Annotated in this window: 55 protein-coding genes (1 of these 55 only partly in view); 26 read left to right on the top strand and 29 right to left on the bottom strand. The window is 74.6% G+C overall.

Going from position 1 to position 54876, the window contains the following annotated elements:
- The 3 genes from ABEB06_RS08400 to ABEB06_RS08390 all read right to left on the bottom strand — a co-directional run bounded on the left by ABEB06_RS08400 (position 1) and on the right by ABEB06_RS08390 (position 1984).
- Positions 1-390 (bottom strand): VOC family protein, encoded by a 390-nt coding sequence (locus ABEB06_RS08400; RefSeq protein WP_345696178.1) that lies wholly within the window; start codon positions 388-390, stop codon positions 1-3.
- On the bottom strand, positions 387-680 hold the full coding sequence (locus ABEB06_RS08395; RefSeq protein WP_345696177.1) for an ArsR/SmtB family transcription factor: 294 nt from the start codon (positions 678-680) through the stop codon (positions 387-389). The genes ABEB06_RS08400 and ABEB06_RS08395 overlap by 4 nt, the downstream gene beginning before the upstream one ends.
- 77 nt (positions 681-757) lie before the next feature.
- Positions 758-1984 (bottom strand): MFS transporter, encoded by a 1227-nt coding sequence (locus ABEB06_RS08390; protein ID WP_345696176.1) that lies wholly within the window; start codon positions 1982-1984, stop codon positions 758-760.
- Between the two features lie 41 nt (positions 1985-2025).
- On the opposite strand from ABEB06_RS08390, the gene ABEB06_RS08385 reads away from it, so the two are divergent.
- Positions 2026-3267 (top strand): ROK family protein, encoded by a 1242-nt coding sequence (locus ABEB06_RS08385; RefSeq protein WP_345696175.1) that lies wholly within the window; start codon positions 2026-2028, stop codon positions 3265-3267.
- On the opposite strand, the gene ABEB06_RS08380 is transcribed toward ABEB06_RS08385, so the two are convergent.
- The 5 genes from ABEB06_RS08380 to ABEB06_RS08360 all read right to left on the bottom strand — a co-directional run bounded on the left by ABEB06_RS08380 (position 3231) and on the right by ABEB06_RS08360 (position 6750).
- On the bottom strand, positions 3231-3611 hold the full coding sequence (locus ABEB06_RS08380; protein ID WP_345696174.1) for a VOC family protein: 381 nt from the start codon (positions 3609-3611) through the stop codon (positions 3231-3233). The genes ABEB06_RS08385 and ABEB06_RS08380 overlap by 37 nt on opposite strands.
- Positions 3612-3734: 123 nt before the next feature.
- Entirely contained in the window at positions 3735-5042 is a 1308-nt protein-coding gene (locus ABEB06_RS08375; protein ID WP_345696173.1) for an ABC transporter substrate-binding protein, read from the bottom strand.
- 192 nt (positions 5043-5234) lie between these two features.
- Positions 5235-6032 (bottom strand): class I SAM-dependent methyltransferase, encoded by a 798-nt coding sequence (locus tag ABEB06_RS08370; RefSeq protein ID WP_345696172.1) that lies wholly within the window; start codon positions 6030-6032, stop codon positions 5235-5237.
- A 71-nt stretch (positions 6033-6103) separates the two neighbouring features.
- Positions 6104-6496 carry a VOC family protein gene (locus tag ABEB06_RS08365; protein WP_345696171.1) on the bottom strand — a complete coding sequence of 131 codons (393 nt, stop codon included), beginning with the start codon at positions 6494-6496 and terminating at the stop codon, positions 6104-6106.
- A 50-nt stretch (positions 6497-6546) separates the two neighbouring features.
- On the bottom strand, positions 6547-6750 hold the full coding sequence (locus ABEB06_RS08360) for a hypothetical protein (protein WP_345696170.1): 204 nt from the start codon (positions 6748-6750) through the stop codon (positions 6547-6549).
- 151 nt (positions 6751-6901) lie between these two features.
- On the opposite strand from ABEB06_RS08360, the gene ABEB06_RS08355 reads away from it, so the two are divergent.
- Together ABEB06_RS08355 and ABEB06_RS08350 are read left to right on the top strand one after the other, a co-directional pair.
- Positions 6902-7762, top strand: coding sequence for a PhzF family phenazine biosynthesis protein (locus ABEB06_RS08355; RefSeq protein WP_345696169.1), 861 nt, complete (start codon positions 6902-6904; stop codon positions 7760-7762).
- 131 nt (positions 7763-7893) lie between these two features.
- Positions 7894-8997: a PLP-dependent cysteine synthase family protein gene (locus ABEB06_RS08350; RefSeq protein WP_345696168.1), complete on the top strand. Its 1104-nt coding sequence runs from the start codon at positions 7894-7896 to the stop codon at positions 8995-8997.
- Positions 8998-9017: 20 nt separating this feature from the next.
- Here the strand turns inward: ABEB06_RS08350 and ABEB06_RS08345 are convergent, their stop codons facing one another.
- From ABEB06_RS08345 to ABEB06_RS08290, 12 genes are all read right to left on the bottom strand, one after another.
- Complete coding sequence (locus ABEB06_RS08345) at positions 9018-10334, bottom strand: DUF4419 domain-containing protein (RefSeq protein ID WP_345696167.1); 1317 nt, start codon at positions 10332-10334, stop codon at positions 9018-9020.
- 74 nt (positions 10335-10408) lie between these two features.
- The gene (locus ABEB06_RS08340) at positions 10409-11215 is read right to left on the bottom strand and encodes a DeoR/GlpR family DNA-binding transcription regulator (protein WP_345696166.1); all 807 of its coding nucleotides are present in this window, start codon (positions 11213-11215) and stop codon (positions 10409-10411) included.
- Positions 11216-11298: 83 nt separating this feature from the next.
- Positions 11299-13689, bottom strand: a complete 2391-nt coding sequence (locus ABEB06_RS08335) for a right-handed parallel beta-helix repeat-containing protein (RefSeq protein WP_345696165.1) — start codon at positions 13687-13689, stop codon at positions 11299-11301.
- An 80-nt stretch (positions 13690-13769) separates the two neighbouring features.
- The gene (locus tag ABEB06_RS08330; RefSeq protein ID WP_345696164.1) at positions 13770-14627 is read right to left on the bottom strand and encodes an MOSC domain-containing protein; all 858 of its coding nucleotides are present in this window, start codon (positions 14625-14627) and stop codon (positions 13770-13772) included.
- A gap of 179 nt (positions 14628-14806) precedes the next feature.
- Positions 14807-15481 (bottom strand): DUF6643 family protein, encoded by a 675-nt coding sequence (locus ABEB06_RS08325; protein WP_345696163.1) that lies wholly within the window; start codon positions 15479-15481, stop codon positions 14807-14809.
- Between the two features lie 260 nt (positions 15482-15741).
- Positions 15742-16194: a large conductance mechanosensitive channel protein MscL gene (gene mscL / locus ABEB06_RS08320; RefSeq protein WP_345696162.1), complete on the bottom strand. Its 453-nt coding sequence runs from the start codon at positions 16192-16194 to the stop codon at positions 15742-15744.
- 114 nt (positions 16195-16308) lie between these two features.
- Entirely contained in the window at positions 16309-17505 is a 1197-nt protein-coding gene (locus ABEB06_RS08315; RefSeq protein ID WP_345696161.1) for a DegT/DnrJ/EryC1/StrS family aminotransferase, read from the bottom strand.
- Positions 17492-19036, bottom strand: coding sequence for a hypothetical protein (locus ABEB06_RS08310; protein WP_345696160.1), 1545 nt, complete (start codon positions 19034-19036; stop codon positions 17492-17494). Before ABEB06_RS08310 ends, ABEB06_RS08315 begins: the two co-directional genes overlap by 14 nt.
- Positions 19036-20070 carry a GNAT family N-acetyltransferase gene (locus ABEB06_RS08305; RefSeq protein WP_345696159.1) on the bottom strand — a complete coding sequence of 345 codons (1035 nt, stop codon included), beginning with the start codon at positions 20068-20070 and terminating at the stop codon, positions 19036-19038. The genes ABEB06_RS08310 and ABEB06_RS08305 overlap by 1 nt, the downstream gene beginning before the upstream one ends.
- Before the next feature lie 26 nt (positions 20071-20096).
- The gene (locus ABEB06_RS08300) at positions 20097-21185 is read right to left on the bottom strand and encodes a glycosyltransferase (protein WP_345696158.1); all 1089 of its coding nucleotides are present in this window, start codon (positions 21183-21185) and stop codon (positions 20097-20099) included.
- A 73-nt stretch (positions 21186-21258) separates the two neighbouring features.
- On the bottom strand, positions 21259-23010 hold the full coding sequence (locus ABEB06_RS08295) for a tyrosine-protein kinase family protein (RefSeq protein ID WP_345696157.1): 1752 nt from the start codon (positions 23008-23010) through the stop codon (positions 21259-21261).
- A gap of 98 nt (positions 23011-23108) precedes the next feature.
- Positions 23109-24254: a glycosyltransferase family 4 protein gene (locus tag ABEB06_RS08290; protein ID WP_345696156.1), complete on the bottom strand. Its 1146-nt coding sequence runs from the start codon at positions 24252-24254 to the stop codon at positions 23109-23111.
- Positions 24255-24409: 155 nt separating this feature from the next.
- Between ABEB06_RS08290 and ABEB06_RS08285 the strand changes: the two genes are divergently transcribed.
- The 6 genes from ABEB06_RS08285 (at position 24410) to ABEB06_RS08260 (ending at position 30604) form a co-directional block, all read left to right on the top strand.
- Positions 24410-25489 carry a glycosyltransferase gene (locus tag ABEB06_RS08285; protein ID WP_345696155.1) on the top strand — a complete coding sequence of 360 codons (1080 nt, stop codon included), beginning with the start codon at positions 24410-24412 and terminating at the stop codon, positions 25487-25489.
- A gap of 46 nt (positions 25490-25535) precedes the next feature.
- On the top strand, positions 25536-26432 hold the full coding sequence (locus tag ABEB06_RS08280) for a slipin family protein (protein WP_345696154.1): 897 nt from the start codon (positions 25536-25538) through the stop codon (positions 26430-26432).
- Between the two features lie 115 nt (positions 26433-26547).
- On the top strand, positions 26548-27201 hold the full coding sequence (locus ABEB06_RS08275; RefSeq protein ID WP_345696153.1) for a thiol:disulfide interchange protein DsbA/DsbL: 654 nt from the start codon (positions 26548-26550) through the stop codon (positions 27199-27201).
- A 120-nt stretch (positions 27202-27321) separates the two neighbouring features.
- Positions 27322-28218: an ABC transporter permease gene (locus tag ABEB06_RS08270; RefSeq protein ID WP_345696152.1), complete on the top strand. Its 897-nt coding sequence runs from the start codon at positions 27322-27324 to the stop codon at positions 28216-28218.
- The gene (locus tag ABEB06_RS08265; RefSeq protein ID WP_345696151.1) at positions 28208-29401 is read left to right on the top strand and encodes an ABC transporter ATP-binding protein; all 1194 of its coding nucleotides are present in this window, start codon (positions 28208-28210) and stop codon (positions 29399-29401) included. The genes ABEB06_RS08270 and ABEB06_RS08265 overlap by 11 nt, the downstream gene beginning before the upstream one ends.
- A gap of 12 nt (positions 29402-29413) precedes the next feature.
- Complete coding sequence (locus ABEB06_RS08260) at positions 29414-30604, top strand: glycosyltransferase family 4 protein (RefSeq protein WP_345701772.1); 1191 nt, start codon at positions 29414-29416, stop codon at positions 30602-30604.
- A gap of 11 nt (positions 30605-30615) precedes the next feature.
- On the opposite strand, the gene ABEB06_RS08255 is transcribed toward ABEB06_RS08260, so the two are convergent.
- Entirely contained in the window at positions 30616-31065 is a 450-nt protein-coding gene (locus ABEB06_RS08255; RefSeq protein WP_345696150.1) for a hypothetical protein, read from the bottom strand.
- 121 nt (positions 31066-31186) lie between these two features.
- Complete coding sequence (locus ABEB06_RS08250) at positions 31187-31924, bottom strand: SAM-dependent methyltransferase (RefSeq protein WP_345696149.1); 738 nt, start codon at positions 31922-31924, stop codon at positions 31187-31189.
- 103 nt (positions 31925-32027) lie between these two features.
- Here ABEB06_RS08250 and ABEB06_RS08245 point away from each other — a divergent pair, with 103 nt between their 5' ends.
- Complete coding sequence (locus ABEB06_RS08245) at positions 32028-32273, top strand: hypothetical protein (protein ID WP_345696148.1); 246 nt, start codon at positions 32028-32030, stop codon at positions 32271-32273.
- On the opposite strand, the gene ABEB06_RS08240 is transcribed toward ABEB06_RS08245, so the two are convergent.
- Positions 32252-33415, bottom strand: coding sequence for a glycosyltransferase (locus ABEB06_RS08240; RefSeq protein WP_345696147.1), 1164 nt, complete (start codon positions 33413-33415; stop codon positions 32252-32254). The two genes, ABEB06_RS08245 and ABEB06_RS08240, sit on opposite strands and share 22 nt — an antisense overlap.
- Before the next feature lie 66 nt (positions 33416-33481).
- Between ABEB06_RS08240 and ABEB06_RS08235 the strand changes: the two genes are divergently transcribed.
- The gene (locus ABEB06_RS08235; protein WP_345696146.1) at positions 33482-34258 is read left to right on the top strand and encodes a glutamate racemase; all 777 of its coding nucleotides are present in this window, start codon (positions 33482-33484) and stop codon (positions 34256-34258) included.
- Between the two features lie 95 nt (positions 34259-34353).
- On the opposite strand, the gene ABEB06_RS08230 is transcribed toward ABEB06_RS08235, so the two are convergent.
- The gene (locus tag ABEB06_RS08230) at positions 34354-35436 is read right to left on the bottom strand and encodes a polysaccharide deacetylase family protein (RefSeq protein WP_345696145.1); all 1083 of its coding nucleotides are present in this window, start codon (positions 35434-35436) and stop codon (positions 34354-34356) included.
- A gap of 284 nt (positions 35437-35720) precedes the next feature.
- On the opposite strand from ABEB06_RS08230, the gene ABEB06_RS08225 reads away from it, so the two are divergent.
- The 6 genes from ABEB06_RS08225 to ABEB06_RS08200 all read left to right on the top strand — a co-directional run bounded on the left by ABEB06_RS08225 (position 35721) and on the right by ABEB06_RS08200 (position 39968).
- Entirely contained in the window at positions 35721-35978 is a 258-nt protein-coding gene (locus ABEB06_RS08225; protein ID WP_345696144.1) for a hypothetical protein, read from the top strand.
- Between the two features lie 194 nt (positions 35979-36172).
- Positions 36173-36994, top strand: a complete 822-nt coding sequence (locus tag ABEB06_RS08220; protein WP_345696143.1) for a polysaccharide deacetylase family protein — start codon at positions 36173-36175, stop codon at positions 36992-36994.
- Complete coding sequence (locus ABEB06_RS08215) at positions 36987-38147, top strand: glycosyltransferase family 4 protein (protein ID WP_345696142.1); 1161 nt, start codon at positions 36987-36989, stop codon at positions 38145-38147. The genes ABEB06_RS08220 and ABEB06_RS08215 overlap by 8 nt, the downstream gene beginning before the upstream one ends.
- A gap of 39 nt (positions 38148-38186) precedes the next feature.
- Complete coding sequence (locus tag ABEB06_RS08210) at positions 38187-38843, top strand: sugar transferase (protein WP_345696141.1); 657 nt, start codon at positions 38187-38189, stop codon at positions 38841-38843.
- A 10-nt stretch (positions 38844-38853) separates the two neighbouring features.
- Positions 38854-39453: an acetyltransferase gene (locus ABEB06_RS08205; RefSeq protein WP_345696140.1), complete on the top strand. Its 600-nt coding sequence runs from the start codon at positions 38854-38856 to the stop codon at positions 39451-39453.
- 23 nt (positions 39454-39476) lie between these two features.
- Entirely contained in the window at positions 39477-39968 is a 492-nt protein-coding gene (locus ABEB06_RS08200) for an NUDIX hydrolase (RefSeq protein ID WP_345696139.1), read from the top strand.
- On the opposite strand, the gene ABEB06_RS08195 is transcribed toward ABEB06_RS08200, so the two are convergent.
- Positions 39965-40909: an NAD-dependent epimerase/dehydratase family protein gene (locus ABEB06_RS08195; RefSeq protein ID WP_345696138.1), complete on the bottom strand. Its 945-nt coding sequence runs from the start codon at positions 40907-40909 to the stop codon at positions 39965-39967. The two genes, ABEB06_RS08200 and ABEB06_RS08195, sit on opposite strands and share 4 nt — an antisense overlap.
- Before the next feature lie 79 nt (positions 40910-40988).
- Positions 40989-41381: a PTS-dependent dihydroxyacetone kinase phosphotransferase subunit DhaM gene (locus ABEB06_RS08190; protein ID WP_345701771.1), complete on the bottom strand. Its 393-nt coding sequence runs from the start codon at positions 41379-41381 to the stop codon at positions 40989-40991.
- Positions 41382-41750: 369 nt separating this feature from the next.
- Between ABEB06_RS08190 and ABEB06_RS08185 the strand changes: the two genes are divergently transcribed.
- The 3 genes from ABEB06_RS08185 to ABEB06_RS08175 all read left to right on the top strand — a co-directional run bounded on the left by ABEB06_RS08185 (position 41751) and on the right by ABEB06_RS08175 (position 44221).
- Positions 41751-41975 carry a DUF397 domain-containing protein gene (locus tag ABEB06_RS08185; protein WP_345696137.1) on the top strand — a complete coding sequence of 75 codons (225 nt, stop codon included), beginning with the start codon at positions 41751-41753 and terminating at the stop codon, positions 41973-41975.
- Positions 41976-42581: 606 nt separating this feature from the next.
- A complete protein-coding gene (locus ABEB06_RS08180; RefSeq protein ID WP_345696136.1) occupies positions 42582-43076 on the top strand; it encodes a hypothetical protein in 495 nt (164 codons plus the stop codon).
- A gap of 8 nt (positions 43077-43084) precedes the next feature.
- Positions 43085-44221 (top strand): acyl-CoA dehydrogenase family protein, encoded by a 1137-nt coding sequence (locus tag ABEB06_RS08175; protein ID WP_345696135.1) that lies wholly within the window; start codon positions 43085-43087, stop codon positions 44219-44221.
- An 18-nt stretch (positions 44222-44239) separates the two neighbouring features.
- Here the strand turns inward: ABEB06_RS08175 and ABEB06_RS08170 are convergent, their stop codons facing one another.
- Positions 44240-45424: an aminoglycoside phosphotransferase family protein gene (locus tag ABEB06_RS08170; RefSeq protein ID WP_345696134.1), complete on the bottom strand. Its 1185-nt coding sequence runs from the start codon at positions 45422-45424 to the stop codon at positions 44240-44242.
- 414 nt (positions 45425-45838) lie between these two features.
- Here ABEB06_RS08170 and ABEB06_RS08165 point away from each other — a divergent pair, with 414 nt between their 5' ends.
- The 3 genes from ABEB06_RS08165 (at position 45839) to ABEB06_RS08155 (ending at position 49784) form a co-directional block, all read left to right on the top strand.
- Positions 45839-47317 carry a DNA-binding protein NsdB gene (locus ABEB06_RS08165; protein ID WP_345696133.1) on the top strand — a complete coding sequence of 493 codons (1479 nt, stop codon included), beginning with the start codon at positions 45839-45841 and terminating at the stop codon, positions 47315-47317.
- A 264-nt stretch (positions 47318-47581) separates the two neighbouring features.
- The gene (locus tag ABEB06_RS08160) at positions 47582-49009 is read left to right on the top strand and encodes a HEAT repeat domain-containing protein (RefSeq protein ID WP_345696132.1); all 1428 of its coding nucleotides are present in this window, start codon (positions 47582-47584) and stop codon (positions 49007-49009) included.
- Between the two features lie 52 nt (positions 49010-49061).
- Positions 49062-49784: a DUF1775 domain-containing protein gene (locus ABEB06_RS08155; RefSeq protein WP_345696131.1), complete on the top strand. Its 723-nt coding sequence runs from the start codon at positions 49062-49064 to the stop codon at positions 49782-49784.
- Between the two features lie 66 nt (positions 49785-49850).
- Here ABEB06_RS08155 and ABEB06_RS08150 read toward each other — a convergent pair whose 3' ends face one another.
- The gene (locus ABEB06_RS08150; RefSeq protein ID WP_345701770.1) at positions 49851-50693 is read right to left on the bottom strand and encodes an undecaprenyl-diphosphate phosphatase; all 843 of its coding nucleotides are present in this window, start codon (positions 50691-50693) and stop codon (positions 49851-49853) included.
- Positions 50694-50911: 218 nt separating this feature from the next.
- Here ABEB06_RS08150 and ABEB06_RS08145 point away from each other — a divergent pair, with 218 nt between their 5' ends.
- Positions 50912-51859, top strand: a complete 948-nt coding sequence (locus ABEB06_RS08145; RefSeq protein WP_345696130.1) for an RNA-binding protein — start codon at positions 50912-50914, stop codon at positions 51857-51859.
- 72 nt (positions 51860-51931) lie between these two features.
- A complete protein-coding gene (locus ABEB06_RS08140; protein WP_345696129.1) occupies positions 51932-52687 on the top strand; it encodes an SDR family NAD(P)-dependent oxidoreductase in 756 nt (251 codons plus the stop codon).
- Here the strand turns inward: ABEB06_RS08140 and ABEB06_RS08135 are convergent.
- Complete coding sequence (locus ABEB06_RS08135) at positions 52641-53288, bottom strand: GNAT family N-acetyltransferase (RefSeq protein ID WP_345696128.1); 648 nt, start codon at positions 53286-53288, stop codon at positions 52641-52643. The genes ABEB06_RS08140 and ABEB06_RS08135 overlap by 47 nt on opposite strands.
- A gap of 154 nt (positions 53289-53442) precedes the next feature.
- Here ABEB06_RS08135 and ABEB06_RS08130 point away from each other — a divergent pair, with 154 nt between their 5' ends.
- Positions 53443-54876, top strand: the 5' portion of a protein-coding gene (locus ABEB06_RS08130) for a glycerol-3-phosphate dehydrogenase/oxidase (protein WP_425559587.1). The gene runs 282 nt beyond the window's last position; only the first 1434 of its 1716 coding nucleotides appear in the window; its start codon is at positions 53443-53445; its stop codon lies off the right edge, out of view.

Raw genomic sequence — 54876 nt, 5'->3', positions numbered from 1 at the left:
CTACTTGTACTGGGCGATCTGGATCAGGTTGCCGCAGGTGTCGTCGAGGATCGCGGTGATCACCGGGCCGAGGTCGACGGGGGCCTGGGCGAAGCGGACGCCGAGGGCCTGCATCCGCTCGTACTCGGCCCGGACGTCGTCCACGGCGAAGGAGGTGTGCGGGATGCCGTCGGCGACCAGGCCGTTCTGGTACGGCTTCACCACCGGGTGGGCGTCGGGTTCGAGGACCAGTTCGGTGCCGTCGGGGTCCTCGGGGGAGACCACGGTGAGCCAGCGGTGCTCGGGGCCGAGCGGGACCTCGGTCTTCTTCACGAAGCCGAGCACCTCGGTGTAGAAGCGCAGGGCCTTGTCCTGGTCGTCGACGAAGACGCTGGCCAGGTTGATCTTCACGGGGTGCCCTCCGGCGCGTCGGGCCTGAGCCACCGGGTGAGGATGCGCTCAAGCGGTTCGGTGTTGAGGTCGTGGAACTTGTAGCGGCCGTCGCGCCGGGTCCGGACCAGGTCGGCGGCCTCCAGGACGGCGAGGTGCTGGCTGATGGCCTGCCGCGACAGGCCGAGGCCGTGCTTGGTCGCCAGCCGTGCGCAGATCTCGAACAGCGACTGGCCGTCCCGTTCGGCGAGTTCGTCGAGGATGCGTCGCCGGGTGGGGTCGGCCAGGGCCTTGAAGACATCGTCCGCCACATCCCCACCATAGGCAAGCAACGACTTGCCTATCAACTCCGCGGGTGGCGCGGGGGGCCGCGGACGACCTCCCGCGCTCAGGCGCGGCGGCGGACGACCAGGGCGAGCAGGCCGGACAGGACGGCGCTGCCGGCGACGGTGGTGAGGGCGAACGGGAGGCTGGTGGCGTCGGCGAGGAAGCCGATCACCGGTGGTCCGATCAGCATGCCCGCGTAGCCGAGGGTGGAGGCGGTGGCCACGCCGCGCGGTCCGCCGAGGGCGCCGGCCTGGGCGATCGCGAGCGGGAAGACGTTCGCCAGGCCGAGGCCGACCAGGACGAATCCGCCGAGCGCGACCCACACCGACGGCGCGAACGCCGCCAGCAGCATGCCCGCCCCGGCCGCCAGGCCGCCGAACAGCATCACCCGGGTCTGGCCGAGCCGGACGGTCAGCCAGGTGCCGCCGACCCGTCCGGTGGTCATCGCGAAGGCGAAGGCCGCGTAGCCGGCGGCGGCGAGTCCGGCGGAGGCGTGGACGTCGTCGGTCAGGTGCAGGGTGGCCCAGTCGGCGAGCGCGCCCTCGCCGTACGCGGTGAACAGCGCGGTCAGGCCCAGCAGGACGACCAGCAGCCGGGCGCCGCGCGGCGCGGCCGCGGGTGCGGCGGCCGGTGCGGTCCGGGTGGGGGCGGCCGGTGCGGCGGAGGGGGCGCGGAGCAGGGCCCACCCGGCGGCGGCGGTGACGGCCAGGCCGAGCGCGCCCGCCAGGGCGAGCGCCCAGGCGGTGGTGATCCGGCCGGCCAGCAGGCCGCCGACGGCGGCGCCGAGCAGGCCGCCGAGGCTGTACCCGGCGTGGAAGCTGGGCATCACGGGCCGGCGGAGCTGGGCGACCAGGTCGACCGCGGCGGAGTTCATCGCGACGTTCGCGGCGCCGTAGCCCGCACCGAAGAGCAGCAGGACGGCGCCGAGCGCCGCGACCGAGTGGGTGTGCGCGGGCAGTGGCACGGCGAGCGAGAGCAGGGCGAGCGAGGCGACGGTGACCCGGCGCGAGCCGTACCGGACGCACAGGCGGCCGATCGGGGCCATGGTGGCGACGGCGCCGGCCGAGATGCACAGCAGGGCCAGGCCGAGCGCGCTGTGCGAGGCGGCGACCTGGGCGCGGACGTCCGGGATCCGGACCACCCAGGCGGCGAACAGGAAGCCGTCGACGGCGAAGAAGGCGGTGAGGGCGGTGCGTGCCGCCGTCCGTCCGGCGGTGCGGCCGGACGGGTGAGGGCGGGGGTCGGTGGGCGTGGTGGAGCGGGCACGTGTTTTGTTTAGTAGCGGCACAAAAGCAGAATAGGGGAGTGCCGCACTCACCTTCAAGCCCGATGCGCCGCGAAGCCGCGCCGCTCCGCGCCGAGTCGCCGCGCCGCCCGGCGCTCGACCGGGGCCGCTCGCTGCTCGGACCGGCGCTCCAACTGGTCCACACCGGCCAGGCGCCCACCCGGTCCGCGCTCACCGGCGCCCTCGACGTCACCCGGGCCACCGCCGGCGCCGTCACCGCCGAACTCGAGGCCCTCGGGCTGATCACCGTCGACTCCCGGCCCGCCGGCGGCGGCCGCGGCCGCCCCTCGCACCGCCTCGCCGTCGCCGAGGACGGCCCCGTGGTGATCGCCGCCCAGATCCACGCCGACGGCATCAGCGCCTCGCTCGCCGGGCTCGGCGGGCAGCTCGTCGAGCCCGTCCACCTGCCGCTGCCCACCGCCACCGACCCCGTCCGGCTGCTGCGCGCCGTCGCCGAGACCGGCGCGGCCCTCGCCCGCGACGCCCGCCGGCGCTGCCTCGGCATCGGACTCGCCCTGCCGAACCCCGTCACCGAACCCGACGGCACCGCCCTCGCCGCCCTGCACTTCGGCTGGCCCAGCGGCACCCCGGTCGCCGACCTGTTCGCCGCCGAGGTCCGGCGCGCCGACCACGGGCCGCGCGCCCGCACCGAACTCCCCAGCGCCGTCGCCAACGACGCCAACCTCGCCGCCCTCGCCGAACACCGGCACGGCGCCGGCCGCGACTCCCGGCACCTGCTCCTGGTCACCTCCGGCCACCGCGGCGTCGGCGGCGCCCTGGTCATCGACGGCCGCCTGCACACCGGCAGCGCCGGCCTCGCCCTGGAGGTCGGCCACGTCACCGTCGACCCGCAGGGACGGCTCTGCCCGTGCGGCAACCGGGGCTGCCTCAACTCCGAGACCGACCCCGACGCGCTGTTCGCCGCCGCCGGACTCCGGCCCGATCCGGCCCTGCCGCTCCTCGGGCAGGCCCGCGAACTCGCCGCCGCCGACACCCCGCAGGCCCGCGCCGCCGTCGAACACGTCGTCGACCGCCTCGGCCTCGGCCTCGCCGGGCTGGTCAACATCCTCAACCCCGACCGGATCGTGCTCAGCGGCCTGCACCTCGACCTGCTCGCCGCCGCGCCCGAACGCCTCGCCGCCGTCGTCGCCGACCGCTGCCTGTGGGGGCGCAGCGGCCGCGTCCCGATCGTCCCCGCCCAGGTCCGCCACGCCGGCCTGGTCGGCGCCGCCGAACTCGCCTGGCAGCCCTACCTCGCCGACCCGCAGGCCGTCACCGCCGCCTGACGCCCGGCCGGCCCCCTGGCCCCCGCTCCCGGGCTCCCGGCTCCCCGCTGCACGCCGAGGCGGAGGCAGAACGGGTGGCCCGCCAGGTCGAGGAGCACCCGGACGTCCGGCTGCGGCTGGAACCCGGCCACGGTGGCGCCGAGCCCGACCGCGCCGGCGACCGCCGACTCCGGGCCGCCGACCCGGAAGCCGAAGCGCACCATCGGGTGCTGCGCCCCGCCTGCCGGCGGCCACACCGGCGGACGGTAGCCGTCCGCCTGCCGGCGGGCCAGGAACGGGCCCTGCGGCGAGGCGGCGGCGACCGCCGTCCCCGGCTCCTCGTGCCCGAGGTGCCGGCCGGGCAACTCGGCGTGGTCCCGGACCTGGCCAGGAGGCCCGCCTCCGGCGCCCCGACCGTCGTGCCCCACTCCGTGCCACCCGTGCGTGATCCCGTCCGCCCGGCCCGGCGCGGTGGGCGGACGGTCGGGTCAACCGGCCGTACCGAGCCCGTCGGTGGCGAGGGCGCTCCGGGTGGAGCGCTGGACGGCGGCCAGGGCAGCGGCGAAGTCGGAACGGGACTGCGCGGCGCGGCCGAAGGCGTCCTTGAAGGCGGCGTACGCGACGTCGACGTCCGGCCCCCAGGAGGACGGCGCGGTGTTGCGGGCGATCTCGGCGGCGCGGGCGTAGAAGTCGGGCTGGTTGGCGAAGAACTCGGGCGCGGCGGCGAGGGCGTCGCCGGTCTGGGCGGCCGTCGCCGCCGGGTAGACGCCGCCCTCCCGCACCAGGGCGGCCACCGCCACCGGGTCCGTGTTCAGCCAGGCGGCGAAGCGGGCGGCGGCCTCGACGTGGCCGTCCTTGCGGGCACCCACGGTCACGCCCGTGCCCGAGCCGCCCCAGCTGCCGGTGACGGACTCGCCGGCCTTCCACTGCGGCAGCGGCGCGATCGCCCACTTGCCCTTGGTGGCGGGCGCGTTGGCGGTGAGCGCGCCGGGCGCCCAGACGGCGGACACCCAGGCGAGCTGGCTGCCCTCGGTGAGCGCCCTGCTCCACGCCTCGGTGTACATCGGCTGGTTGTCGATCGCCCCCTCGCGGACCAGGCCGCCCCAGAACCCGGCGACCCGGCGGGTCGCCTCGTCGTCGACCGCGACCTTCCACTTGCCCCCGCCCGCGCTGCGCCACCAGGTGGCGCCCGCCTGCTGGGCGAGCCCGGCGAACAGGCCGGGGTCGTTGGCGGAGAAGGTGGTGAGCGCCCTGCCCGGGGCCCGGCGCCGCAACTCGCGCGCGGTGTCGGCGAACTCGTCCCAGGTGGCGGGCACCTTGAGGCCGTACTGCTTGAACAGGTCGTGCCGGTAGTAGAGGGCGAGCGGCGCGGTGTCCTGCGGGACCGCGTACGCGGCGGAGCCGACCGTGACCTGCTGCCAGATGCCGGGTGCGAAGCGGTCCTTGACGCCGCCGACCTGCGGGGCGATGTCCACCAGGACGTCCTTGGCGACCAGGGTGGGCAGCACCTGGTACTCCACCTGGACCAGGTCGGGGGCGATGCCGATGTCGACCGCGCTGACCAGCTTGGGGACCATGATGCCGCCGGAGACCTGCTTCTCCACCGTGACGTGGACGTCCGGGTGGGCCTCGTTCCAGAGCTCGGCGACCTTGTCCATGTTGGGGGTCCAGGTCCAGAAGACCAGCTCCACCGGGCCCTTCGCCGCGGACCCGGCGCCGCCCGCGCTCGCGCAGGAGGTCAGGACCAGGGCGCCGGCGAGCGCGGTGGCGGCGGCGAGAACGAGACGGCGGTGCAAGGGTCCTCCCGGAACGGACGCGTGGCCAGGTGGCCGGACGGCGACTGTGCACGTTCACAGTACGGAAACCGGGATGTCACCTGTCAATGCCTCATCATCCACTGTTATCCGCCTGAATCCGGGGACTTGTGGTGTGTACGTTCACAGCGAGGTCGTTCGGGTGGACCCGAGCGTGGCCGTATCCGGCGGGGCCTAGGCGGCCGGCGTCCGGCGGACGGCCTCGACCAGGTAGCGCTGGGAGTGGGCGACGAACGGGCCGTGGCGCTCCATGAAGGCGTGCAGGGTGGCAAGGCGCTCGCGGTAGGCGTCGACGGTGAAGCCGGGGACGATCCAGACCACCTTGCGCAGGAAGTGCACCACCGCCGCGAGGTCGTGGAACTCCATCCGCAGCGCCTCCTGCCGCACGTCCACCACGGTGAGGCCGGCCAGTTCGGCGGCCGTGACGGCGTCGATCGGCAGGGCGCCCGCGTACGTGGTGGTCGGCGGTGGTGCGACGGGGTGCAGCGGCGCGGGGGAGGGGCCCATCATGAACTCGGTCAGCTCGCGGACCGATCCTGAGCCGACCTGCTGGGACAGGTACCGGCCGCCGGGGCGCAGCACCCGGTGCACCTCGTCCCAGCGGGTCGCCACCGGGTGCCGGCTGACCACCAGGTCGAACGCGCCGTCGGGGAACGGGAGGTCGTCGGTGACCTCCGCCTCGACCACGGTGGCGCCGAACCCGGCGAGATTGGCGCGGGCGATGGCGAGGTTCGGCGGCCACGCCTCGGTCGCGGCGAGGACCGGCGGGGCGACGGGCACCGCGGCCAGCACCTCGCCGCCGCCGGTCTGCAGGTCGAGCGCGGCGGTGGCGTCGGCCATCCGGTCGGCCAGCAGTCCGGCGTACCCCCAGGACGGCCGCTGCTCGGTGGCGCGGCCGGTGAACCAGGTGAAGTCCCAGCCCTCGGTGGGGACGGCCTCGCCCTCCGCCACCAGCTCCTCGAAGGTACCCATGGCACCGAGGATGTCAGCCGGTGCCGTGCCGGTCGACCAGGTTCCCCCGCGTGGCGCGGCGGTCGGTCTCGCTACGAGCCGGCGGCGCCCGCCGCGGCCCGGTCGGACTCGCTGCGCAGCACGCAGAACTCGTTGCCCTCGGGGTCGGCGAGCACCGCCCAGCCCGAGCCGTCGGGGTTGCGGCGGTCGGCGACGAGGGTCGCGCCGATGCCGAGCAGCCGTTCGACCTCTTCGTCGCGGCTGGTCTCCGGGCGCAGGCACAGGTGGAGCCGGTTCTTGCCGGTCTTCGGCTCGGGCACCTGGTTGAAGTGCAGGATCGGGCCCTCCGCCAGCATCACCTGGGCCTCCGGGTCACCCGGGCGGTCCGTCGGGTGCTGCGGACGGCCGGTCACCTCGCTCCAGAAGCGGGCCAGCCCGTAGGCGTCCGCACAGTCGATCGCGACGTTCTGCACCACCGAAACCATGCGTGCGAGCATTCCCGATCCCCGGCCGGGGCGCCACCCGCCGCACGGCCCTAGGCGTGGGCGCGGCGCAGGCTCGGGCGGCGGCGGAGCGGGAGCAGCGGGCGGTCGGTGCGGGGGGTGCGGGCGACGGGTCGGGGCATCGCGGCGAGGCGGTCGGCCTCGTGGCCGCTGATGCGCACGGGGGCTCCGGATCCGTTGTCCTGCGGGGTCCAGAGGTCGGCGAAGGCGGCCACCAGGCCGGTCATGTCACTCATTTCCTGTGCTCCTTCCGGGAGGTTTCCTCTGACTGAAAGGATGCACGGCCGATATGACGATGGTTTTGCAGGCGGGTCTCGCTCCGATGGCCGCTCGGCGATGTTGCGTTAACAGTCGGAATCACGGCGGGCCGGTCGTCGTTGAGCGGGCATGACGAACTCTTCTGCGCCCGAGGTGCTGCGGTACTCGGCGTTCACGGCGGATCCGGCGGGCGGCAACCCGGCCGGCGTGGTGCTGGACGCGTCCGGGCTGGACGACGCACGGCAGTTGGCGATCGCCGCCGAACTGGGCTACTCGGAGACGGCGTTCCTGACCCGCTCGCCGGTGCGGCCGCGCACCTACGCGGTGCGGTACTTCAGCCCCAAGGCGGAGGTGCCGTTCTGCGGTCACGCGACGGTCGCGGCGGCGGTGGCGCTGGCGGAGCGGATCGGCCCGGGCGAGGTGCTGTTCGAGACCAAGGCGGGTCCGGTGCCGGTCGAGGTCGCCGAGGGCGGCGGCGGGGTGCTGCGCGCGACGCTCACCAGCGTGGCTCCGGCGGTGGAGGCGGTGGCGGAGGAGGACCTGGCGGAGGCGCTGGCGGCGCTCGGCTGGAGCCGCTCCGACCTGGACGGCTCGCTGCCGCCCCGGATCGCCTACGCGGGGGCGCGCCACCTGGTGCTCGCGGCGGCGACCCGGAGGCGGCTGGCCGACCTGGCGTACGACTTCGAGCGGCTGACGGCGCTGATGCTCCGCCTGGACCTGACCACGCTGCAGCTGGTCTTCCGCCGCTCGGCCACCGAGTTCGACGTGCGGGACCCGTTCCCGGTCGGCGGCGTGGTGGAGGACTCGGCGACGGGGGCGGCGGCCGCCGCGTTCGGCGCGTACCTGCGGGAGCTGGAGGGTCTGGAGGCGGGACGGCTCACCCTCTACCAGGGGCAGGACATGGGGCGGCCGGGCGTGCTGGGCGTGGAGCTGCGCGCGGAGGACCGGCGGGTGCGGGTGTCGGGCGAGGCGGTGGCCCTCCCGCGGTAGCCGAGGGGCCCGCGGGGCACGGGGCGAACGGGTGGGCGATAAGCGGAAGCTGGAACCGCCGTAACGGTCACTTATCGTAATCGACTGTTACACTGGGTGGGGAAGAGACCGGCGACCGAGGAGAGTGCGCGATGGCCAGCCCCACCCTGGACGTGGACCGTACCGATGCCGAGTACCGGGCGTGGCTGAAGGAGGCCGTCCGCCGGGTGCAGGCCGACAACAACCGGTCCGCCGACACCCACCTGCTGAGATTCCCGCTGCCCGCCGAGTGGGGCATCGACCTCTACCTCAAGGACGAGTCGACCCACCCGACGGGCAGCCTCAAGCACCGGCTGGCCCGCTCGCTCTTCCTGTACGGGCTGTGCAACGGCTGGATCCGCCCCGACCGGCCGGTGATCGAGGCGTCCAGCGGCTCCACCGCCGTCTCGGAGGCGTACTTCGCCGGCCTGATCGGCGTCCCCTTCATCGCGGTGATGGCCCGCACCACCAGCCGGGCCAAGATCGAACTGATCGAGTTCCACGGCGGCCGATGTCACCTGGTCGACAACCCCTGCGAGGTCTACGAGGTCGCCGCCCGGCTCGCCGCCGAGACCGGCGGGCACTACATGGACCAGTTCACCTACGCCGAGCGGGCCACCGACTGGCGCGGCAACAACAACATCGCCGAGTCGATCTTCGCCCAGCTGCGTATGGAACCCCACCCCGAGCCCGCCTGGATCGTCGCCACCGCGGGCACCGGCGGCACCTCCGCCACCATCGCCCGGTACGTGCACTACATGCAGCACGACACCCGGATCTGCGTCGCCGACCCGGAGAACTCCTGCTTCTTCGACGGCTGGGTCAAGCACGACCCCGACGCCACCTGCGCCTCCGGCTCCCGGATCGAGGGCATCGGCCGGCCCCGGATGGAGCCCAGCTTCGTGCCCGGCGCGATCGACCGGATGATGAAGGTCCCGGACGCCGCCTCGATCGCCGCGATCCGTGTGCTGGAGCAGCTGCTCGGCAAGAAGGCCGGTGCCTCCACCGGCACCGGGCTGTGGAGCGCGCTGCGGATCATCGCCGAGATGCGCGCCGAGGGCCGCACCGGCAGCGTGGTCGGCCTGATCTGTGACCCCGGCGACCGCTACCTCGACAAGTACTACTCCGACGAGTGGCTGGCCGAGCAGGCCATCGACATCGAGCCGTACCGGGAGCTGATGCTGGCCTTCCTGGCGGGCGCCGCCACCCTCGACTGAGCGTCCCCGTCGGCCGGAGGTCAGAGCCAGCTCAGGGCGGAGGGCAGGTCGGCCTCGGACCACAGGGCGTGCGCGACCCCCGGCTCGGTGCCCGGCTCGCCGACGTGCCAGCGGCCGTCGGCCGTCCCGAGCAGCAGCAGCCCCCGGTCCGCCCCGATCACCACGGTCGCTTCGGCCCACCCACCCTCGTGCCGGATCCGGGTGACCGTGTCGACGATCCGCGCCCCGGGCTGCCCGGTGACCCGACGGATGTCCGCCAGCTGCCAGCGCTCCGGCAGCCGGGGGTCGAGCGGGCCGGTGCGGGGCAGCAGCTCCGCCACGGCCTGACCGAGCCGGGGGCGAAGCCACTCGCCGTCCCGCTCGATGCCGAGGACGCCGCCGAGGAACGCCATCTCCAGGGTGAGGCCGGGGAAGTGCCACTCGAACGGCACTCGGGAGACGTGCGAGGGGAACTCGCTCTCGCTCACCCGGCCCGCACCGAACTCCCGCTTGGCGACCGGCCCGTCGCCGGGATAGCGGTGGGCGAGGAAGGCGTTGATCCACCCGGTCACGAAGTCCCCGCCGGACTGCGACTCGTGCTTGTAGATCGAGCGCCAGAAGTCCTGGTTCACGTCCGCGCCCGCCGCCGTCGCGGCGACGGTGTCCAGCACAGGCCGCAGACCCTTGAACCAGAGGCGCAACCCGTCGAACCAGCCCGCCAGTTCGCGGGTCCGGGAGGCGAGCAGCGCCCAGTCGTCGGCGGTGCCCTCCAGACGGATCCGGGGGATGCCGCACATGGTGATCCACTCGAAGCGGACGTACGGGCTGACCACGTCCATCAGCGCGACCAGGGCGGCGGCCGACTCGGTCGGCGTGGTGGTGGAGAAGGCCGGCCGGAACAGCTCCACCGCCTCGGCGCCGACGGCGGCCGCCAGCGGCTCCCGGACCAGGTGGATCGAGCGCTGCCAGTCGAACATCGCGTGGTCGTCGTGGACCCGGACCGTCTGCTTCCCGTCGGCCGTCGCGCCGAACAGCCCGGCGTAGGCGTCCGGGTTCAACCGGACGTGGACGGCCACCTCGTGGACGATCGCGTACCAGAGCAGGTCGGGGGAGAGGCTGAGCGGCAGGTGCGCCGCGAAGGCGGTGTGCAGGGCGCGCAGCAGCAGGCTGCCGCCGGACTCGGGTGCCGTCGGGGTGTGCGGGCGGCCGACGAGCCGGTCCGTGCTGCGGTGGTGGAGCGCCACCGGGTCGTGCAGCACCGCCCGCAGGAAGCGCTCGTTGCCGACCTCGGTCAGCTCGGCGGCCAGCCGGTCCGCCCCGGCGTCCGGTGCGAGCGGCAGGTCGATCTCGATGGCCATGGCGTCCCCCTCGACTGGTGTGCGACATCCTCGCAGGTCGTGCCGTCGGTGGAGAAACCCTTTCGGGGGCCGGGTCAGCCGGCCAGCAGGACCTCGCGGATGCGGTCGCGGGCCGCGGTGGCGGCGTCCTCGGGGAGCCCGGTGTCGGTGACCCAGGTGTCGACCTCGGTGAGGTCGGCGAAGGTGGAGAGGCCGACGGTGCCCCACTTGGTGTGGTCGGCGACCACGACGGTGCGGCGGGCGGAGCCGATGAACGCGCGGTTGGTCTCGGCCTCGGCGAGGTTGGGGGTGGACAGGCCCGCGTCCAGGGAGAGGCCGTGGGTGCCGAGGAAGAGCAGGTCGAAGCGGAGCGAGCGGATCGACCGGTCGGCGACCGGGCCGACCAGGGCGTCGGACGGGGTGCGCACGCCGCCGGTGAGGACGACGGTCGCCGCCGGACCGCCGTCGGTGCGGTCGCGCTGCGCCTCGGCGAACACGTCCGCGACCCGGACGGAGTTGGTCACCACGGTCAGCTCCGGGACGGCCGTCAGCCGGTGGGCGAGGGCGAAGGTGGTGGTGCCGCCGGAGAGGGCGATCGCGCTGCCGGGCTGGACCAGGGCGGCGGCGGCCCGGGCGATCTCCTCCTTGGCGGACGGCTCCAGGACCGACTTCGCCTCGAAGCCGGGCTCGTGGGTCCGGGCGGCCTCGACCGAGACCGCGCCGCCGTGCACCTTCTCGACCGAGCCGGCCCGGGCGAGCGCGTCGAGGTCGCGGCGGATCGTCATGTCCGACACGTTCAACTGCCGGGTCAGCTCGTTGACCCGGACGCCGCCGCGCCGGCGGACCTCGTCCAGGATGAGAGCCCGGCGCTGCTCGGCGAGCAGGTTGCTGGTGTCGGCCACGGACCGTCCCCCTCCGGTGCTGGAATGCAGATCGTACGACCAATCCTTGCACGCGGCCCCGACCGGTCAGCGGGGCAGACCGGTCAGCCGGGCAGATCGGTCGGGACGAGCAGCTGCAGGTCCTCGGTGGAGGGGTCGGGCAGTTGGGCGACCCGCATCGCGTGCCGTTCCACCATGGTCTCGAACACCTGCCGGGCGGTCCGCCCGTTGCCGAAGCCGGCACTCCGGTCGATCGCGGTGAAGTGGTCGAGCAGCGCGCCCTCGGTGGCCTCGGCGAACCGGTACTCGTGCTCCACGCACTGCGCGCGGGCGATCTGCAGCAGCTCGTCGGCGCTGTAGTCGGGGAAGGTGACGGTCCGGGAGAAACGGGAGGACAGGCCGGGGTTGGCGGCCAGGAAGCGCTCCATCTCGGCGGTGTACCCGGCGACGATCACCACCACCTCGTCCCGATGGTCCTCCATCAGCTTCACCAGGGTGTCGATCGCCTCCCGGCCGAAGTCGCGGCCGCCGTCCTCCGGCGCCAGCGCGTACGCCTCGTCGACGAAGAGCACCCCGCCGCGCGCCCGGTCGAACGCGGCGGCGGTGCGGATCGCTGTGGAGCCGATGTGCTCGCCGACCAGGTCGACCCGGGCCACCTCGACCAGGTGGCCGCGCTGCAGCACGCCGAGCGAGGCCAGGATCTCGCCGTAGAGCCGGGCCACGGTGGTCTTGCCGGTGCCGGGGGAGCCGGTGAAGACCAGGTGGCGGCGGGGCGAGGGCGCCTTCAGCCCGGCCTGCTGCCGGCGGCGGCCGACCGAGATCAGGTCGATCAGGGTGCGCACCTCCTGCTTGACGGTGGCGAGGCCGACCAGGGCGTCCAGTTCGGCGAGCGCCTCGTCGGCCGGGCGGCAGTCGGGGATCGGGCCGATCTGCGGCGGGGCGGTGAGCGCGGGAGCGGCGAGGACGGGGGCGGTGGTGGCCCGCAGCGGCTCGGGACGGGGAGCGGGCAGCTCGGCCGGCGTGGGGGCGACGTCGTCGGAGGTGCAGCCCTCGGCGATCGGGCCCGGCTCGGCGAACTCGAAGCCGGCCCGGGCGTTGCCCTCGGCGCGGCAGCGCACCAGCCGGGTCCGGCAGCCGTCGATGACGTGGAAGCCGAAGCCGCGGCCCTGGGTGACCCGGACCTCCTCGAAGGTGCCGCGGCCCTGCGCCGACACGTACACCCCGGCGTCCGCGGCGCCGCGCACCGTGCAGTCGCGCAGCACCGGGTCGGCGCCCTTGGTGACGATCACCCCGGTGGCCACCTCGGCGATCTCGCAGCCGGTCAGCAGGCCGCCGCTGCCGTGGTCGCGGAACCACAGGCCGGTGCCGGTCCGCTGGATCCGGCAGTCGGTCAGTTCGGCGGTGGCGCCGCTGCTGACGGAGACCGCGGAGCTGCGGACGCCGGTGAACGAGCAGTCGCGGGCGGTGGCGGTGGAGCCCTGGTCGAGGACGAAGAGCGCGTCGGGGAGGTCGTCGAGGGCGCAGTCGGTGAGGGCGACGGCGGCGCCGTCGCTCACCCAGAGCGCCGGGTAGTCGCCGGTGGAGGAGTGGAAGCGGCTGCCCTCGGCCTCGGCCCGGGTGCCGGTGTCCCAGACGGAGAGCGCGCCGCGGCCGAAGTCGTGCACGGTGGAGCGGTTCAGCACCAGGCGGGAGCGGCCGCGCAGGTCGGCGGCGTTCTCCGGGAGGTCGTGCACCCGGCAGCCGTCGAGGGTGAGTTCGGCCTCGGTGTCGAGGGTGAGGCCGTTGCCGGTCACCCGGTGCACGGTGCAGTCGGTGAGCCGTCCGGTCGCCTGCGACTCGGCCTGGACGCCGCTGCCGCGCACCTCGTAGATCTCGCAGCCGGTGAGCTCGACGGTGGTGCCGGAGTCGGCGAGCAGGACGCCGGCGCCGCCGGCGTGGTGGACGCGGCAGCGTTCCAGCCGGGCGGTCGAGCCGCCGAGGACGGCGACACCGGCCTGGGCCGCGGCCGCGCTCTCGCAGTCCCGCAGGTCGGCCCCGGCGCCGCCGCGCAGCCGGACGCCGAGGCCGGTCGGGTTGTCGACCAGGCAGCCGGTCAGGGTGGCGCGGGCGCCGTCGGTGATCTCCACGCCGACGGCGGCCCGGGCCTCCACCCGGCAGTCGGCGAGCTCGGCGACCGCCTTCGGGCCGGTGACCAGGACGGCGGGCGCGGCGGTGTCGGAGCCCTCGATGACCAGGCCGTGGACGGTCGCGGCGGCGGTGACGGTCAGCGGGACGCCGAGCGGCGGGTCGATCCGGACGCTGCCCGGGCCCTCGGCGGGGCGCAGCGTCACCGCCTTGTCGACCAGCACCGCCTCCCGGAAGGTGCCGGGCCGCAGGGTGAGGGTGTCACCCGGTTCGGCGGCGATCAGCGCTTCGGCGAGCGACTGGTAGTCGCCGGCGCGGCGGCGCCAGCGCGAGGCGCTGTCCTGGGTGACCCTGACCCTGTGCTCAGCCATGACGGTCTGTCATCCCCACCTTCGTCGACTGCGGTCACAGTACCTGGGAGCGGTGCGTTCGCCCGGTGCAACGAGTGCGGTCACAGGACGGTCACCTGGTCGCCGAGCCGGAGAGTGCCCAGGGTGTCTCCCACGGTGCCTTCCGGCCGGATCGGCACCAGGTTCTGGCCGAAGACCAGCTTCTGGCCGAACCGGCGGTAGCGGCCGAGGGCGCGCAGCGGCTCGGGCCCGCGCCGGACGCCGGTCTCCTGGTCGGTGGTGGTGACCAGGCAGCGGCCGCACGGCTTGGCCACGCGGAACTCCAGCTCGCCGATCCGGATCCGCCGCCAGTCGTCCTCGGCCCAGGCGTCGGTGCCGGAGACGACGACGTTGGGTCGGAACCGCTCCATCGGGAGGGGCGCGCCCTTGACCGGGTCGTCCGGGTGGTCCTCGGCGATCCGGCGGTTGAGGTCGTCGAGCGAGGCGGTGGTGGTGAGCAGCAGCGGGTAGCCGTCGGCGAAGGAGACGGTCTCGCCCGCCTCGGCGTACGCGGGGTCGATCGGCCGGCCGGTGTCGGGCCGGTCGAGGTGGACCAGGCGGACCTCGCCGAGCCGCTCGGTGAAGAAGCGCTCCGCCCCGGCGGCGGCCAGGGCGGCGGCGATGCGGGTGCCGAAGACGTCGACCTCGACCTCGTCGGCGCCGTCCTTGACCAGCGGGACCGGGACGGTGACGGTGGCGCCGTCGGGGGCGGTGACGGTGAGCGTGCCGTCCTCGGCGGGCCGGACGCGGTACTGGCCGAGCGCGGGCTCCTCGCGCTGGGTGAGCGCCTTGCCGCGCGGGTCGACGAGCATCCAGCGGCGGTCGCCGGCCAGGCCCCAGGGCTCGACCCGGGCACTGTCCGGGCTCAGCCGGTAGGTGGACTTGACGGGGTAGAGGTGCAGTCCGGTCAGCTGTGGCATGGGCCCATCCTGCCAGCCGCCCGCGCCCGTCCGGCAGGGCGGTTCGGGTGCCGTCGTCCGGCCCCGGACGTGCGAAGGCCGCCCGCACCGTGGGACGGTGCGGGCGGCCCCGGGGGTGACCCCTGCTCCGCTCGTGCCGCCCGGCTCCCTCGTGCGCCGGGCGGGCGGGTCAGGTCGGCTCAGCCGGCCTGCGGGTACTGCTGGTACTGGCCGTACTGCTGCGGGGCCTGGTACTGCTGCGGCACCACCGGACGGACCGGGGCGACCGGAGCGGCCGGGCGCAGCTGGTTGCCGCCGAAGCTCTGGTCGGCGGAGTAGCCGGCCTGCGGGGCCTGCGCGCCGAAGCCCTGGCTGCCGAAGCTCGGCGCACCGAAGGACTGCGGGGCGGAGGCGAAGCCGTTCTGCGGCTGGCCCTGGCCGGCGAAGCCCTGCGCGGCGCCGCCGTACGGGGCCTGCGGCTGGGCCGGCTGGAAGGCGGCCGGCCCGGCCGGGCGCTGGCCCGGGACGTACGACTGCGCGGTGGTCGGGTAGCCGGCCTGCGGGGCGGCGGCGTAACCGCCGGTGGGCTGGCCGGGCATGCTCGGCGCCGGGGCGCTGCTCGGGCCGGGGCCCAGGGCGAGACGCGCGGGCGGCAGGGCGGGCAGGTTGCTCGCGGGGCTGTCGTAGCCGCCGTAGCCGGACCCGCTGTAGCTGCCGTAACCGGAGCCGTAGGAGGAGGGGAGTGCCGGGGGCACATTGATCGGGGCGATCTGCGGGATGCCGCGCTCTGCGACCAAGCTGTCGTAGATGGGCGTGCCGGAGGAGAAGGACGGAGAGGGGTAGCCGACTCCGTCGTAGGAGCGGGGCGAGGTCATGGGGCATACCGTAAGCCCACAATGCGCCTGCTGAGGAGAGTGGGAAGCCCGGGAGTTCAACTGTTTACAGAGTCTTCGCGTGCACAAAGGGTCCGAATGTGACGAAGAACGGACAATTGGGCGGGTGGATTCCGGCCATCGCGGACGTCTGACGGGCAGTGGAACGCCCGGCGAAGCGACGGCGGCGACCCTCCGGCGGTCGGACGACCGGATCCGGAGGGCGCGGGGGTGCCGACGGCCCGCGGGGCGTCAACAATTTGTCAACGAGCGGGCTCCAGGGGGCTCGCCTGGGCCGGGAAGCCGGGACGCCCGGCCAGCTCGCTGGTGCAGTGCGCGCAGCGGGTCGCCGCGGCCGGCACGGTGGACAGGCACTCCGGGCAGTCGGCCTTCTTGACCGGGGTCTCCTTGACCGGGTTGAACCGGTTCTGGAGCTTGCCCACCGGCACCACCACGGCGAAGTAGATCACCGCGGCGATCAGCACGAAGCTGATCAGCGCGTTGAGGAAGGCGCCGTACGGGAAGTTGGTGCCGCCCACCACGAAGTGCTTCTGGCTGAAGTCGCCGACCGCGCCGGTGGCGACGCCGATCAGCGGGGTCAGGAAGGCGGTGACGAATCCGGTGACGACGGCGGTGAAGGCCGCGCCGATGACGATGCCGACCGCCAGGTCGACCACGTTGCCGCGCAGCAGGAAACTGCGGAATCCCTTGAACATGGCCGCCATCGTGCCCGGCCAACAGCCGTGCGGTCCAACCGAGTTCACCTGAATTGCGCAATCTGCGAACCGCCGTGCGAGGCCCGGAGGAGTGTCCTCCTCCGGGCCCGGCCGTCAGACGGCGGCGGCCAGCTGCTCCGCGTGCGGCTGGATCCGGACCACCGCGTCGGCGATCCGGCGGACGGTGGCGGTGTCCATGTGCGTCCACAGCGGGACGGTCAGCACCGACTCGGCCAGCCGGTCGGTGACCGGCAGCGACTCGGCCTGGCCCAGGTAGGCGTACGACTTCTGCCGCTGCAGCGGCGGGTGGAAGTAGCGCCGGGTGTCGATGCCCTCGGCCTTCAGCGCGTCGGCCAGCTGCCGGTTGGTGAGCCCGAAGGCGTCCGCGTCCAGGATCAGGGTGAGGTCCTTGAAGGTGGACACGTCGCCCTCCTCCGGCAGCGCCAGGCGCAGGCCCGGCAGGCCCGCGACGGCGGAGGCGAAGGTCGCGACCAGCGAGCCGCGGTGCGCCACCCGCTGCGGCAGGTCGGCCAGCCAGGCCAGGCCGACCGCGGCGTGCAGCTCGCTCATCCGGGCGTTCAGCCCGTGGAAGAGCGTGTCGTAGTCGCCCGGGTTGCCGTAGTCGCGGCCGGTGCGGATGGTGGCGGCCAGGTCGGCGTCGCGGGTGGCGACCAGGCCGCCCTCGCCGGCCACCGCGACCTTGGTCGGGCTCATCGAGAACACCTCGGCCAGGCCGAAGTTCCCGACCGGCACGCCCTTGCGGCTGGAGCCGAGGCCGTGCGCGGCGTCGTACACCAGCGGCACCCCGGCGGCGTCGGCGATCCGCTGCAGTTCCTCGGTCCGGCACGGGGTGCCGTACACGTGGGTGGCCATCAGCGCGACCGGGCGGTCGGCGGCCTTGAGCTTGGCCTCGGCGTCCGCCGGGTCCAGGGTGACGTCCTCGACCCGGGCCTCGGCGAACAGCGGGGTGCCGCCCGCCCAGCGCGCGGCGTGCGCGGTCGCCGAGAAGCTGAAGCCCGGCATCACCACCGAGCCGCCGTCGCCCACCCCGGCGGCCTGCAGCACCAGCATCAGGCCGGCGGTGCAGTTGGAGACCGCCACCACGTGCTCCACGCCGATCAGTTCGGCGGCGCGCTGCTCCAGCTCGCGGACGGTCGGGCCGTTGGTCAGCATGCCGCTGTCGAGGACGCGGCCGAGCCGGGCCAGCAGCTCCTCGCGCCCGGGGACCTCCAGCCGGGTGAGCGGCAGGCCCTCGGGGAAGGCGGCGGCGCCGCCGAGGGCGGCGGGCAGGTTCTGGTCAGTGGTCGTCATGGTCGGGTCGATCCCCCCTGGGTCGATGTGGTGGCTCCGGCGCGCCCACGCGGGCCGGAGGGTCGGTGGGGGCGCCGGCCGCCGGCGCGCGTTCGCCCCACTGGCCGGGCTGGACCTTCCACACCGGCGGCCGCCGCCGCTGGAAGGTCCGGGCGGCCGTCTCGGGCTTCGGCACGGCCAGCAGCACCAGCACCAGCGGCAGCACCTGGACGCGCTCGCGGGACAGGATGCCGAGGTTGTTGATGGTCGAGAAGGCCCAGCAGAACAGCAGCGTGTACACCATCGTGAAGGCGATGTACGAACGGCTGACGAACAGCCGGGGGATCTTCCGCAGCCGCGGCCAGTCCCGGACGAACATCACCAGCAGCGCGAAGCACTCCACCGACTGGACCAGGTTCTGCACGTTCGAGGCCTCGAACGGAAATGGCCGGAAAAGGACGCTGACCACCGCCACCGGCAGGCCCGCCGGGTTGAGGCTGAACGCGGGCGCCGCCTCGTCGGCCGACGGCTGGTTGATCACCGAGGAACCCTGCGAGGTGCGCCGCGAGGTCTCCGAGAGCACGTGGTTGACCGCGTCGCCGTTGGCGCCCTCGGTGCCGAAGAAGGTCGACACCTGCTGCAGCATCAGCATCACCATCACGCCCAGCACCGCCACGGTCAGCACCGCGCGCAGCGGGCCGAGCGCGGAGACCTGCTGCGGGCGCTTGCGCAGCACGTACGCCACCATCAGGCCGGCGCCCGCCAGCACCGTGACGTGCGGGCGGACCATCGCCGTGCCCAGCGAGCCGATCGCGATGCAGGCGAAGGCGCCGAACCGGCGGTCCAGCAGCCGGGCCACGCCGTAGGCGGTCAGGCCCAGGCAGAACATCATCCAGGCGTCCTTGCCGATGCTGGACGGCCAGAACAGCAGCGAGGGCAGGAAGAACACCAGCTTGGCGTAGCGGCGCGCGTCGGCCTCCGGGAAGGCGATCTGCAGCGCCCGCCAGAAGAACAGCAGGCCCCAGAAGCCCAGCCAGGAGAAGACCAGGAAGCCGCCGACCAGGGTCGGCCCGGTGACCGCGTACACCACGCCGGTGACGATGATGATGAAGCCGGTGCCGGCCACCTTCATGCCCAGGTCGTAGTGGATGCCGCTGCTCAACAGGTCGGTGGTGTCCAGGTACCGGGCCAGCTCGCTGCCGCGCTGGTGGTACATCTTGGCGTCGGCCGCGCCGCCGTACAGCACGAAGGCCATCAGGTAGCGGGGGAAGGCGCAGAACAGCTTGAGGCCCATGGCGAGCATCAGCAGCTTGAAGATCCCGCGCTCCGGGTTGGCCGCCGCCACCCGGGCCAGGATCGGGGTGCCGATCACCATCAGGGCCGGGGCGACCAGCAGCGCGCCCCAGGTGTCGTACGTGGTGTGCACCATCGCCAGCACGAACACCATGAGGTAGCCCAGCACCAGGGCGGCGGCCAGGACGGAGAGCTGCTGGCGGCGGGCCAGGGTGCGCAGGCCGGCCACCCGCTGCTCCATCCGGGCGGGCGGGCGCATCAGAAGACCTCCAGGTCGCCGAGGCCGAACCGCCAGGCGGCCAGGGTGTGCTCGGCGGGGAGCGGGCCGGTCGGCGTGCGCGCGGCGAGCGTCATGCCGGTGCGCGGCGCGGTCAGGTAGCCGCGGCGCAGCGCGGCCTGGGCGGCCTCGGTGCCGGGGGCCAGGTGGGTGGCGGCGTGGTCGCAGCCGGACGCGGCGGCGGCGCGCAGCAGCCGGGCGGCGCTGCCCCGGTCGCCGGGGCGGACGATCACCTCGGCGAGGGTGAACTCGGCGAGCGGCCCGCGCCGGCGGGGCCGGCCGAAGGCCACCCCGGCGAGCTCCCCACCGCGTTCGCAGGTCAGCACCCGGTAGTCCAGGCCGGGCGCCTCGCCGTAGCGCCAGGCCAGGTACTCGGCGGTGCGCGGGGTGGCGAGCCGGGGGTCGGCCAGGTCGGCCTCGGCCCGTTCGGCGAGCAGCCCGTCCAGCCCGGCCGGCTTGTCGGCGAACCACCGCTCGGCGGTGGGCAGGTGGCAGGCCGGCGGGCGCGGGGCGGAGGCGCGGCGGGCCAGCGCCGCGCGGGCGCCGCGGGCGAAGGCGGTGGGCCGGGCCACCCGGATCGAGATCGGCACCTGGCCGAGCTCCCGCCAGCCCATCCTGAGGTAGCCGGGCAGGCTGTTGCCGTTGGGCGTGTTGAACACCAACTCGGCGTCCCCCGCGACCTGTTCGAGCAGGTCGGTGGTGAGCCGGCGGAAGATGCCGCGGCCCTGGAAGTCCGGATGGGTGGCGGTGTCCACCGGCCGGACGGCGGCCACCGGGCGGCCGTCGGCACCGCGGAACCGCCAGCGCAGGAAGAGCCGCACCCCGGCGAGCCGCCCGTCCGGCGCGACCGCGACCAGGCCGGGGCTGTCGCCGAACGGGTTGCGCCGGTGCTTCCAGGTGAAGAAGTCGGCACTGCGGGTGCCGGTCGGCCCGCCCGCCAGCGAGGCGGTCAGCAGCTCCAGCACCGCCGGCGTGTCCGTCTCGTCGAGCTGACGGTACGTCAGTTTGGAACTCACGTTCGTCCTCTGTCCCTTCGGGGGAGTCAGCGGGCCAGCACCCGGGCGTACACCTGCTCGATCGAGCGCTGGGCGCCGGCCACGTCGAAGCTCTTGGACCGCTCCCGGGCGGCCGAGCCCAGCCGCTCGCGCAGCCCGCCGTCGCCCACCAGCCGGCCCAGCGCGGCCGCCAGCGCCGCCGGGTCGCCCGGCGGCACCAGGTAGCCCTGCTCGCCGTCGTCCAGCACCTCCGGCATGCCGCCGACCCGGGTCACCACCGAGGGCAGGCCCGAGGTCATCGCCTCCATCAGCGCCACCGGCAGGCCCTCGGCCCGGGAGCTCAGGGTGAACACGTCCAGGCCCGGCAGCAGCGCCGGAACATCCGGCCGCGAACCCGCGAACACCACCGACTCACCTGCCTGGGAACGAAGTTGCTGCTCCAGCGGGCCCGCGCCGATCAGCACCAGGGCGGCCGAGGGATGCTCCCGGCGCAGCTGCGCGAACGCGGCCAGCAGAGTCGCCTGGTCCTTCTTCGCGGTCAGGTTGCCGACCGTGCCGATCACCACCGCGTCCTGCGGCAGGCCCAGCGCCTCCCGGGCGGCGGACCGCGCCGCCGGACCCTCCGGAGCCCCGGCCAGGTCCGGGCCGTGGTGCACCACGGTGACCCAGTCGCCCGGCCGGCGGCGGCCGATGGTCCCCGCCACCGCGTGCGAGACCGCGATCACCGCGTCGTTGCGCCGGTAGGTCAGCGCGTTCGCCCAGCGGGTCGGCGTCCGGTAGCGCTCCCAGACGTTGTGCTCGGTGTGCACCAGCCGCGCCCCGCGCGGGCCCAGCGTCAGCAGCCGCGCCGCGACCGCCGGGACCGGCATGTGCGAGTGCACCAGGTCGTACCGGCGCTCCGCCAGCAGCGACCGCAGCCGCCACGGCCACAGGGCCCCCGGCGCCGCGCCCAGGCAGTGCGTGCGCACCCCGGCCGCCTCCAGCGCCGGCACCAGCGCGTCCTTGTGCGGCAGCACGTACGCCACCTCGAACTCGTACCGCGAGGTGTCGGCGTTCCGCGCGCAGTTCACCAGCAACTGCTCCGCGCCGCCGCGGCCCAGGCCCTTGGCCAGCCACAGCACCCTCCGGCGGGTCATGCGCCCACCTCGCCGCGCCCGGCGGGGGCCTCCGCCCACGCGCGCCGCTTTCCCGTCCGCTCGCTCCGCCCGCTCACAGGTCCTCCCCGAGGCGCAGCTGCAGGGTGCTCTCGTTCTCCGCTTCCTGCGGCCCCTCGGCCGCCGGGCGCCGGGCCCAGCTCGGCTTGTGCTCCTGCGGCTCCGCCGCGGCCGGCCGCGGGACGGACGGCAGCGGGGCGGAGACGGCCGCCGAACGGGCCGCGGCCGCCGAGGCCCGGGCCGAACCCGGCTTGCGGCGCAGCCCGGTCGGACCGTCCGTGCCGAGCAGCGCCACGCCGGCCACCGGCACACCGGTGCGGGCCAGCAGCTCCGCCACTCGGTCGGCCTCCTCCGGCTTCACGTTGCCCGCCATCACGGTCACCAGCACCGCGTCCGCGTGCCGCACCAGCTCGTACGCGTCGTTGGCGTGCAGCAGCGGCGAGGAGTCGACCAGCACCACGTCCGCGTGCCGCTGCGCCCGGCGCAGCACCTCGCCCGCCCGCAGCACCAGCGCCGCCGGGTACGCGGTGGCGGTGTTGCCGCCGGGGATCAGCGAGACGCCCTCCACGTTGGTGCGCCGGATCAGGTCGCCCGGGTCGGTCAGCTGCTCGCCGCTCAGCAGCTCGGCCATGCCCGGACCCTCGCCGACCCCGAAGTGCACGTGCGTCTGCGGGTGGCGGAAGTCGCAGTCCAGCACCAGCACCTGGCGGCCGGTCTCGGCGAGCGCCGCCGCCAGGTTCGCCACCGTGCTGGTCCGGCCGTCACCGCTGCGGCCCGACATCACCAGGATCACCGGCGCCGGGTTGGCCCGTCGCCGGGCGGCCCGGGCCGCCGGATCCGTGGCGCCGTCGCCGATCTGCTGCGCCAGCACGTCCGGCCCGGTCAGCAGCAGGGTCGAGCGCAGCGACCGGAAGGCCTCCGCCGCCGGGTCCGACGGGCGGGCCACCACCAGCGGCTCGCGCAGCCGGCGGTTGCGCCGGGACAGCAGCGGGATCTCGCCGATCACCGGGAGGTTGAACGCCTCCTCGGCGCCGTTGCGGGTGCGCAGCCGGGAGTCCATCCGGCTCAGCATCAGGGCCGCCACCACGCCCAGGCCCAGGCCCAGCACCACCGCGATGCTCATCCGCAGGCCCCGGCTGGGCGCCGAGAGGAAGTTGCCGCCGGTCTCCTTGCAGTCGATCGAACCCCACTGCTGGATCGCGTCGGTCTGGCTGTAGTTGCGCAGGTCGCCGATGGCGCCCAGGGTCTTGGTCAGCGAGGCGATCGCACTGTCCAGCTGCGGCTTCAGCTTCGGCTGGTCGGCCGGGCGGGCGGAGGAGAAGTCCCGCTGCAGCTGGTCGACCTGCTCCTGCTGCTCCTTGGCCTGGGCCTGCAGCCGCTTGATCGACTCGTCGGCGCTGCGCTTGGACTCCTGGCTGTAGCCGGTGATGGTCGCGTCGGAGAGCGCCTGCGCCAGCTCCGCCGCCGACTGCTGGGTCGGCCCGGTGGTGGTGAACTGCAGCATCTGGGTGGACGCCGCGGCCACCGTGCGGCGCGCCGACAGGCCCGCCACGTCCATGACGTGCAGCTTCTGCGCGGCCGCCGTGGTCACCGAGGAGCCCTGCGCGTAGGACAGCACCTGGTCGGCCCGGACGGTGTCCGCCGCGCCCGCGACCGGCGTTATGGCGACCTTGCACTGCCACTTGCCGTCGTCCACCGCGTCACCGGCCGGGGTGAGCAGGAAGCCGAGCAGCAGAGCAGCCGCGGTGCAGCCGGCCAGCAGTCGCCAGTACCGTCGGAGGACAGTGAAAAGGTTTGCCGGTTCCACCGGTTGGTTCCCCTCGCTTTGCAGGTGCGATGCGCATGCTTGCCGTCCGCGACCTGCGGCGCAAGCACTTTGGTGATACCGATATCAGTGACGGACCGTCAGGCCGCGGTCCGGCGCAGCGCCCGTTCGTAGAAGCCGACCATCCGGGCCGACACGTGGGAGAGCGTGAAGCTCGCGAGGAACCGCGCCCGGGCCGCCTTCGCCCGGACCGCCGCGGCCGCGCGGTCGTCCAGCGCCTCGGTCAACGCGGCTGCCAGCAGGGCGGGTTGCTCCGGTGCCACCAGCAGCGCGTAGTCCTCCGAGCCTACCGTCTCGCGCAGCGCCGGCACGTCCGCGCAGACCAGCGGCACGCCCACGCCCATCGCCTCCATCGCCGCGCTGCCCAGCCCCTCCCAGCGGGAGGGCACGGCGAACGCGTCCGAGGCCGCCATCAGGTCGAACACGTCGTCACGCGGGCCCAGGAAGCGCACGTTGCCGGCCGCCTCGGCCAGCCGCTCCAGCCGCGCCGTCTCCGCGCCGCGGCTGCCGGCCAGCAGCAGCACCGCGTCCGGCGCCCGTCTACGGACCTCCGGCCAGGCCTCCAGCAGGACGTCCAGGCCCTTCTGGTACTGCTGACGGGCCGCCGCCAGCACCACCGGCACCTCGTCCGGCAGGTCGAGCGCCGCCCGCACCGCCGCCCGCCGCTCGGGCGTCACCGAGCCGAGGACCTGCGGATCCCGGCCGCGCGGCACCACGTCGATCAGCTGGCGGGAGACCCGCAGCCGGCGGGCCATCGCGTCCGCCACGTGGTGGGTCAGCGCGTGGAACCGGCGGGTGCCCTGCGCGGTGGTCGCGTCCAGCGCCTGCGCCGCCCGGACCTTCCACGGGCTCAGCCCGCGGGCGTGCAGGTGCTCCGGACCGTAGGAGGAGTTGACCAGGCTGGAGACGACCGGCACCCCGGCGCTGATCGCCGCCGCCCGGCCGAGGACGTCCGACTCGTACAGCGTCGTGTGCACCAACTCCGGCCGGCGGCGCCGGATCAGCGCCCGCAGGCCGGCCGCCGTCCGCGCCCGGCCCGCGTGGTGCACGCCGAACACCTCGGCGCCGGCCGCCGTCAGCTCCGGCTGGAAGCCCCCCGGCGAATCCTTCAGGTACGCGACATCCAACCGAACCCCGGCCCGTACCAACTGGGGCGCCATCGCCACCAGCCCCTGCTCCGCCCCGCCGACCCGACTCACACTGTCGATCACATAGAGCACACGCACAGCCGCAACCCCCACCCGGCGCCGGGCCCGGCGCGCCCTCCCTGGCGGCACCGCGATCCGACTCGGGATCAGCATCCCAGGCCACCGGTCCCTCCCGCCAGGAAATCGGCAGACCGGCCCCCGCCGACCGCACCCGGGCCGCTACTGTCGGGCGCATGGCCGACGCCCCGCCCGTCCCGCAGCCGCGCGTCCTGCACGTGATCACCGATCCGCGGCGGCGCGGCGCGCAGAACCTCGCCCGGGACCTGCACCGCGAGCTGCTCCGCCGCGGCCAGCCCTCCGCGCTGCGCGCCCTGCACCCGCACCCCGACGCCGGCCCGGACGGCACCGACGCCCCCGTGCTCGGACCGTCCCGCCACCACCCGGCCACCCTGCGCGCGCTGCGCCGCGCCGCCCGGGACGCCGACGTCGTGGTCGCCCACGGCTCCTCCACCCTGCAGGCCTGCGCGGTGGCCCTGCTCGGCAGCCGGGTGCCCTTCGTCTACGTCAACATCGGCGACCCGCGGCACTGGACCGCCTCGCCGGCGCGCCGGTTGCGGGTCGGCGCGATGCTGCACCGGGCCGCGGCCGTGTCGGCGATCTCCGACGGCGCCCGCGAGGTGCTGCTGGAACGGTTCAGGCTGCCCGCCCGGCGGGTCCGGACCATCCCGAACGCCCGGGCCGCCGAGCAGTACCCGCCCGCCGCCGACGACGCCGAGCGGCGCGCCGCGCGCGCCGCACTCGGCCTCCCGCCGGACGGGCCGCTGGTCGCCTGGGTCGGCGCGCTCTCCGCGGAGAAGCGGCCCGACCTCGCGCTCGCCGCCCTCGAACGGCTGCCCGGCGTCACGCTGGCGCTGGCCGGCGAGGGTCCGCTCCGGACCGCCCTCGAACCCGCCGAGCGCGCGCACTTCCTGGGCCGGCTGACCGACCCCGCGCCGCTCTACCGGGCGGCCGACGCGCTGCTGCTCACCAGTGACAGCGAAGGCGTGCCCGGCGTCCTGATCGAGGCCGCGCTGGCCGGCCTGCCCGCCGTCGCCACCGACGTCGGCTGGGTCTCCGACGTGGTCCGCGACGGCCGCACCGGCACCCTCGTCCCGCCCGGCGACCCCGACCTGCTGGCCGGCGCCCTGACCGCCCTGCTCGCCACCGACCGCGCCCCGCTGGCCGCCGCCGCCCGCAGCCACGCCCTCGCCCGCTTCGCCCTCGACCCGGTGACCGACGCCTGGCAGCGGCTCCTGCGGGAGGTGGCCGGATAGTTTCCCCACTGGCTCGAAAGGGCAACAGCCCCTGGGAACACCGGACATGGGGGTAGTGGTGGAGATCCTGGCGGTCCTCGCGGTGCTGGGCGTGCTCTGGCTGGCCACCGGCGTCCGGGTGGTGCAGCAGTACGAGCGGGGCGTGGTCTTCCGGCTCGGCCGGGTGAGGGGCGCGGTGCGCGGGCCCGGCCCGACGCTGCTGGTCCCGCTGGTCGACCGGATGCGCAAGGTGAACGTCCAGGTGATCACCATGCCGGTGCCCGCCCAGGAGGGCATCACCCGGGACAACGTCTCCGTCCGGGTCGACGCGGTCGTCTACTTCCGCGTGGTGGAGCCGGTCCGGGCCACCGTCGACGTGCAGAACTACCCCTTCGCGATGTCCCAGGTCGCGCAGACCTCGCTGCGCTCGATCATCGGCAAGAGCGAGCTGGACGACCTGCTCTCCGGCAGGGAGAACCTGCACCGCGGCCTGGAGCTGATGCTGGAGTCCCCGGCCACCGGCTGGGGCATCCACATCGACCGGGTCGAGATCAAGGACGTCGCGCTGCCCGACTCGATGAAGCGCTCGATGGCCCGGCAGGCCGAGGCCGACCGCGAGCGCCGGGCCCGCATCATCACCGCCGACGGCGAGTACCAGGCCGCGTCCAAGCTGGCCGAGGCCGCCGCGATGATGGACAGCACGCCCGCCGCGATGCAACTGCGCCTGCTGCAGACCGTGGTGGAGGTCGCCGCCGAGAAGAACTCCACCCTGGTGCTGCCGTTCCCGGTCGAGCTGCTGCGCTTCTTCGAGAGCGCCACGGGTGCCCGGAAGGACACCGCGGCGCCGGTCCCGCCGCAGCCCACCGGGCCGCCCGCCGTCCCCCCGCCCGCCGTCCCCCCGCCCGCCGTCCCCCCGGCCGTCGGGCCCGCAGCCGCCCGGCCCGAGCCGCTGCCGGAGGGCTGATCGGGGAACCGGCCGGGCGCCGCCCGCGACCCGCACTGCTCCGAACCGGCGAACCTGGCGCGCGAGGTCGGGCTCCGGCTGGCCCCGGCGCCCGCGCCCCTGCCAGTCTGCCCTGGTGAAGCTGCTGCTGCGATCCACCGCCCTGCTCGCCGCCGCCGCCGGGCTGCTCGGCAACCCGGCCGGCGCGGCCGCCGCCCCGGCCGAACCGCACGGGGGCGCCCACGTCTTCGGCCACGGCCACCCGCAGCCGGTGCGCCAGGTGGCCGTCCGCCGGGAGGCGGTGGAGTTCTTCTGGTACGACTGCTACCACTCCGCCGAGCTGGAGCAGCCGTTGACCGGCTGGGCGGCGCAGCACCACGACGACGTGGTGCTGCGCCGGGTTCCGGCGGTGTGGCCCGGCAGCGGTGACGAGCAGGTCCAGACCGCGCACGCCCGGCTGTACTACACCCTGGAGCGGCTCGGCGAGGCGGACCGGCTGCAGCAGTCGGTGTACCGCGCGGTGCGCGAGCAGCACGCCGACCTGACCACCGAGGACCGGGCGGCCGACTGGGCGGTCGGGCACGGCCTGAGCGCGAGCGCCTTCCGCGCCGCGTACCGCTCCGCGGAGGTGGAGCGGGCGACCGCCGAGGCCCCCGAACTGTTCACCCGCAACCGGATCACCGAGCTCCCGACGGTGATCGTCGACGGCCGCTACCGGACCTCTCCGACCGAGGCCGGCGGGGTGGAGCAGATGCCGTCCGCACTCGACCGAGTCCTCGACACCCGCTGACCAGGACCATCTTCACCGAACCAGCCCCCGGCCCACACACTCTGTGCCATTGTGGTCGCCGGGGCCGCCCGGTTCGTTCCGCGGCCCCTTCCCAATTCGCACCGGAGGGGCGGGGAGTCCGTGGGGGGACAGCACGCGCAGGTCGTCGACGAGCGTGGTACCCAGACCGAGGAAAGGCGCCGAATCCCGGACGGTCCGCCGCCCGAGCTGGTCTTCAAACGCCGGCTGCGGCCGGTCCAGGTGGCGCACGAACTGTGGGGCGCGAGGGAGTTGGTCCGCGCCCTGGCCGAGCGTGATCTCCGCGCGCGGTACAAGCAGGCGGTGCTCGGCTTCGCCTGGGCGGTGCTCACGCCGCTGGCGCTGTGCGCCATCTTCACCCTGGTGTTCCACCGCGCGGTGAAGATCGACACCGGCTCGGTGTCGTACCCGCTGTTCGCCTACGTGGGCCTGATCGTCTGGCAGTTCTTCAGCAACACGATGAACCAGGGCGCGCTGAGCCTGGCCAACAACCTCAGCCTGCTGAACAAGGTGTACTGCCCGCGCGAGGTGTTCCCGCTCGCCACCATGCTGGTCGCCACGGTCGACATGGTGATCGGCATCGGCGTGCTGGGCCTGATGTTCCTGGTGTTCTGGACGGCGCCCGCCGCCACCTTCCTGTGGGTGGCGCCGCTGCTGGTGATCCAGTTCGCCTTCACCTACGGCGTGGCGCTGGTCCTGTCGGTCGCGGTGGTCTACCTGCGCGACGTCCGCCACCTGCTGCCGATCATCACGCAGATGGGCGTCTTCGCCACCCCGGTCGCGTACCCGCTGGCCCGGATCCCGCAGCGGGCCCAGGAGGTCTACGTCGCCGTCAACCCGCTGGGCGCGGTGATCGAGGGCTACCGCAAGGCGCTGCTGTACGGCCAGGCGCCCGACCTCGCGCTGACCTCGATCGCCGCGGCCAGCTCGGTGGTCTTCCTGGTCGGCGGCTACCTGCTGTTCAAGAAGCTCGAGACGGGGATCGCCGATGTCGCCTGACCACCCCCTTGGCACCATCCGCACCGAGCAGGTCTGGAAGCGCTTCAAGGCCGACCAGCAGCGGATGCTGCTGCGCGACAAGGTCGAGCAGGCGGCCCGCCGGCTGCGCGGCGACCGCGGCGAGGACTGGCGCTGGGCGCTGCGCGACATCAACCTCCACATCGAGCCGGGCGAGTCGGTCGGCCTGATCGGCTCCAACGGCTCCGGCAAGTCGACCCTGCTGAAGATGCTGACCCGGGTGATGTACCCGTACGCCGGCGTCATCGACGTGCGCGGCCGGATCGGCGCGCTGATCGAGATCCGGGCCGGCATCCACCCCGACCTGACCGGGCGGGAGAACATCTACCTGTTCGGCGCGCTGCTCGGCCTCAAGCGCCGCGAGGTGGCCTCGCGCTTCGACGACATCGTGGAGTTCGCCCGGCTCGGCGGCGCGATCGACCGGCAGGTGAAGTTCTACTCCTCCGGCATGCAGATGCGCCTGGGCTTCGCCGTCGCCGCCTACCTGGAACCCCACGTCCTGCTGGTGGACGAGGTGCTGGCGGTCGGCGACGCGGTCTTCCAGCAGCGCTGCCTGGACCGGATGCGCGAGGTCGCCGAGCAGGGCACCACGATCGTCTTCGTCTCGCACGACCTGCCCGCCGTCCAGTCGATCTGCCGTCGCGGCATCTGGCTGGAGCAGGGCACCGTCCGGGTGGACGCGGGGATCAAGGACGCGCTGGCGGGCTACCGCGACTCGATCGAGGCGCAGTCCGAGGCCTCCACCCGTACCGGTGAGCCGCTGCAGCTGCTCAAGTACGAGGTGCGCGGCGAGGACGGCGACAACCTGCGCACCGACGAGCCGGTCACGGTCGAGTTCACCCTCGGCGGCGACTACCGCGGCGACGCCACCCTGCACCTGGGCGTCAGCGAGGGCACGTCCAGCCCGATCTTCCAGATCAGCCACGAGATCCGGCTGACCGGCGGCGACCACCAGGTGGCCTGCGTGATCCCGCGGCTGCCGCTGCCGCGCGGCCGGTACACCCTGTGGGCCGGCGTCTACTCGATCGGCAAGACCGACGGCGGCACGCTGATGAGCTGGCACTCCGCGGGCCAGTTCGACGTGTTCGGCCCGATGCTCGACACCCCGCCGCGCGCCGTGGTGCTGGCCGCGCCGGTGTTCGTCCCGCACCAGTGGGAGGACTGACCGTTGAGACCCGTGCGCGTGCTGGTGCACCTGAACAACCTCGCGCTCGGCGGCGCGCAGCTCAACGCGGTCGACATCGCCCGGACGCTTCGCAACCGGGGCCACGACCCGGTGCTCTTCGCCCAGGGGGTGGACGGTCCGGCCCCGCTCGTCGACGTCGCCGCCGACCACGGCCTGCACATCACCGTGGCCGGCGGCCCCGACACCCCGCACCGCGAAGTACGGCGCCAGCTGCAGAAGTTGGCGGACGAGCACGGCAGCGAGCTGGTCCACGCCTGGGAGGTTCGGGCGGCCCGGAACGCCTACTTCGGCCCCGGCCGGATGGGCCGGATGCCCGTGGTCACCACTTTCTACGGCATCCGGATGCTGCGCGGCCTGCCCCGGCACCAGCCGCTGGTGCTGGGGCTGGGCGCGCTGATGGACGAGGGCCGCACCTTCGGCCACCAGGACCTCCGGCTGATCGAACCGCCGGTCAACACCGGGACGGACGCGCCCGGAGTGGTGGACGGCTCCGCCTTCCGCGAGGAACTCGGCGTCCGGCACGACGAGTTGCTGCTCTGCATCGTCACCCGCCTGGTCCCCGACCTGGAGAAGGACGCCGGCGCCGCGCTCACCGCGGAGGCCGTCCGGCACCTGGACGACCCGCGGATCCGGCTCGCCATCGTCGGCGAGGGCCCCAGCCGCGAGCGGCTGCGCACCATCGCCGCCTCGGTCAACCGCGACCTCGGCCGCGAGGCCGTGCTGGTCCCGGGCCAGTTGGCGGATCCGCGGCCGGCCTACCAGGCGGCAGACCTGGTCCTCGGCATGGGCGGTTCGGCGCTGCGCGGCCTCGCCTTCGGCAAGCCGGTGATCGTCCACGGCGCGGACGGCTACACCGCGATCCACCAGCCCGGCCCCCTGGTCGAACCGCACGCCTCGCGCTGCATGTACGGCTTCGGGGACGGCTCGCGCGACCCGCGGCCGCTCGCCGAGCAGATCCGGGTGCTGCTCGACGACCCCGACCGCCGCGCGGAGCTCGGCAGTTGGGGTCGTGGCTGGGTGGTCGACCGGTTCTCGCTGGAGAGCGTCGCCACCGCCTTCGAGCAGGTCTACCACGAGGTCCTGGGCGCCCCGCCCGGCCCCGCCCGCTGGCTCCTCGACCTGGAGCAGATGTCCCGCTTCGAGTTCACCAAGCCGGTGGCGCTGCGGCTGATCGGCCGGTAGCGCCGTCGGGGTCAGCGCCGCGGCGCGCGTCGCCGTCGGAGCCGCAGCGCGCCCGCGCCGAGCAGGGCGGCCGCGGCGGCCGCCCCGAGCAGCGGCGCGGGGTCGGTCCCGGTCCCGGCGAGCTCCGGCCGGGCGGCCACGCTGAGCCGGATCTCCCCGGTGACGGGCCGGCCCGCCGCGGTGCGGCCGCTGTAGACGAACCCGTCCGCTCCGGCCTCACCGCCCGGGGTGTACTGGACGCGGCAGTTGTCGAGCACCTCCACGGTGCCGTGCACCGGCTGCCGGGAGATCGCCAGGCCGCTCCCGCCGCACAGCTCCTCCACCAGCGCGACGGCGGTCGGCCCCTCACCGCCGACCGGGACGGCCGGCAGCGGCGGCAGCGCCCCCGCCGGCCCGGCCCCCAGGACGGCGAGCGCCGCGCAGCAGACGAGGAGGAGCGACCGGGCGGCGGTTCGACGCATGGGAGGGGAGTCCGATCAGGAGACGGCGAAGCCCCCCTCAGGATGACACCGGCCGCCCGACCGCCGGTGCGCCGCCGCCCCGGTCTCACCCGGACGGCCGCGCCCGATCACCCGTCAGGCCTCAGGAGGCGCGCAGCACCAGCGTCACGAAGCCGAAGCTGCGGCGGTAGCCGCCCAGCCACTCGTCCCGGTGCTCCTTGGCGACCCGCAGCGCCTCCGGCGCGTCGGGGTCCTCCGGGTGGTCGAGCGCCCAGTCGGCGAGCGAGCCGGTCCAGCTCCACTCGTAGTGGTCCAGCTCGGCGGGCGAGGAGGTGTGCGCGAAGACCGGCGTCCAGCCGTCCGCCTCCACCCGTTCGACGGTGGTCCGCAGGTCCGTCAGCGCGTCGCCGAAGATCTCCAGCGACAGCGCGTCCGGCTCGCGCTCCCAGTAGCCCTCGCCCACCACCGCGACGCCGCCCTCGGCGAGCAGCGGCCGCACCGCCTCCAGCGTCCCGGACAGCCCGCCGAACGCGTGCGACGACCCGACGCACAGCACCGCGTCGAAGGGCTCCTTGGTCCTCCACGCCGCGGCGTCCCCGTGGTGCAGGCCGATCCGCCGGGCGACCCCGAGCCGCTCGGCGCCCTCCCGGGCCAGGGTCAGCGCCCGCGCGTCCAGGTCGACCCCGACCGCCGTCAGCTCCGGGTACGCGGCCAGCGCCCGCAGCAGCCAGGCGGCCTCGCCGCAGCCGAGGTCCAGCACCCGGCGGGCCGCCCCACCGCGCAGCGCCCGGTCCAGCAGCCGCCGCACCGACCCGTCGGACAGCGGCGCGGCGATCGGGTGGTCACGATGGGCGAGCCGGGAGATCAGTTGACGGTCCATCCGAGCAGTCTCTCTCCCGCACCCCGCCCGCACCAGATCAAAGGCCTGGCAAAGACCGTCCGGCGGCTGGTCACCCCGGTCGCCCGGGGTCGTTGGTCCCGCTGTGATCGACACCGAACCGTTCGCCGCGGCCACCCGCGCCGCGCTCCTGTGCACCTGCGGCGCCGCCCGCACCCCCTGCCCCGACTGCGCCGGCACCGGCCGCCAGCCCGACACCGCCGCCCCGGCCGCCTGCCCGAGCTGCCGCGGCCTCGGCGCCAGCCAGTCGCACGACTGGTGCTGCGCCTGCTGCCACCCCGAGCTGCTCCCGGCCGACCCGGCCGGCCGTCAGGACGCGCCCTTCTCCTGAGGCCGCGGGTACGTCCGGCCCTTCCACGCCGCGCCCCGCCCGCGCCAGTGCTGCACCGCCGAATCCACGGTCATCAGCAGGTACAGCAGCGCCGTGAACGGCAGCAGCACCGCTGCTGCCGCCGGCTGCCGGTAGTAGCGCAGCATCGGCAGGTACGTCCCCGCCATCACCGCCCACGCCGCACCGCCCGCCACCGCCACCACCCACGAGCCGGCCGCCGCGCCCGCCACCAGCGCGACGGGCGGCACCAGGTACACCAGCACCAGCCCCAGCACCGTGCCCGCCAGCAGCAGCACCGAGTGCCGCAGCTGCGCGTACGCGCTGCGCGACACCATCCGCCACAGCTGCCCGAACCGGGGGTACGGGCGGACGCTGTCCACCAGGTCCGCCAGGCCCAGCCAGGTCCGGCCGCCGTCCCGCTTCACCGCCCGGGCCAGCGACACGTCGTCGATCACCGCGCCGCGGATCGCCGCCACCCCGCCGGCCCGCTCCAGCGCCGTCCGCCGGACCAGCGAGCAGCCGCCCGCCGCCGCGGCCGTCCGGGCACCCGGCCGGTTGCTCCACCGGAACGGGTACAGCTGCGCGAAGAAGTACACGAACGCCGGGACGACCAGCCGCTCCCACCGGGTCTCCACCCGCAGCCGGGCCATCTGCGACACCAGGTCCAGCCCGCCCGCCCCGCCCGCCTCCACCAGCGCCACCAGCGACCCCGGCCGGTGCGCGATGTCCGCGTCCGTGAGCAGCAGCCAGTCCACCCCGCCCGCCAGCTCCACGCCGTGCCGCAGCGCCCACAGCTTTCCGGTCCAGCCGGCCGGCAGCGGGGGAGGGGTGGCCACCGTCAGCGGCAGCCCGCCCGTCGCGCCCAGGCGCCGGGCCAGCTCCCCCGTCCCGTCCGAGCTGTGGTCGTCCACCACGATCACCCGCGCCTCGCCCGGGTACTCCTGCGCCAGCACGCTCGGCAGGGAGACCGGCAGCACCTCGGCCTCGTCCCGGGCCGGCACCACCACCGCCACCGTCGGCCACCGCTCCGGCACGCGCCGCTCCGGCAGCCGCTGGTCGGTCCGCCAGAAGAACCCCTGGCCCAGCGCCAGCCACAGCCACACCACCAGGGACAGCACCGACACCCACAGCAGGACCGTCATCCCCGCAGTCTGCCCGACGACGACGCTCCCGGAGCCGCACGGCACGGTCGAGTAGAGTCGGTTCCCGTGAAGATCGCACTGGTGGACTCCGGAATCGGGCTGCTCGCCGCAGCCGCCGCGCTGCGCACCCTGCGACCCGACGCGGACCTGGTGATCTCCTCCGACCCCGACGGCATGCCGTGGGGCCCGCGCACCCCCGAGGGCATCACCGAACGCGCCCTCGCCTGCGCGCTGGCCGCCGCCGAGCACCGGCCCGACGCCCTGATCGTCGCCTGCAACACCGCCTCCGTGCACGCACTGGAGCGGCTGCGCGCCGAACTCGAACCCGGCATCCCGGTGATCGGGACCGTCCCCGCGATCAAGCCCGCCGCCGCCGACGGCGGCAAGGTGGCCATCTGGGCCACCCCCGCCACCACCGGCAGCCCGTACCAGCGCGGCCTGATCGCGGAGTTCGGCGGCGCCGCCGAGGTCACCGAGGTCGCCTGCCCGGGCCTCGCCGACGCCGTCGAACGGGCCGACCAGGCCGCGATCGACGCCGCCGTCGCCGACGCCGCCTCCCGCACCCCCGAAGGCACCACCGCCCTCGTCCTCGGCTGCACCCACTACGAGCTCGTCGACGAACGCATCCGCACCGCCCTGGCCGGCAGGGCCGTCGACGGCCTGCCCTTCCACGGCTCCGCCGACGCCGTCGCCGCCCAGGCCCTGCGCCGGGCCGGCACCGCCGCCGCCACCCCGGGCACCGGCAGCCTCACCGTCCTGCACACCGGCCGGACCTCCGCCCTCGCCCCCGAGGCCGCCGCCTACGCCGAGGGCCGTCTGATCGCCGCCGTCCTCTCCCACTGAAGAGGCCCTGAGCCGACCGGACGACGAGGCACCACGGGGTCACCCGGCCGCACGGCTTCCGCGACCCCGGCGGCCACCGCGCCACCGACGAGGACTCACGCCGTCGCGCCGCGCCAGCGCTGGAGGGCCGGCTCCAGCCCGGACAGGATCGTGTCGAAGCGCCGGATGCCGGTGGTGGCGTCCACCTGGAGGCGGCTGATCCGGAGCGGGTGGGCGGGCAGACGGGGCCCGAGGCGGTGGTCGGAGAGGAAGCCGAGCCGGTAGCCCAGCTGTCTGAGGACCGAGTCCGCCCGGGGGTCGTAGCCGCCGTCGGGATAGGCGAACGCGCTGGGCGCCTCGCCCAGCCAGCGGGTGAGCGCCTGGTGCGCGCCGACGATCTCGGCCTGCACCGTCGCGTCGTCGCACCGGCTGAGCGACGGGTGACCGAGCGTGTGGTTGCCGATCGCGACGTCGGCCTCGCGCAGCGCCCGCAGGTCGTCCGGCCCGAGCTGCTCCTGCTGCGGGGGCCGCCGCTTGGCGGAGACCCGCAGCTCGTGCAGGCTGCGCCGGCGGTCGGGGTCGGGGAGGGCCTTGAGCAGGGCGAGCATCCGGGTGGGTTCGCCGGTGGGGACGAGGCGGGCGCGGCCGCCGTGCCGGGCGAGGAAGGCGGCCTCGTGCCACCAGAACGGACGGGCGGTGCCGATCAGCTCGGAGATGACGAAGGCGGCGGCGGGGATGCGGCGGGCGGCGAGCTGGGGCAGGGCGTGGGTGAGGACGGTGCGGTCGGTGTCGTCGAAGGTGATCAGGACGGAGCGGGGCGGCAGCGGGCGGCCCTCGGAGACGGCCTGCTCGACGGCGGCGAGCGAGACGGGGTTGGCGAGCCGCTGGAGCCGGTCCAGCTGGGCGCCGAAGGAGCAGGGGTCGGTGACCCCGTGGAAGGCGAGGACGGCCAGCCGCTGGGCGGCGCGCGCCCGGAACAGCGGCTGGGCGGGCGAGAACCGCAGCCAGCTGCCCCGGTCCCGCTCGGGCCGCTGCGCGGTCGCGGCGCCCCCGGAGGCCCCGGCGGGTGCGACGCCGGGGCCTCCGGGGGTGGTGACGGGGACGGGCTGGCGGGTCGGCTGGTCGGCGTGCGGGGCAGCGCTCGGAGCAGCAGGGGTGCGCGGTAGGTGGGTGATGGTCGTCGATGCGGAGTTCGGCACGGTTCCCCCCTCGGTCGCCGTGGTGCGGCGTGGCGGTACCGTCGGTAGGCGGAGCCCGGCCTCCGACTCCGGGCGCGGCGGCTCCGCCCCCGGATGTGATCCGGCCCGCGGTGGGGACTCCCAACCCGACCGCGGACGGCTCCTGGATCGCTCAATGTAGTGGAGACCACCGACACCCCGAGATGGTTGTACGCGGGACGGCGAGTTTTCGCGGTCTTCGCAAAACCCTCATACGGGCGTGCGAGGAAGGGCCTCCGGAGCCCGGGCGCGTTACCGTGGAGAGCATGGCAGGCACCCGACGTCACCTGAACAACCGCAGGTCGTGGCTGTGGGACGACTGCGCCCTGCGCCGCCACCAGCTGCTGCTGTCGCTGGTCGGTGCCGCCTGCGTGGCGCTGGGCATCGTGGTGGCCGTGGTGGTGCCGGACGGCGAGGGTCCGGCCTGGGCGATGGCGGTGGCCGGCTGCCTGGCGGCCGGGGTGCTGCTGCTGGCCCGGGTGGCGGTCGCGCGGTTCCGTTCGCACGACGGTGCGACCCCCTGAGTCCGGTCCGCACGTCAGGCCGAGCCGTTCCGGCCGGGACGGCGGTAAATGACCGGGAAGCGGACAGCTCCGGTCGGACCGGCTGATTTTCGGCCTTCCTACCCACTTCTTTCACAATTCCGGGCCACCGGCCCCACGCATCCCCCTACTGTGATTCCCGGCGCCGGGGAGGGCGCCGCACAGAGGGGGAGGCAATGCGCACCACCGCTCCGGCAGGGATCCGGACCCGGCTCAAGCAGCAGCTCGCCCGCGCCGCCGGATCGGTGCCCGGCGACGGCGCGACGCTCCTCATCTACCACCGCGTGGGCGGCGGAACCGGCGACGAACTCGACCTCGCCACCGCCGACTTCGCCGCACAGGTGGACCTGCTCGCCGAGCTGCCGGCGGGCCGTGTGGTCTCCATCGACGAGGCCACCGACCGGCTCGCGGCCGGTCGACGCACGCCGAGCACCGTGCTCACCTTCGACGACGGCTTCGCCGACGTGTACGAGAACGCGTGGCCGCTGCTGCGCGAACGGGAGCTGCCGTTCACCGTGTACCTGGCCAGCGGCCAGGTCGGCGGGGAGATGCAGTGGGAGGGCTCCACCGCCAAGGGCGCCGCCGGCACCGGCATGAGCTGGGAGCAGCTCAAGGAGATGACCGCCTCGGGCCTGTGCACGGTCGCCAACCACACCCGCACCCACGCCCGCCCGGAGCTGCTCACCACCGCGGAGCTGGACGCCTGCAACGACGACGTCGAGCAGCACCTCGGCACCCGCCCGCGGCACTTCGCCTACACCTGGGGCGTGCCCGTCCCGCACATGGAGGTGGCGCTGCGGGCCCGGTTCCGCACCTCCGCCACCGGCCAGGTCGGCCGCAACCTGCCGGGCTCGGACCCGGCCCGGTTCGCCCGCGTCCCGGTCCGCCGCACCGACCCGATCGACTTCTTCCGCGCCAAGCTGTACGGCCGGCTGATCCCGGAGCGCGCGTACGCCCGGATCGTCGCCACCGCCAAGGCGGTGGGCGCCCGTGCATAGCCGGCTCCGCGGCCCCGGCGGCCGCCCCCTGCGCGTCGCGCACCTGACCACCGTCGACATGAGCCTGCAGCTGCTGCTCGCCACCGAGCTCAAGGTCGACCTGGAGGCCGGCTTCGAGACGTACGGCATCAGCGCGCCCGGCCCGTACGTCGAGCGGTTGACCGCGATCGGCGTGCGGCACGAGCCGCTGCACGCGCTGACCCGGGCCTGGCGGCCGCGCGCCGACGCGGCGGCGGGCCGCGAGCTGCTCGCGGTGCTGCGCCGGATCCGGCCCGACGTGCTGCACACCCACAACCCGAAGACCGGGGTGCTCGGCCGGATCCTCGGCCGCGCGGCCGGTGTGCCGGTCGTGGTCAACACCTGCCACGGCCTCTGGGCACAGGCCCACGACCCGCTGGCCAAGCGGGCGTTCGTGCTCGGCGCGGAGGCCTTCGCGGCCCGCTTCTCGCACGCCGAGCTGTATCAGAACGGCGAGGACCGGCAGACCCTGTCGCGCGCCGTCCCGGCCGGCCGCTCCCGGGTGGTCGGCAACGGCGTCGATCTCACCCGGTTCGAGACCGCCCCCTCCCTCCGGGCCCGGCTGCGGGCCGAACTCGGCCTCTCCGAGGACGAGTTGCTGGTCGGCGGAGTCGGCCGGCGGGTGGCCGAGAAGGGCATCCGGGAGTACGCCGAGACCGCCCGGGCACTGGCCGGCAAGGCCCGCTTCGTGTGGATCGGCCCGGACGACCCGGACAAGCCGGACGCCCTGCGCGAGGCCGAGCGCGGCGTCGAGTTCCTCGGCAGCCGCGACGACATGCCCGCGGTGTACGCCGCCCTCGACGTCTTCGTCCTGCCCTCCTACCGGGAGGGGTTCTCCCGCTCGGCGATGGAGGCCGCCGCCAGCGGCCTGCCGATGGTGCTGAGCGACATCCGCGGCTGCCGGGAGATCGGCAGCCACGGCGAGCACCTGCTGCTCACCCCGCCCGGCGACGCCCGGGCGCTCACCACCGCGCTCGACCGGCTCCTCACCGAGCCCGCCCTGCGCGAGCAGTTGGGTGCGGCGGCCCGTCGCCGCGCCCTGGAGCAGTTCGACCAACGGGCCGTCGCCCGGGTCTCCCTGGAGACCTACGCGGCGGTGGCCAGGGCGCGAGGCCTGCCCTGGACCTTCGACTGATCCACGACAACCCACCGCACCACACCAGTTGGGGGAGAAATGAAGCGAGGGGGGGACCTCGCGGTCGCCGTGCTGGCCGGGATCATCGCCGTCCCGCTCGGCCTGGTGATCGCCCTCCTGATCCGCTGCACCATGGGCGGACCAGTGATCTTCCGGCAGACCCGATCAGGGCGCCACGGCCGGGAGTTCGAGATCCTCAAGTTCCGCACCATGCGGGACATGCGCCATGCCGACGAACCCGACGCGCCCCGGATCACCCGGATCGGCGCCCTGCTCCGCAAGACCAGCCTCGACGAACTGCCGCAGCTGTGGAACGTCGCCCGCGGCGACATGGCCGTCATCGGCCCGCGTCCCACGCTGCCCGAGCAGGTCGTCCACTACTCGCCCCGTCAGCGCGGCCGGCTCGACATCCGTCCCGGCCTGACCGGTTGGGCCCAGGTCCGCGGCCGCAACAGCATCACCTGGCCCGAGCGGATCGAGCTCGACCTCTGGTACATCGCCAACCGCTCGCTCCTGCTCGACCTGCGGATCCTCGCCCTCACGGCGAAGATCCTGCTGCGCCCGACGGGCATCACCGCGCCCGGCGGGGTCAACCCCGGCTTCCCGGTCCCGGCGGCCGAACCGCTGCCGCAGCCGCAGGCCAGGATCGTGCTGCCGCGTCAGCGCGTGGCCACCGAACAAGCACACCAGTCCTGAGGAACGCACCATGTGGATCGCCGGAGCCGGCGGCGTAGGCCGCGAAGCACTCGACACGGCCCTCGCCGCCGGCACCCCGGTGTCCGGATTCCTCGACGACCGGGCGGCCGGCACCACGGTGCGCGGCCTCCCGGTCCTCGCCCCGTCCGACCTCCCGCCCGGCAGCCCGTACCTGATCGGCATCGCCGACCCGGCGGTGCGGGCCCGGCTGGCCGAGCTGCTCTCCGGGCTCGGCGGCGTCGCCACCACCCTGGTCCACCCGCGGGCGCTGATCGCCCCGGGGACGCTGCTCGGCGAGGGCTGCCTGGTGATGGGCGGCGCGTACGTCTCCTCCGACGTCCGGCTCGGCCGGCACGGCCAGGTGCACTACAACGCCACGGTCGGCCACGACTCGGTGCTCGGCGACCGGGTGACGGTCTACCCCGGCGGCAACGTCTCCGGCTCGGTGGTGCTGGACGACGACTGCACCGTCGGCTCCAACGCCGTGGTGCTCCAGGGCCGCAAGCTGGGCCGCCGCGCGTTCGTCGGCGCCGGCGCGGTGGTCACCCGGGACGTTCCCGCGGCCACCACGGTGGTCGGCTCCCCGGCCCGGCCGCTCCGCAAGGACTGACCGGGGCGATCTATCCTCGGCCCATGGCCATTCCCGAGTTCCTCGTCGACCTCCGCGCGATCGTCGGCACCCGCCCGCTCTGGCTCTCCGGCGTCTCCGCCGTGGTGCTGGACGAGCACGGCCGGGTGCTGCTCGGCCGCCGCGCCGACTCCGGCCGCTGGTCGGTGATCAGCGGCATCATCGACCCGGGCGAGCAGCCCGCCGACACGGTGGTCCGCGAGTGCCTGGAGGAGACCGGGGTGACGGTCGAGCCGGAGCTGCTGACCTCGATCACCGTCTCGCGGATGCTGGAGTACCCCAACGGCGACCGGGCCCAGTACCTGGAGCTGACCTTCCGCTGCCGCAAGGTCTCCGGCGAGGCCCGGGTCAACGACGACGAGTCCCTCGAGGTCGGCTGGTTCGCCCCCGACGCCCTCCCCGACCTGGACGACAGCGCCCGCTCGCGGATCGAGCGGGCACTGACCTGCACCGGGCCGGCCGCCTTCGAGCACGCGGCCGACCTCTCGCTTCCCTAGGGCACCCGGGCCTGGAGCGTGCGGAACCACTCCGCCGTACGCTCCAGGCCCTCCCGCAGCGGCACCGGAACGACCTGCGGGAAGAGCTCCCGCAGCCGCGCGTTGTCGGCCTGCGAGTCCCGGACGTCACCGGGCCGCGGGTCGACGTGCGCGCGCTCCACCGGCTGCCCGAGCACCTCGCCCATCAGCTCGATCAGCTCCAGCAGACTGGTGCGCGTCCCGAACGCGAGGTTGACCGGATCCGCGCTCACCACCCGGCGCACCACCGCCTCGGAGATCACCTGGGCCACCGTGCCGACGTAGGTGAAGTCCCGGCTCTGCCCGCCGTCGCCCTGCACGGTCACCGGACGGCCGTCCAGCGCCGCGTCCAGGAAGGCCGGCACCACGGCCGCGTACGCGTGCCCGGCGGGCTGCAGCGGCCCGAAGACGTTGAAGAACCGCAGGGGCAGCACCCCCGTGCCGTAGCAGTGGTGGTACGCGCCGAGGTAGGACTCGGTGGCGAGCTTGGAGACCGCGTACGGACTCATCGGGGCGGTGCGCATGGTCTCGCGCTTTGGCAGCTCCCGGTTGGCGCCGTACACCGATGACGAGGACGCCGCCGCCACGTACAGCCCCCCGGCCCGGCGGGCCGCCTCCAGCACCTCCAGGGTGCCGGTGGCGTTGGCGTGGTGGCTGGCCAGCGGATCGGCGACCGAGCGCGGCACCGAGGGCAGGGCGGCCAGGTGGACCACCGCGTCGGCACCGGTGAACGCCTCGTCCAGCAGCTCCCGGTCGAGGATCGATCCTTCGTGGAAGGTGACGGCCAGGCCGTCGAGGTTGGACTTCCGCCCGGTGGACAGGTTGTCGAGAACCCGGACCTCCGTCACTTCGGGACGGGCCAGCAGGGCCCGGCAGAGATTGGCTCCGATGAAACCGGCACCGCCGGTCACGACGACACGCATACGGACAACTCCCCCCAAACGCGGCCGAGTTTGGCCATGCGGCGATCGTATCGACCGGCCGCTCCGGCGGGGCCGAAACTCAGCGTTTGCGCTGCCGGTACATCTCCTCCGCCGCGTCGAGCACCGCCGACAGGTCGCCGCCGGCGGTCGCGGTGACCACCGCCGCGACCGCGCCCTCCACGAACGGCGCGTCGGCGAACCTGACCGGAAAGGGCAGCCCGTGCTCGTCCGCCTCGGAGAGCAGCGCCAGCACGGTGTCCACCGCGGATCCGAGGTCGCAGAGCACCGCCACCCCGTGCCCCTGGTCGACCCGCCGGGCGGCGGCCGCGATCAGCACCGCGCTGGTGCCCGGCCCGTCCGCGATCGAGCCCCCGGTGGCCACCACCGGCGCCGGGTCGTCGGTGTTCGCCACCGCCAGCGCCAGGTCGCGGACGGCGTCGGCCACCTCCGCGCTGTGCGAGACCAGCAGCACCCCGACCCGGCCGTGCCCGGCCGGTCTGGTGGGCCGGGGGACGGCCGGTTTGGGCGCGGGCCGGTCGGCGGGCTGGGCGGGGTGCGGTGCGGAGGGGGCCGTGGTGATCGGGATGACGTCGGCGCGGGTTCCGTCCCGGCGGTCCATCGGCTGCTCCCTCGGGCCTGTCGCTGCGGAGGCTGGTGCGGCTCCCACACTCTCCCAGCCTGCCCGGCGCACGCGGCCAGACACGCCCTAGCACAACAGGTCGGGCGCCGTCGGCGGATCGGCGAAATCCCCCCGCGGGGGAGCGAGTCGGCGCCGATTGCGCCGTTCGGGGGAGGGGCGCGTGGTTGGCTGGGCCTTCGCAACGATCGGGAGGAGCAGCAGATGACCGCCGACACGGCCGCCCGCGGCAAGGTGGAGCTGGACCTGACCGGCGCCGAGTGGCGCTCCGGCAGCCAGGGCGAGGGCGAGGTCCAGATCGCCTTCGTCGAGGGCCACATCGCGATGCGGGACGGACGGGACCCGTCCGGGCCTGCGCTGATCTTCACTCCGGCGGAGTGGCGAGCCTTCGTCCTCGGCGCCCGGGACGGGGAGTTCGACCCGACCTGAACCACAGGTGACGGTTGGGCGTGCACTGAGGTCACAAATGAATTCTGATGGACAGAAACTTGTTGACTCTTCGACAAGGCCGGGACCACAGTGAGAGCAGGCAGACGCCGTGCCGACCGCCCCCACGCGGTCGAGCACGGCGCCCGCTGTGCTGCCCGTCGACGGCGCCGAGGACGGGCACTCCCTGCCCGGCCGCACCGAGGTGCGGTGCCCGTCGCTGCGGGAGCTGGCCCCGACGTCGAGAGCTACTCGACCGTGCGGGGCCGGATGGCCCGGGATCCACACGCCCCCACGCGTTGGTGTTCCCCGGGCCGGGTCCGCGCGTGCGACGGGCTTGAGGGCCCACGCGAACCTGGCCTGTGGTGTGCATCGTTGCAGAAGTACTCGGGTGGTTCGCACGACTCTGTGCACAGTGAGGGATAGCGCGCAACCGCACGCGTGCGACAGACCACCCCCCGGTGGACCGAGTCCACAGCGGCCGTCGTGCTGAACCGAACGTAGCCCGGACGGTTGCTCAGAGTCAACATTGGTCCCTGAGCGTAGATCTCGGCCTGATCGCGGGACCCGCGCGTCGGCCGGTCTGCACCCGGCACGTACGATGGTGTCATGTCATTCCTCCGCCGTCGCTCCGGCGCCCCCGCCGGCCCGGACTTCGACGTGCTCGCGATGGACCCGGGCGACTGGCCCGGCTACTTCGGGGCCATGATGATGACCGGCCCGGACGGCTCCTGCCAGGGCATCTTCCTGCGCTACGACCTGCTCGGCGGTCGCGGCCCGGCGATGCTGATCGGCAACCTGCCGGAGGGATCGCCCGCCAGGGAGTCCGAGGACGGCGTGCCCTTCGAGGTCCGCCAGCTGCTCGAGGCGCTGGAGAGCGAGGAGCAGGTCGACTTCGTCTCGGCCGAGGACTTCCCCGTGATGCTCGGCGACGACCTGCTGATCGTGAAGAAGGTCAAGGTCAGCGAGGAGCGGCTGTACTGCTCCCAGTTCGGCCGCAGCGACGGCGTCCAGGTCACCATCGCCTCCTGGGACCGGCCGATTTCGGACGATCTCTACCAACTGCTGAAGCCGTTGCCGGCGGAGATGTTCAAGCAGGGCTGACACCCGCCATGACTCCGACCGCCGCGGCGACGAACGCCGCGAACGCCGCGAACACCGCGGCCGCCGCCGTGCACACCGCCCTCGTCGGCCTGCCCCGGGTCGTGGACCTGCTGGCCGCCCGGGCCGAGGAGCACGACCGCGAGGGCACCTTCCCGTACCAGGGCATCGAGGTCGCGCACGAGGCCGGACTGCTCACCCTGACGGTCGGCCCGCGCCACGGCGGAGCCGGGCTCGGACTGCTGGACACCGTCCAACTGCTGTCCCGGCTGGCCCGCGGCGACGCCTCGGTCGCCCTGCTCACCGCCCAGACCCTGCTGCTCCACGCCGAGCAGGCCCGCACCGCCGCCTGGCCGGCCGGGCTCTACCGGCGGCTGCTCACCGAGTCCCGGCGCGGCCCCGCCCTGGTCGCCACCGTCCGCGCCGCCGCGGCCGTCACCGCCGAACGGGACGCCGAGGGCTGGCTGCTGACCGGCCGTCTGACCGGAGTCCCCGGCGCCGAGGCGCTCGCCTGGCTGGCCGTGCTGGCCCGGACCGCCGGGCCGGAGCCGCACACCGGCCTGTTCCTGATCCGCGGCGACAGCCCGGGCGTGGAGATCGATCCCAACCCCGAGCTGCTCGGCCTGCGGGCCACCGCCGCGCACGACGTCCTGCTGGACGCCGTCCGGGTCGGCCCCGGGGCCGCCGTCGGTCTCACCCCCGCCGACGGTCCGCCCGGCGAAGCCGCCCGGACCACGGCCGCCTGGCGCGACCTGGCGCTCGCCGCCGTCCAGCTCGGCACCGCGCTGGCCGCCCGCGACTGGCTGGTCCGCCACCTGCGGCAGGCCGGCCCGGTCGAGGGACGGGGCCGGCTGGGCCTGGCCGAGCTGGAGTGCTCGCTGATCGGCGCCGAGGAACTGCTCTACGGCGTGGCCGCCCGGGTGGACCGGGCGGACGCCACCGCACTCGACCGGACGGGCGCCGCACGACTGCTGGTCGACCGGACGGTGGCCACCGCCGTCCAGCAGGCCGTCACACTGGCCGGCGCCGCCGGACTGAGCCGCCGCCACCCGCTGGAGCGGCACCTGCGCGACGCGCTCAGCGCCCGGGCGTACGCCCTGCCCGAGGAGCTCGTCCTGGAGCGCCTCGCCCGCTCCGTCGTCGACTGACGGTCCCGACCGGCCGGCTCAGCGGGTGCCGACGGCCGCCCGGACCGCCCGGCGGGCCAGCGCCGCGTCGTCGTACAGCCGACGGATCATGATCCGCTGCTCCTCGCCCGCCCCCGGGACGTCGTGCAGCCGGATCTCCCGCATCAGCACCAGCACCAGGTTCACCAGGAAGGCGTCCCGGGCCAGCGTCCCGCCGGACTGGGCGAGCTGGCTGATCTGCCGGCGCGCCGCGGTGTCGCCGGAGAGCACGCTCCACAGCACCGCCAGGTCGTAGCCGGGCAGGTACCAGCCGGCCTGCTCCCAGTCGAGCAGCACCGGGCCGGACGGCGCGAGCAGCATGTTGCCGAGCAGCGCGTCGCCGTGGCACAGCTGCCAGGGCACCGAGGCCAGGCCGTGCATCAGGCCGCGCAGGTCGCCGGCGTCCCGGTCGGTGAGCAGGCCGACCGAGTGGAACCGGGCGACCTCCAGCTGGTAGTCCAGCGGCTTGCCGAACACGTCGGTCGGCGGGCGCCACAGGTTGAGGGTGCGCACCGCGCCGAGCACCGCGCGGACCTCGCCCGGGGTGGGCGCGTTCACCGGGTGGCGCTCGCGGGAGGCGGGCCGGCCCGGGACGCGCTCCAGCACCAGCACGCAGCGGTCGTGGTCGGCCGCCACCAGCCGGGGCAGCCGCACCGGCGGACGGTGCCGCACGAACGCCCGGTACACCGCCACCTCGTGGTGGAAGCGCTCGACCAGCTGATCGGCCTGCGGGCTGCGCAGCGCTCCCGGCGCCAGGCACTTGGCGACCACCGGCGCACGCCCGATGGTGCCCGCGACGAGGATGTGCCGGCTGCCCTCCCGCAGCACCTGGCGGGGGAGGAAGGCGGGACATATCCGCGCGATGTTGGCGAGCACGGCGCGCACCGCGGGCGTCTGCAGGGTGGCCGGGTCGACGCGGTCCACGAACGCCTCGGGCTGCCGCCCGGCCGGCAGCCGGCCGGTGCCGGGCCGCAGGCCCTGCTCCACCGGGCGGGTCACCAGCGTGCTGGTGCGGGCCCGCGGGTCGCGCAGCTCGGTGGAGCGCGGCGCGGGGCGGCCGCCGGCGGCGGTGGGCGGGCGCAGGCCGGTCCTGGCCTGGCCGAGGGTGTGGCGCGCGGTGCCTCCGTCGTTGGGGGTGATGGCGGTGGTCGACGGGCGGGCGCCGGTGCTGGCTGAGGAGTACATGGGGTGGTGAGGGTCCCTTCCTGGCCGACGGCGGTGATGCGGTGCGCCCGGTGGTGAGGTACCGGGCAGGTCGGGTGGGGTGCGGGCGCCGGGCACGGAAGCGGCCCGCCGTGCCGTCCGCACCCTGGGGAATGCGGTCGGCGCGACTGCCGCGCCATGCCCGGTGCCTGCGCGCCACCCTGGCGCGCCACCCCCGGTCCGCGGACGGGGCGGAACCGTTGACGGGCCGCCAGGTGAACAATGGGGCCTGTCTCCGGCCTCCCGGACCCGGGGTCGAGGTGGCGCATTCCTACCTGACACCGGATCGCCACTGGCACACCACGTAGCGGACCCTGGCGAACCCTGGCGAATGGTCGCGTGGCATGTGACAGAGCCATTAGTGTCGAAATCAGCCGAGGAACCTGGGGGCTTCACGTGACATCGAAGGGGCCGAACACCAGACTCGCCGACCTCTTCGCCCTGACCGGCTGGTCCAAGGGCGAACTGGCGCGGCTGGTCAACCGCCGAGGAGCGGCGATGGGTCAGCAGCAGCTGTCCACCGACACCTCGCGGGTGCGGCGCTGGATCGAGCAGGGGGAGATCCCCCGCGATCCGGTGCCGCGGGTGCTGGCCGCCGTGTTCACGGAGCGGCTCGGCCGTGTCGTCACCACAGAGGACCTCGGTCTGGAACGACACCGGCCCACCAGGTCCGGCACGACCCCCACATCGTCGCCGCCGTCGCCCTGGGCGCCGGATCGGACGGCCGCGGTCCTCACCGAGTTCACGGGAATGGACCTCATGCTGAACCGACGCGGTCTGGTCGGCGCGGGTGCCGCACTCGCGGCCGGCGCCGTCATCGCCGACAACCTCCACGACTGGCTCACCGGCGAGGACGTGGCGTACGCGGCCGGGCGCCCCGGCCCCCGCCACGTGATCACCCAGGGCGGCCCCGCCCCCGTCATCGACGTCTACGAACCCGGCCCGGTCGGCTACGACGAGGTGGCCGCCCTCGAACACTCGGTCGAGGTGTTCCGCGCCTGGGACGCCTCCCGCGGCGGCGGCCTCCAGCGCAAGGCCGTGGTCGGCCAGCTGAACGAGGTCGGCGGCCTGCTGACCCACCAGCACGCCCCCGCCGTCGAGCGCCGGCTCTGGACGGTCGCCGCCAACCTGGCGGTGCTGGCCGGCTGGATGTCCCACGACGTCGGCCTGGAGCCCACCGCCCAGCGCTACTTCGTGATCGCCGCGCAGGCGGCCAAGGAGGCCGACGACCGGCCCCGGGCCGGCGAGGCGATCTCCCGCGCCGCCCGCCAGATGCTCCACCTCGGCCGGGCCGACGACGCGCTGGAGCTGATGCGCCTGGCCCAGGCCAGCGCCGGCGAGCGCGCGCTGCCCCGCACCCGCGCCATGCTGCACACCGTGGAGGCCTGGGCCCAGGCCTCGCTCGGCCGCTCCGAGGCCACCCGCCGGGTGCTCGGCGAGGCCGAGGAGCTGTTCGTCCAGGAGGCCCAGGAGCCGCCGCCCAGCTGGATGCAGCTCTTCAACGAGGCCGAGCTGCACGGCATGCAGGCCCTGGTCTACCGGACCCTGGCCGAGCACGACCCCGGGGCCGCCCGGCTGGCCGAGCGGCACGCCAGGCTCGCCATCGAGCTGCGCCCCAAGGACGGCCGGGAGCGCTCCGCGCTGCTCGACCGGATCACCCTCGCCTCGGTCTACTGGATCTCCGGCGAGCCGGACGAGGCGCAGGTGCAGGCCAAGCTGGCGCTCGCCTCGATCAGCCACACCTCGTCCATGCGCACCTGGGACCGGCTGCGCGAGATGTACCGGCTCTCCGGCCGGTACCGGGGCGTGCCGGCCGTCGCCGAGCTGCGCGACGAGATCGACTCCGTGATGCCGGAGCGCCGCCGCCTGGTGTGACAGTTCCGTGTCAGTGCCGTCCCGTCCGTGTCCGTGCCGGCTCGAGTGGAATGTGAGGATCGAGGGGAAGGGTTTCCAGGGGAATATGCCGATCCGGTACGGAGGGTCCGCCTCCGGCCCCGGATCCGGTCGCCCTGTGTGCGGATCGGCCCCCCAGGCGGTAACCTTCGGTGATTCCGGCGCCCGGGCGCCTGAGCTGCACCGACCGACCCCGGCGACGGAAATCCCGTTGCCTCGACGACCGCCGCAACGGATGCTGACCTCATGTTCGAGCCAGTGATAGCGCCCAGCGCCAGCCTCCTCGGCCTCCTGCAGAGAGGCCGCGGTGACGGGCAGCTGCATGCGTTGGCAGCAGACCGCGACGAGGCCATTGCCGCCGTCGAGGCCTGCGTCACCGCCGATCCCCGCGCCGACTGGCAGGTCGAGAACCGCTCCTTGTACTACGCGCGGCTCTACATGGAGCTCGAGGCCCCCCTGACCGGCCTCGAACTCCACCTCAACTCCGTCGAGGACCTGGAGAACGACGACGACGCCCGCACCGGCCTCGCCCTCTCCGTCCTCGGCCACCTCGCCGCCTACGGGCGCCGCGACGCCCTCGACCTGCTGCGCGCCTACACCGCGACCGGCAGCAACTGGCCATGGGCCCTCGACGAACTCGCCCTGCGCGACGACGACGCCGCGCTGCTCGACCTCGCCCCCGCCGTGCTCGCCCGCTTCCCGGAAGGCCCGGAGGGCGACGCCGAGCTGCGCGAGGTGATCCGCTCCGCGTACGAGCCCAAGCCCTGGCGGCTGTGGGCCGCGCACCACCCCCGGATCGCCGCCGCGAGCGAGCAGTCGCCGTTCGACCTGTGGCAACGCCAGATCAACCGGCCGGGCGTCACCCCCGGCTGGTCCACCGCCGACGTCCTCGCCTGGGCCGACCAGGCCGACCCGGCCGGCGGCGGTCCCTCCGCCCTGGTCCGCCGGGCCGCCGCGGCCGCCCGCTGCCTGACCGCCGTGGTCCGCTCCGAGGACCGCCCGCTGCTGCTGGGCGCCGCCGCCGGCGACGAGCCCGGCGCGCGGATCGCCGCCCTGCGGTACCTCGTCGAGCAGCGCGACGAGGCGGTGGCCGACCTGATCGAGACGGCCGCCGCCGACTTCGACTGCCGGGTGGTGGCCGCCGCCCTGGAACTGCTCGGCCGGATGCGCGGGCCGCAGGCCCTCGCCCGTGCCCGCACCTGGGCCGACCCGGAGACGGGCGGTGCCGACAGCGCGCTCGGCGAGGCCGCCGTCCAACTGCTCGCCGCCGTCGGCGAACCGTGCGACGGCCCGCTGGTGGTGGCCGGCCTGCGGCACTGGATCTCGGTGCGCGGCGTGACCGGGGCCGGACTCGGCACCCTGGTCGACGGTGCGGGGCGGCTGGCCGCCGCTGCCGCCGTCCCCGCGCTGCGCCATGTGTACGGCGAGGCCGTCTCCTCGGAGCTGCGCGGGCGCGCCGCACGGGCGCTGTCGATCACCGACCCGCACTTCGGGCAGGGTCCGGCCGTCGAGTGCCTCTGGGACTGCGAGGAGTCCACCCGGGAGCTCGCCGCCCGGCACGTCACCACCACGGGCGACATCCGGGTGCTGGAGCGCCTGCGCCGGCTCGCGGCGGATCCCGCCGAGGAGGCCGAGGTGCACGAGGCCGTACGGGGACGACTCACCCGGGGCTGACACCGCCGCGAACCGCCTCGCCGGCCCACGACAGCCTGTAAGGTCGGCTTCCATGCAGCGCTCCCGCCTTGTCGCCCGCGCCCTGATCCCGACGGCCGTGCTGGCCGGCGCCGTCCTGGTGGCCGGTCCGGCGTCCGCCCACGTCGAGGTGGAGTCCGCCACGCCGCAGGCGCTGGCCGTCGGCGCGGTGGTCGCCTTCGACGCCGAGGGGGAGTCGTCCACCGCCGGCATCACCGAGGTCAAGGTCGCGCTGCCGGCCGGGCTGACCGGCTCCGACGTGACGCTCGCCGAGGCGCCCACCGGCTGGACGTTCGCGGCGAGCGCCGACGGGTACACCGTCTCCGGCCCGGCCCTGGCGCCGGGTGCGAACGCCGCGTACAAGATCAAGGTGCGGCAGCTGCCGGACGCCAAGGAGCTGGCCTTCAAGTCGCTGGTCACCTACTCCGACGGCCAGGTGGACCGCTGGATCGAGGTGCCGCAGAACGGCAGCAAGCCGCAGCACCCGGCGCCGGTCCTCACGCTCACCGCCGCCGCGCCGGGCGCCACCCCGCTGCCCGCGGCCGGCGCCGCCTCGCCGTCCGCCGCGGCCTCCGTCTCGGCCTCGCCGTCGCCGTCGGCGGCGGCGAGCAGCCCGGCGGCCGCGCCCGCGCCGGTGCCCGCGGCCGCTCCCGCCGAGAAGAAGTCCTCGGGCGGCGGCACCGTGGTGATCGCCGTGATCGCGGCCGCCGCCGTGCTGACCGGCGTGCTGGTCTGGCGCCGCCGCGCCGCCCGCTGACCGGAAACGTCGAAGGGCCCGTCCGCACCAGGTGGCGGACGGGCCCTTCGGGCGTTCAGGGCCGGGTCAGTGGACCGCGCCGGCGTTCGGCGCCAGCACCCCGCCGGTCACCAGGCCGATGATCAGGACGCCCAGCAGGATCCGGTAGACCACGAACGGCATGAAGCTGTTGTGCGAGATGTACTTCAGGAACCAGGCGATCGCCGCGTAGCCGACCGCGAAGGCGATCAGGGTGGCCAGGATGGTCGGCCCCCAGGCCGGTGCCGGACCCTCGCCGATCTTGAACAGCTCCAGCACGCCGGAGGCGAGCACCGCCGGGATCGCCAGCAGGAACGAGTACCGCGCCGCCGCCTCGCGGCTGTAGCCGAGGAACAGGCCGGCGCTGATCGTGCCGCCGGAGCGGGAGACGCCCGGGATCAGGGCCAGCGACTGGGCGGCGCCGTAGATCAGGGCGTGCGGGAAGGTCAACTGGTCGACCGTGCGGGCGTTGCGGATCGCCCGGGTGCGGTCCGCGACCGCCAGGATCACGCCGAAGACGATCAACGTGGTGCCGATGATCCGCAGGTCGCGCAGCTCGGTCTCGATGGTGTCCTGGAAGAGCTTGCCCAGGATCCCGATCGGGAGCGTGCCGACGATCACGAACCAGCCCATCCGGGCGTGCGGGTCGCTGCGCAGCGCGGGCTTGAACAGCGAGCGGACCCAGGTCGAGACGATCGCGGCGATGTCCTTGCGGAAGTAGATCAGCACGGCCGACTCGGTGCCCAGCTGGGTCACCGCCGTGAACGCGGCTCCCGGGTCGTCCCAGCCCATCAGCGCGGAGAAGACCCGCAGGTGGCCGCTGGAGGAGACCGGCAGGAACTCGGTGAGCCCCTGGATCAGGCCGAGGACGGCCGCGTGGAACCAGCTGATCACCGGGCACCCGCCAGGGGTATCCGTCGCTCGCAGTGCATGGGGACCGTTCCCGTCGTCGTGAATGGGGCGTGCTGCGCCGACACCCGGCCACGACGCGCAACGGCGCAGAGCACCGTCCGGCGCGGCTCGATGATAGTCGGTCGAGATGACCGGAGATCTTCGCGGACGGTCAAAATCCGGTATGACCCCGGCGGCAGGCCGCCTATCGTGTGCCGGTGCCCGAGATCCGCGTCCACCGCGTCACCAAGTACGACCCCGCCGACCGCGACGAGCGCGGCCACTACACCGGCCCGCTCGACTGCTGGTCCGACGAGGGCCCGGTCGAGGCCGCCTACCTGGAGACCGTCGCGGCGTTCGCCCGGGCCGCCGGGATCGACCGGCTGACCGTCCGCGACCCCGGCCTGTCGGGCCCGGTCCACTTCGGCCTCGGCCCGCTGCTGGACGGCCACGGCCTTTCCGGGCTCTTCCCCGAGCCGGCCGCCTTCCACGACGGCGCGGAAGTCGACCTCGCCACCGCGGTCGAGCTGGTCCGGGTGATGCTGCGGGAGAGCGGCGCGTGGTGCCGTCTGGAGGCCGACGAGCGGTTCTTCGTCCACGTCGGCTACGACCTGTACATGTACATCGGCACCACCGGGCCGTACGAGCCGGGCATGCGCCGCGCACAGGAGCTCGGGCTGTTCCCCGAGCCGCTCGCCGAATCGCCGTACGCTCCCGCGCCCGACGGGAGCACGCCGAAGCCGCCCGCGGACGGCGCGTTCTGGGAGCGCGTACGGCGCGCGGTCGCGGCAGGGGAGGTGCAGCTGCTCGAAGAGGAGTTCGCCGGTGGTGCCGCGCGCTGGCACCACCTCACCCCCGACACGGTGGACGCCGTGCGCGCCGGCCTCGCGGCCCGTTCACTCCTCGCGCTCTGGCCGGACACGCTCAGCGCGGACCAGGACGCCGTCCTCGGCGGGCTCGACCCGGAGAACGACCACCGCATCCTGCGCGAACACGCCGACGGCCGGCTCAGCACCTGCTGGATCGACCCGGAGGACCCGCAGGACATCGCCGTCGAACTCGCCAGCACCCGCCGCGTCGCCGCGGTCTCCCACGAACCGGGCCCGCTGCTCGTCGCCGTCCTGCCCGACGCCGACGGCGTGGTCCGCGTCCGCGGCACCACCTGAACCGGTGACAATCCGCCGGTCGCGGCGGCGCGCGGTCCATCCTGGTGGCCGGACGGCACCCGGGAGGGGCGGATGAGCGGCGGACGGCTCGCGGGCAGGGCAGCGGTGATCACGGGGGCGGCGCGCGGCATCGGGCGGGCGACCGCCGAACTGTTCGCGGCGGAAGGAGCACGGCTGGTCCTCACCGACGTGGACGGGCCGGCGCTGGAGGACCTGCGCCTCCCGGGCGCCGAGGTCCGGACGGTGGTCGGCGACGTCGCCGAGCCGGCCGACGCACGGGCGATGATCGAGGCCGCCGTGGACGCGTACGGCCGGATCGACGTGCTGGTCGCCAACGCCGGGGTGATCCCGCTGAAGAACGTGCTCGACGCCACCCCCGAGGACTGGGACCGGGTGATGGCCGTCGACGGCCGCGGCATGTTCCTGACCTGCAAGTACGCGATCGAGCGGATGGCGGCCGACGGCGGCGGGTCGATCGTCTGCCTGTCCTCGATCTCCGGCCTCGCCGGGCAGGCGGACCAGGCGGTCTACGGGCCGGCGAAGTTCGTCGCCACCGGCCTGACCAAGCACCTGGCCGTCGAGTGGGCGGCCCGCGGCATCCGGGTCAACGCGGTGGCCCCCGGCACCATCCGCACCGACCGGGTCCGGGCCCTGTCCGACGAACCGGGCGGGCCCGAGTACCTGGAGGCGATCGAGCGCCTGCACCCGATGGCCCGGCTCGGCGAGCCGTCCGAGGTCGCGGCCGCCGTCCTCTTCCTCGCCTCCGACGAGGCGTCCTTCGTCACCGGCGCGGTGCTCCCCGTCGACGGCGGCTACCTGGCCCAGTGAGCCGGCCCGAGCCGGATCCTGCGCCGAGGTGGACGGGGGCCCACTCCCCGCGGGTCAGCCCGTAGACCACGTCGCCGTGCTCGGCGCCCTCGATCGGGTCCGGCCAGTCGACGTGGAAGGTCCGTTCGTACCGCAGCCCGGCGCGCTCCAGCACCCGGCGGGAGGCGGTGTTCACCGCCATCGTGGTGGCCACCACGCGCTCGGCCGCCGGCTCGGCGAAGGCGGAGCGGACCAGCGCCCGGGCGCCCTCCGTCGCCAGCCCCCGGCCCCAGGCGGAGGGCAGCAGGCGGTAACCGATCTCCAGGCCGCCGTCCGGCCCACCCGCCAGGCCGACGCTGGTGGCGGGCCGCAGCGAGAACCAGCCGACGAACGCACCCCGCTCGACCGCCGCCCAGCAGCCCAGCCCGGCCGGCAGCTCCTCGTACGCGCGCAGCAGCGCGGGCAGCGTCCGGTCCGCCACCGTCCCCCGGGGCACGGGGCGTCCGTCGTCGAGGTGGCGCATCACCTCCGGGTCGCCGTGCAGCTCCGCCAGCGCGTCCAGGTCCGCCGGCGTGAAGCGGCGCAGCACCAGCCGCCAGGTGACCAGTCGTACGTCGTCCATCCGGCGAGCACACCAACCGCGACCCCGGCGGCGCAAACGGATTACCCGCGGAGCCCGGACGGCGGTTGACACCGGCCCAGCGGTTGACGTCCCCGCCGCCGGGCCGTCGACTGAAGCTGCCGCCCGTCCGCCGCCCACCGCGAGGAGAGTCGCCGTGAAGCCTGTCGCCCTGTCACCCCGGGCCCGCGAGGAGGCGCTGACCGCCCTCGGCTCCGGCACCGAACTGGACGTGCTGGTGGTCGGCGGCGGCGTGGTCGGCGCGGGCTGCGCGCTGGACGCCGTGACCCGGGGCCTGACCACCGGCCTGGTGGAGAGCCGCGACTGGGCGAGCGGGACGTCCTCCCGCTCCAGCAAGCTGATCCACGGCGGTCTGCGCTACCTGGAGATGCTGGACTTCCGGCTGGTCAAGGAGGCGCTGCAGGAGCGCGCCCTGCTGATCCAGCGGCTGGCCCCGCACCTGGTCCGCCCGGTGAAGTTCCTCTACCCGCTGAAGCACCGGGTGTGGGAGCGCCCGTACGTCGGCGCGGGCGTGCTGCTCTACGACACCATGGGCGCCACCTCCGGCACCTCGCGCGGCCTGCCGCACCACCGGCACCTGAGCCGCCGTCACGCGCTGCGCGAGTTCCCCGCGCTGCGCCCCGACGCGCTGGTCGGCGCGGTGCAGTACTACGACGCGCAGGTGGACGACGCCCGGCACACCATGACCATCGTCCGCACCGCCGCCGCGTACGGCGCCCTGGTGGCGAACCGGACCAAGGTGGCGCGCTTCCTGCGGCAGGGCGAGCGGGTGACCGGTGCGGTGGTGGTCGACCTGGAGACCGGGCGCGAGTTCGAGGTGCACGCCAAGCAGGTGATCAACGCGACCGGCGTGTGGACCGACGACACCCAGGCGCTCGCCGTCCACCGCGGGCAGTTCCACGTCCGTGCGTCCAAGGGCGTGCACATCCTGGTGCCGCGGGACCGGATCAACGCCCGCTCGGGGCTGATCCTGCGCACCGAGAAGAGCGTCCTGTTCGTCATCCCGTGGGGCCGGCACTGGCTGATCGGCACCACCGACACCGACTGGGACCTGGACAAGAACCACCCGGCGGTCAGCTCCAGCGACATCGACTACCTGCTCGACCACGTCAACGAGGTGCTCTCCACGCCGCTCTCCCGGGACGACGTCGAAGGCGTCTACGCCGGCCTGCGCCCCCTGCTCGCCGGGGACGCCGCCGAGACCAGCAAGCTCTCCCGCGAACACCTGGTCGGCCACCCCGTCCCCGGGCTGGTGGTGATCGCCGGCGGCAAGTACACCACCTACCGGGTGATGGCCAAGGACGCCGTCGACGAGGCCGTACGCACCCTGGACGGCGCCCGCCCCGGCCCGTCCGTCACCCATGACGTGCCGCTGCTCGGCGCCGAGGGCTACCAGGCGCTGTGGAACCGGCGGCAGAACCTCGCCGCCGAATCGGGCCTGCACGTCGCCCGGATCGAGCACTTCCTGCACCGCTACGGCTCACTGATCGGCGAGTTGCTGGACATCGTCAAGGCCGACCCGGCGCTCGGCGAGCCGCTGCCAGGCTCCGACGACTACCTGCTCGCCGAA

This window comes from Kitasatospora terrestris, assembly GCF_039542905.1.
In the GTDB taxonomy this organism is placed as follows: domain Bacteria; phylum Actinomycetota; class Actinomycetes; order Streptomycetales; family Streptomycetaceae; genus Kitasatospora; species Kitasatospora terrestris.
Note: the sequence above shows the minus strand (reverse complement) of the source record. Positions and strands in the feature narration are given on the sequence as shown.

What these genes read in the sequence shown, in the direction of transcription:
- ABEB06_RS08135 (WP_345696128.1), bottom strand. Translation starts at nt 53,288, where the DNA reads ATGGACGACGTACGACTGGTCACCTGGCGGCTGGTGCTGCGCCGCTTC.
- ABEB06_RS08180 (WP_345696136.1), top strand. Translation starts at nt 42,582, where the DNA reads ATGTCATTCCTCCGCCGTCGCTCCGGCGCCCCCGCCGGCCCGGACTTC.
- ABEB06_RS08355 (WP_345696169.1), top strand. Translation starts at nt 6,902, where the DNA reads ATGACGAACTCTTCTGCGCCCGAGGTGCTGCGGTACTCGGCGTTCACG.
- ABEB06_RS08220 (WP_345696143.1), top strand. Translation starts at nt 36,173, where the DNA reads ATGCGCACCACCGCTCCGGCAGGGATCCGGACCCGGCTCAAGCAGCAG.
- ABEB06_RS08185 (WP_345696137.1), top strand. Translation starts at nt 41,751, where the DNA reads ATGACCGCCGACACGGCCGCCCGCGGCAAGGTGGAGCTGGACCTGACC.
- ABEB06_RS08160 (WP_345696132.1), top strand. Translation starts at nt 47,582, where the DNA reads ATGTTCGAGCCAGTGATAGCGCCCAGCGCCAGCCTCCTCGGCCTCCTG.
- ABEB06_RS08175 (WP_345696135.1), top strand. Translation starts at nt 43,085, where the DNA reads ATGACTCCGACCGCCGCGGCGACGAACGCCGCGAACGCCGCGAACACC.
- ABEB06_RS08330 (WP_345696164.1), bottom strand. Translation starts at nt 14,627, where the DNA reads ATGCCACAGCTGACCGGACTGCACCTCTACCCCGTCAAGTCCACCTAC.
- ABEB06_RS08205 (WP_345696140.1), top strand. Translation starts at nt 38,854, where the DNA reads ATGTGGATCGCCGGAGCCGGCGGCGTAGGCCGCGAAGCACTCGACACG.
- ABEB06_RS08370 (WP_345696172.1), bottom strand. Translation starts at nt 6,032, where the DNA reads ATGGGTACCTTCGAGGAGCTGGTGGCGGAGGGCGAGGCCGTCCCCACC.
- ABEB06_RS08255 (WP_345696150.1), bottom strand. Translation starts at nt 31,065, where the DNA reads ATGCGTCGAACCGCCGCCCGGTCGCTCCTCCTCGTCTGCTGCGCGGCG.
- ABEB06_RS08225 (WP_345696144.1), top strand. Translation starts at nt 35,721, where the DNA reads ATGGCAGGCACCCGACGTCACCTGAACAACCGCAGGTCGTGGCTGTGG.
- ABEB06_RS08170 (WP_345696134.1), bottom strand. Translation starts at nt 45,424, where the DNA reads ATGTACTCCTCAGCCAGCACCGGCGCCCGCCCGTCGACCACCGCCATC.
- ABEB06_RS08365 (WP_345696171.1), bottom strand. Translation starts at nt 6,496, where the DNA reads ATGGTTTCGGTGGTGCAGAACGTCGCGATCGACTGTGCGGACGCCTAC.
- ABEB06_RS08315 (WP_345696161.1), bottom strand. Translation starts at nt 17,505, where the DNA reads ATGACGACCACTGACCAGAACCTGCCCGCCGCCCTCGGCGGCGCCGCC.
- ABEB06_RS08140 (WP_345696129.1), top strand. Translation starts at nt 51,932, where the DNA reads ATGAGCGGCGGACGGCTCGCGGGCAGGGCAGCGGTGATCACGGGGGCG.
- ABEB06_RS08285 (WP_345696155.1), top strand. Translation starts at nt 24,410, where the DNA reads ATGGCCGACGCCCCGCCCGTCCCGCAGCCGCGCGTCCTGCACGTGATC.
- ABEB06_RS08240 (WP_345696147.1), bottom strand. Translation starts at nt 33,415, where the DNA reads ATGACGGTCCTGCTGTGGGTGTCGGTGCTGTCCCTGGTGGTGTGGCTG.
- mscL (WP_345696162.1), bottom strand. Translation starts at nt 16,194, where the DNA reads ATGTTCAAGGGATTCCGCAGTTTCCTGCTGCGCGGCAACGTGGTCGAC.
- ABEB06_RS08200 (WP_345696139.1), top strand. Translation starts at nt 39,477, where the DNA reads ATGGCCATTCCCGAGTTCCTCGTCGACCTCCGCGCGATCGTCGGCACC.
- ABEB06_RS08155 (WP_345696131.1), top strand. Translation starts at nt 49,062, where the DNA reads ATGCAGCGCTCCCGCCTTGTCGCCCGCGCCCTGATCCCGACGGCCGTG.
- ABEB06_RS08335 (WP_345696165.1), bottom strand. Translation starts at nt 13,689, where the DNA reads ATGGCTGAGCACAGGGTCAGGGTCACCCAGGACAGCGCCTCGCGCTGG.
- ABEB06_RS08250 (WP_345696149.1), bottom strand. Translation starts at nt 31,924, where the DNA reads ATGGACCGTCAACTGATCTCCCGGCTCGCCCATCGTGACCACCCGATC.
- ABEB06_RS08345 (WP_345696167.1), bottom strand. Translation starts at nt 10,334, where the DNA reads ATGGCCATCGAGATCGACCTGCCGCTCGCACCGGACGCCGGGGCGGAC.
- ABEB06_RS08265 (WP_345696151.1), top strand. Translation starts at nt 28,208, where the DNA reads ATGTCGCCTGACCACCCCCTTGGCACCATCCGCACCGAGCAGGTCTGG.
- ABEB06_RS08325 (WP_345696163.1), bottom strand. Translation starts at nt 15,481, where the DNA reads ATGACCTCGCCCCGCTCCTACGACGGAGTCGGCTACCCCTCTCCGTCC.
- ABEB06_RS08385 (WP_345696175.1), top strand. Translation starts at nt 2,026, where the DNA reads ATGCGCCGCGAAGCCGCGCCGCTCCGCGCCGAGTCGCCGCGCCGCCCG.
- ABEB06_RS08310 (WP_345696160.1), bottom strand. Translation starts at nt 19,036, where the DNA reads ATGCGCCCGCCCGCCCGGATGGAGCAGCGGGTGGCCGGCCTGCGCACC.
- ABEB06_RS08280 (WP_345696154.1), top strand. Translation starts at nt 25,536, where the DNA reads ATGGGGGTAGTGGTGGAGATCCTGGCGGTCCTCGCGGTGCTGGGCGTG.
- ABEB06_RS08210 (WP_345696141.1), top strand. Translation starts at nt 38,187, where the DNA reads ATGAAGCGAGGGGGGGACCTCGCGGTCGCCGTGCTGGCCGGGATCATC.
- ABEB06_RS08350 (WP_345696168.1), top strand. Translation starts at nt 7,894, where the DNA reads ATGGCCAGCCCCACCCTGGACGTGGACCGTACCGATGCCGAGTACCGG.
- ABEB06_RS08360 (WP_345696170.1), bottom strand. Translation starts at nt 6,750, where the DNA reads ATGAGTGACATGACCGGCCTGGTGGCCGCCTTCGCCGACCTCTGGACC.
- ABEB06_RS08300 (WP_345696158.1), bottom strand. Translation starts at nt 21,185, where the DNA reads ATGACCCGCCGGAGGGTGCTGTGGCTGGCCAAGGGCCTGGGCCGCGGC.
- ABEB06_RS08195 (WP_345696138.1), bottom strand. Translation starts at nt 40,909, where the DNA reads ATGCGTGTCGTCGTGACCGGCGGTGCCGGTTTCATCGGAGCCAATCTC.